Origin of the sequence: Nocardia concava NBRC 100430, from assembly GCF_000308815.1 — a bacterium.
Lineage (GTDB): Bacteria > Actinomycetota > Actinomycetes > Mycobacteriales > Mycobacteriaceae > Nocardia > Nocardia concava.
Window position 1 is genome coordinate 1 of sequence record NZ_BAFX01000199.1, and the last position, 57,671, is coordinate 57,671.

50 protein-coding genes and 1 pseudogene (1 of these 51 running past the window's edge) are annotated in these 57,671 nt (G+C 65.0%); 9 read left to right on the plus strand and 42 right to left on the minus strand.

Annotated elements, in window-relative coordinates; translation table 11 throughout:
• From ON43_RS38935 to ON43_RS44195, 22 genes are all read right to left on the minus strand, one after another.
• On the minus strand, positions 1 to 1,635 hold a 1,635-nt coding region (locus tag ON43_RS38935), incomplete at its 3' end, for a recombinase family protein (protein ID WP_051179967.1).
• 526 nt (positions 1,636 to 2,161) lie between these two features.
• A complete protein-coding gene (locus ON43_RS38940; RefSeq protein ID WP_051179971.1) occupies positions 2,162 to 8,113 on the minus strand; it encodes a helicase-like domain-containing protein in 5,952 nt (1,983 codons plus the stop codon).
• A gap of 287 nt (positions 8,114 to 8,400) precedes the next feature.
• Positions 8,401 to 9,012 carry a hypothetical protein gene (locus ON43_RS43205; RefSeq protein ID WP_051179973.1) on the minus strand — a complete coding sequence of 204 codons (612 nt, stop codon included), beginning with the start codon at positions 9,010 to 9,012 and terminating at the stop codon, positions 8,401 to 8,403.
• A gap of 166 nt (positions 9,013 to 9,178) precedes the next feature.
• Entirely contained in the window at positions 9,179 to 9,577 is a 399-nt protein-coding gene (locus ON43_RS38950) for a DUF4913 domain-containing protein (protein WP_051179975.1), read from the minus strand.
• The gene (locus tag ON43_RS38955) at positions 9,574 to 11,382 is read right to left on the minus strand and encodes a type IV secretory system conjugative DNA transfer family protein (protein WP_051179977.1); all 1,809 of its coding nucleotides are present in this window, start codon (positions 11,380 to 11,382) and stop codon (positions 9,574 to 9,576) included. Before ON43_RS38955 ends, ON43_RS38950 begins: the two co-directional genes overlap by 4 nt.
• Positions 11,379 to 12,098, minus strand: a complete 720-nt coding sequence (locus tag ON43_RS38960; protein ID WP_040815761.1) for a hypothetical protein — start codon at positions 12,096 to 12,098, stop codon at positions 11,379 to 11,381. The genes ON43_RS38955 and ON43_RS38960 overlap by 4 nt, the downstream gene beginning before the upstream one ends.
• Positions 12,099 to 12,100: 2 nt before the next feature.
• Positions 12,101 to 12,808, minus strand: a complete 708-nt coding sequence (locus tag ON43_RS38965; RefSeq protein ID WP_051179979.1) for a hypothetical protein — start codon at positions 12,806 to 12,808, stop codon at positions 12,101 to 12,103.
• A 107-nt stretch (positions 12,809 to 12,915) separates the two neighbouring features.
• Complete coding sequence (locus ON43_RS38970; RefSeq protein ID WP_040815762.1) at positions 12,916 to 13,935, minus strand: hypothetical protein; 1,020 nt, start codon at positions 13,933 to 13,935, stop codon at positions 12,916 to 12,918.
• Between the two features lie 82 nt (positions 13,936 to 14,017).
• Positions 14,018 to 15,025 carry a hypothetical protein gene (locus ON43_RS38975; protein WP_157514389.1) on the minus strand — a complete coding sequence of 336 codons (1,008 nt, stop codon included), beginning with the start codon at positions 15,023 to 15,025 and terminating at the stop codon, positions 14,018 to 14,020.
• A 78-nt stretch (positions 15,026 to 15,103) separates the two neighbouring features.
• Positions 15,104 to 16,132, minus strand: a complete 1,029-nt coding sequence (locus ON43_RS38980) for a hypothetical protein (RefSeq protein WP_040815764.1) — start codon at positions 16,130 to 16,132, stop codon at positions 15,104 to 15,106.
• A gap of 37 nt (positions 16,133 to 16,169) precedes the next feature.
• Positions 16,170 to 17,186, minus strand: coding sequence for a hypothetical protein (locus tag ON43_RS38985; protein WP_040815766.1), 1,017 nt, complete (start codon positions 17,184 to 17,186; stop codon positions 16,170 to 16,172).
• A gap of 86 nt (positions 17,187 to 17,272) precedes the next feature.
• Entirely contained in the window at positions 17,273 to 18,289 is a 1,017-nt protein-coding gene (locus tag ON43_RS38990; RefSeq protein WP_157514390.1) for a hypothetical protein, read from the minus strand.
• Between the two features lie 75 nt (positions 18,290 to 18,364).
• A complete protein-coding gene (locus ON43_RS38995; protein WP_245569012.1) occupies positions 18,365 to 19,354 on the minus strand; it encodes a C40 family peptidase in 990 nt (329 codons plus the stop codon).
• A 53-nt stretch (positions 19,355 to 19,407) separates the two neighbouring features.
• On the minus strand, positions 19,408 to 20,670 hold the full coding sequence (locus ON43_RS39000) for a putative type IV secretion/conjugal transfer ATPase (RefSeq protein WP_051179981.1): 1,263 nt from the start codon (positions 20,668 to 20,670) through the stop codon (positions 19,408 to 19,410).
• Positions 20,671 to 21,093: 423 nt separating this feature from the next.
• On the minus strand, positions 21,094 to 22,590 hold the full coding sequence (locus tag ON43_RS39005; RefSeq protein WP_040815768.1) for an SCO6880 family protein: 1,497 nt from the start codon (positions 22,588 to 22,590) through the stop codon (positions 21,094 to 21,096).
• A 57-nt stretch (positions 22,591 to 22,647) separates the two neighbouring features.
• Positions 22,648 to 24,150 (minus strand): hypothetical protein, encoded by a 1,503-nt coding sequence (locus tag ON43_RS39010; protein WP_051179983.1) that lies wholly within the window; start codon positions 24,148 to 24,150, stop codon positions 22,648 to 22,650.
• Positions 24,135 to 24,956 (minus strand): DUF8175 domain-containg protein, encoded by an 822-nt coding sequence (locus tag ON43_RS39015; protein WP_040815769.1) that lies wholly within the window; start codon positions 24,954 to 24,956, stop codon positions 24,135 to 24,137. The genes ON43_RS39010 and ON43_RS39015 overlap by 16 nt, the downstream gene beginning before the upstream one ends.
• Positions 24,953 to 25,570, minus strand: a complete 618-nt coding sequence (locus ON43_RS39020) for a DUF8175 domain-containg protein (protein ID WP_040815771.1) — start codon at positions 25,568 to 25,570, stop codon at positions 24,953 to 24,955. Before ON43_RS39020 ends, ON43_RS39015 begins: the two co-directional genes overlap by 4 nt.
• A gap of 2 nt (positions 25,571 to 25,572) precedes the next feature.
• Positions 25,573 to 25,836, minus strand: coding sequence for a hypothetical protein (locus tag ON43_RS39025; RefSeq protein ID WP_040815773.1), 264 nt, complete (start codon positions 25,834 to 25,836; stop codon positions 25,573 to 25,575).
• Between the two features lie 18 nt (positions 25,837 to 25,854).
• Entirely contained in the window at positions 25,855 to 26,142 is a 288-nt protein-coding gene (locus ON43_RS39030) for a hypothetical protein (RefSeq protein WP_040815774.1), read from the minus strand.
• Positions 26,139 to 26,597, minus strand: a complete 459-nt coding sequence (locus tag ON43_RS39035) for a hypothetical protein (protein ID WP_157514391.1) — start codon at positions 26,595 to 26,597, stop codon at positions 26,139 to 26,141. The genes ON43_RS39030 and ON43_RS39035 overlap by 4 nt, the downstream gene beginning before the upstream one ends.
• Before the next feature lie 158 nt (positions 26,598 to 26,755).
• Positions 26,756 to 28,039: a cutinase family protein gene (locus ON43_RS44195; RefSeq protein ID WP_157514392.1), complete on the minus strand. Its 1,284-nt coding sequence runs from the start codon at positions 28,037 to 28,039 to the stop codon at positions 26,756 to 26,758.
• A 665-nt stretch (positions 28,040 to 28,704) separates the two neighbouring features.
• Here ON43_RS44195 and ON43_RS39045 point away from each other — a divergent pair.
• Positions 28,705 to 29,124 carry a hypothetical protein gene (locus ON43_RS39045; RefSeq protein ID WP_157514393.1) on the plus strand — a complete coding sequence of 140 codons (420 nt, stop codon included), beginning with the start codon at positions 28,705 to 28,707 and terminating at the stop codon, positions 29,122 to 29,124.
• Positions 29,125 to 29,400: 276 nt separating this feature from the next.
• Here the strand turns inward: ON43_RS39045 and ON43_RS39050 are convergent, their stop codons facing one another.
• Complete coding sequence (locus tag ON43_RS39050) at positions 29,401 to 29,844, minus strand: DUF4254 domain-containing protein (protein ID WP_040815777.1); 444 nt, start codon at positions 29,842 to 29,844, stop codon at positions 29,401 to 29,403.
• A gap of 202 nt (positions 29,845 to 30,046) precedes the next feature.
• On the opposite strand from ON43_RS39050, the gene ON43_RS39055 reads away from it, so the two are divergent.
• Both ON43_RS39055 and ON43_RS44200 read left to right on the plus strand, forming a co-directional pair.
• Positions 30,047 to 30,892, plus strand: coding sequence for a helix-turn-helix domain-containing protein (locus ON43_RS39055; RefSeq protein WP_040815824.1), 846 nt, complete (start codon positions 30,047 to 30,049; stop codon positions 30,890 to 30,892).
• 2 nt (positions 30,893 to 30,894) lie between these two features.
• Positions 30,895 to 31,272 carry a DUF397 domain-containing protein gene (locus ON43_RS44200; RefSeq protein ID WP_083914198.1) on the plus strand — a complete coding sequence of 126 codons (378 nt, stop codon included), beginning with the start codon at positions 30,895 to 30,897 and terminating at the stop codon, positions 31,270 to 31,272.
• A gap of 230 nt (positions 31,273 to 31,502) precedes the next feature.
• Here ON43_RS44200 and ON43_RS44205 read toward each other — a convergent pair whose 3' ends face one another.
• From ON43_RS44205 to ON43_RS39080, 5 genes are all read right to left on the minus strand, one after another.
• Positions 31,503 to 32,342, minus strand: a complete 840-nt coding sequence (locus ON43_RS44205) for an endonuclease domain-containing protein (protein WP_083914199.1) — start codon at positions 32,340 to 32,342, stop codon at positions 31,503 to 31,505.
• A gap of 117 nt (positions 32,343 to 32,459) precedes the next feature.
• Positions 32,460 to 33,122, minus strand: a complete 663-nt coding sequence (locus ON43_RS39065; protein WP_157514394.1) for an AAA family ATPase — start codon at positions 33,120 to 33,122, stop codon at positions 32,460 to 32,462.
• A complete protein-coding gene (locus tag ON43_RS39070; RefSeq protein WP_051179992.1) occupies positions 33,119 to 33,748 on the minus strand; it encodes a 3'-5' exonuclease in 630 nt (209 codons plus the stop codon). The genes ON43_RS39065 and ON43_RS39070 overlap by 4 nt, the downstream gene beginning before the upstream one ends.
• Positions 33,745 to 34,923 carry a radical SAM protein gene (locus tag ON43_RS39075; protein WP_051179993.1) on the minus strand — a complete coding sequence of 393 codons (1,179 nt, stop codon included), beginning with the start codon at positions 34,921 to 34,923 and terminating at the stop codon, positions 33,745 to 33,747. Before ON43_RS39075 ends, ON43_RS39070 begins: the two co-directional genes overlap by 4 nt.
• Positions 34,920 to 35,189 (minus strand): hypothetical protein, encoded by a 270-nt coding sequence (locus tag ON43_RS39080; RefSeq protein ID WP_245569013.1) that lies wholly within the window; start codon positions 35,187 to 35,189, stop codon positions 34,920 to 34,922. The genes ON43_RS39075 and ON43_RS39080 overlap by 4 nt, the downstream gene beginning before the upstream one ends.
• A gap of 234 nt (positions 35,190 to 35,423) precedes the next feature.
• Here ON43_RS39080 and ON43_RS43215 point away from each other — a divergent pair, with 234 nt between their 5' ends.
• Positions 35,424 to 36,884, plus strand: a complete 1,461-nt coding sequence (locus ON43_RS43215; RefSeq protein WP_157514395.1) for a helix-turn-helix transcriptional regulator — start codon at positions 35,424 to 35,426, stop codon at positions 36,882 to 36,884.
• Here the strand turns inward: ON43_RS43215 and ON43_RS39090 are convergent.
• Positions 36,881 to 37,600, minus strand: a complete 720-nt coding sequence (locus tag ON43_RS39090) for an HAD family hydrolase (RefSeq protein ID WP_040815829.1) — start codon at positions 37,598 to 37,600, stop codon at positions 36,881 to 36,883. The genes ON43_RS43215 and ON43_RS39090 overlap by 4 nt on opposite strands.
• Before the next feature lie 71 nt (positions 37,601 to 37,671).
• Positions 37,672 to 38,289: a hypothetical protein gene (locus ON43_RS39095; protein ID WP_157514396.1), complete on the minus strand. Its 618-nt coding sequence runs from the start codon at positions 38,287 to 38,289 to the stop codon at positions 37,672 to 37,674.
• Between the two features lie 874 nt (positions 38,290 to 39,163).
• On the opposite strand from ON43_RS39095, the gene mobF reads away from it, so the two are divergent.
• Positions 39,164 to 44,824, plus strand: a complete 5,661-nt coding sequence (mobF, locus tag ON43_RS39100; protein WP_083914206.1) for a MobF family relaxase — start codon at positions 39,164 to 39,166, stop codon at positions 44,822 to 44,824.
• 58 nt (positions 44,825 to 44,882) lie between these two features.
• Here mobF and ON43_RS39105 read toward each other — a convergent pair whose 3' ends face one another.
• Entirely contained in the window at positions 44,883 to 45,656 is a 774-nt protein-coding gene (locus ON43_RS39105; RefSeq protein ID WP_051179999.1) for a class I SAM-dependent methyltransferase, read from the minus strand.
• Between the two features lie 27 nt (positions 45,657 to 45,683).
• Positions 45,684 to 46,865, minus strand: coding sequence for a hypothetical protein (locus ON43_RS39110; RefSeq protein WP_157514397.1), 1,182 nt, complete (start codon positions 46,863 to 46,865; stop codon positions 45,684 to 45,686).
• A 297-nt stretch (positions 46,866 to 47,162) separates the two neighbouring features.
• On the opposite strand from ON43_RS39110, the gene ON43_RS39115 reads away from it, so the two are divergent.
• Positions 47,163 to 48,215 (plus strand): GAF domain-containing protein, encoded by a 1,053-nt coding sequence (locus ON43_RS39115; RefSeq protein WP_040815786.1) that lies wholly within the window; start codon positions 47,163 to 47,165, stop codon positions 48,213 to 48,215.
• Between the two features lie 146 nt (positions 48,216 to 48,361).
• Positions 48,362 to 48,712 (plus strand): hypothetical protein, encoded by a 351-nt coding sequence (locus ON43_RS39120; RefSeq protein ID WP_157514398.1) that lies wholly within the window; start codon positions 48,362 to 48,364, stop codon positions 48,710 to 48,712.
• A 231-nt stretch (positions 48,713 to 48,943) separates the two neighbouring features.
• On the opposite strand, the gene ON43_RS43220 is transcribed toward ON43_RS39120, so the two are convergent.
• Together ON43_RS43220 and ON43_RS39125 are read right to left on the minus strand one after the other, a co-directional pair.
• On the minus strand, positions 48,944 to 49,153 hold the full coding sequence (locus ON43_RS43220) for a hypothetical protein (RefSeq protein ID WP_051180001.1): 210 nt from the start codon (positions 49,151 to 49,153) through the stop codon (positions 48,944 to 48,946).
• A gap of 6 nt (positions 49,154 to 49,159) precedes the next feature.
• Positions 49,160 to 49,705: an acyltransferase family protein gene (locus ON43_RS39125; protein ID WP_051180003.1), complete on the minus strand. Its 546-nt coding sequence runs from the start codon at positions 49,703 to 49,705 to the stop codon at positions 49,160 to 49,162.
• Between the two features lie 2 nt (positions 49,706 to 49,707).
• On the opposite strand from ON43_RS39125, the gene ON43_RS39130 reads away from it, so the two are divergent.
• On the plus strand, positions 49,708 to 50,121 hold the full coding sequence (locus ON43_RS39130; RefSeq protein ID WP_051180005.1) for an MBL fold metallo-hydrolase: 414 nt from the start codon (positions 49,708 to 49,710) through the stop codon (positions 50,119 to 50,121).
• A 657-nt stretch (positions 50,122 to 50,778) separates the two neighbouring features.
• Here ON43_RS39130 and ON43_RS39135 read toward each other — a convergent pair.
• Complete coding sequence (locus ON43_RS39135) at positions 50,779 to 50,979, minus strand: hypothetical protein (RefSeq protein ID WP_040815790.1); 201 nt, start codon at positions 50,977 to 50,979, stop codon at positions 50,779 to 50,781.
• A 159-nt stretch (positions 50,980 to 51,138) separates the two neighbouring features.
• Between ON43_RS39135 and ON43_RS39140 the strand changes: the two genes are divergently transcribed.
• The gene (locus ON43_RS39140) at positions 51,139 to 51,528 is read left to right on the plus strand and encodes a DUF1801 domain-containing protein (RefSeq protein WP_157514399.1); all 390 of its coding nucleotides are present in this window, start codon (positions 51,139 to 51,141) and stop codon (positions 51,526 to 51,528) included.
• A gap of 130 nt (positions 51,529 to 51,658) precedes the next feature.
• On the opposite strand, the pseudogene istB reads toward ON43_RS39140, so the two are convergent.
• The 7 genes and pseudogenes from istB to ON43_RS39175 form a co-directional block, all read right to left on the minus strand.
• Positions 51,659 to 52,509 (minus strand): annotated as a pseudogene (gene istB, locus ON43_RS39145) (IS21-like element helper ATPase IstB).
• Between the two features lie 4 nt (positions 52,510 to 52,513).
• The gene (gene istA / locus ON43_RS39150; protein ID WP_040815793.1) at positions 52,514 to 54,133 is read right to left on the minus strand and encodes an IS21 family transposase; all 1,620 of its coding nucleotides are present in this window, start codon (positions 54,131 to 54,133) and stop codon (positions 52,514 to 52,516) included.
• A 304-nt stretch (positions 54,134 to 54,437) separates the two neighbouring features.
• The gene (locus tag ON43_RS39155; protein ID WP_040815795.1) at positions 54,438 to 55,199 is read right to left on the minus strand and encodes a class I SAM-dependent methyltransferase; all 762 of its coding nucleotides are present in this window, start codon (positions 55,197 to 55,199) and stop codon (positions 54,438 to 54,440) included.
• 1 nt (position 55,200) lies between these two features.
• Positions 55,201 to 55,959 carry a hypothetical protein gene (locus tag ON43_RS39160; RefSeq protein WP_051180007.1) on the minus strand — a complete coding sequence of 253 codons (759 nt, stop codon included), beginning with the start codon at positions 55,957 to 55,959 and terminating at the stop codon, positions 55,201 to 55,203.
• Positions 55,952 to 56,191 (minus strand): hypothetical protein, encoded by a 240-nt coding sequence (locus ON43_RS39165; RefSeq protein ID WP_040815797.1) that lies wholly within the window; start codon positions 56,189 to 56,191, stop codon positions 55,952 to 55,954. The genes ON43_RS39160 and ON43_RS39165 overlap by 8 nt, the downstream gene beginning before the upstream one ends.
• Positions 56,188 to 57,255, minus strand: a complete 1,068-nt coding sequence (locus tag ON43_RS39170) for an alpha/beta hydrolase (protein ID WP_051180009.1) — start codon at positions 57,253 to 57,255, stop codon at positions 56,188 to 56,190. The genes ON43_RS39165 and ON43_RS39170 overlap by 4 nt, the downstream gene beginning before the upstream one ends.
• Positions 57,252 to 57,671, minus strand: partial view of a hypothetical protein gene (locus ON43_RS39175; protein WP_040815798.1) — the 3' portion only. The gene runs 345 nt beyond the window's last position; the window shows 420 of its 765 coding nt (coding positions 346-765); the start codon falls outside the window, past its right edge; its stop codon occupies positions 57,252 to 57,254. The genes ON43_RS39170 and ON43_RS39175 overlap by 4 nt, the downstream gene beginning before the upstream one ends.

A 57,671-nucleotide genomic window follows, 5' to 3' on the forward strand; every position in this document is an offset into this window, starting at 1 on the left:
ATTCAAACCAGCGTTCGCTCGCTGGTCTGGATGAGCCCCTTTCGGCTTTCTGGTGAACGAGCGGCTGGTGCAGGCGCGTCCGACCTGGTGGAGGTCGGCGAAGACGGGGCGCTTCTCGTCTGCCACCTGCGGCTCGAACGAGTCTTTCCCGTCATCGATGTAGAAGTGTTGGAAGAACGTCTCGTTCAGCAGGCGGCGCACCTCGGGGCTGGCATCGCGGTACAGCACGTACGGGTCGGTGATGAGGTCGAGTGCATGTTTGAGCACACCGACACCGATGGCGAGTGTCTCGGAGGTGTTCACCAGGCCCGCTTGCAGTCGCTGGCGCTCGTTCTTGAGCTCGATGAGCTTCATCCGGATCTTCGCTTGCGGCATCGAGCCGTCGGTGAGCAGATCGATCAGCCGGTTCTCCTTCTTGTCCAGGTCCTTCAGTTGCCGGTTGAGACGAGCATGCGTGTCGCGGGTGATGTTGTGCTCGTCGGCGACGACCTCTTCCAGCAGTTTTCGGGTCTCGGCCGCGAAGGCTGTCGGGAGTTGGAGGGTGTGGTAGTGCTCTACGATCGCGTCTTCGACCAATTCGACTGGGAGGCTGGGGAGGTCGCATAAGCCCTCCTTGCTTCGTCGGCAGGTGAAGTACGGGTATTTGTTGCCGGTGCGGCTGGTCGTCTGGTTGAACACGAAGCGGGAGGTATATCCCGCGTCGCGACAGCGAGTGCACAGCAGGGCGCCTTTGAGGTAGTGGTTGTGTACCCGGTCGCGGTTTCCGTTGGCGCTGCGGTGTCGAAGGATGTCTTGTGCGCGTTCGTAGAGGTCGTGGCTGATCAGAGGTTCGTGGCGGCCGGGATAGATCTGGCCTTTCCAGGTGACGTATCCGATGTAGTAGGGGTCGCGCAGCATGTTGTGGAGGGTGGAGGCGGAAACCGGTCGGCCGGAGGGGTATTGGCTCGTCGGCGGGGATGTCAATCCGAGGTCGGCCATGGCGGCTTCGAGATCGTCGAGTCCGTGGTCACCGGTTGCGTAGAGCTCCCATGCCTGCACGACGAGTGGTGCACGCTCTTCATCGATCTTGATGGTGTTGACCTGGCGGCCTTCGAACATGATGCGGGCGTTGACGTATCCGAGTTTGGCGCGATTGCAGGTGCCGCCGTTCATTGCCTTGTTCAGCAGCTTGATGCTGATGTCCTGGCCGGAGAGCTTGTTCTGCGTGTCGTTGAAGATGTCGGTGATGGCGGCCATCATGTCGGCGTAGACACCTTCGCCGAAGTCCTCGCGTGCGGAGATCAGCTTCACGCCCATGTTGTCGAGCTGCCGCTTGGTGACTGCGGCGTCGATGTAGTTGCGGAACGCTCGGGATCGCGCGTAGACGATGACGTACTTGATCTGCGGATTCTCTTGGAGGTACGCGATCATCTCCTGGAACACCGGCCGCTTCTCGATCGTGCTGGCCGAGACGCCGGGCTCGACGAACTCCTTGACGATCGACGCCGGTAGAGCGTCCGAACGGTGCTGAACAACGGCGCGCTGAGTCGCGATCGAGTTGCCATCGGGGTCGATATCGATCGCTGTGCTCAGCTGCTTCTTGTCCGAGACCCGCAGATATGAGACTGCGGGCTCGGGGATCCCTGATCCTTTCACGTGCTCTCCTGGGCGTTCTTGGATTCTTTGGCCAGTGCAATGACCGCCCGGCTCAACCTGCGCAGGTCCGGAGGGTCGCGTTGCTCGCTCTCCACGAGCACCCGGTGCTCGCGAGACTCCCCGACGTGGATGCGTTCGCGGTCAGGCATCGTGGACGCCCGCGCTGTCGTTCTGAAGTGTTGCTATTCGGGGAGTGTTTGCTGTTGGCACTTCGAACCTCCTGTATCTCAGCGCAATGCGCAAGGCGGGGAAAGTTGCTACTGGATCGCTAGTGCCTCACCGTGTCGAGCCCTGAGATGTCCGAGGCTTGCGGACAGTACGGCGGATAGCGTCGAGCTCGCGTTCCTGAGCGGCGCCCGTTTCGTCATGGCGTATGCACTCCGAGAGGATTCGGCGCAGGCTTTTCGGCGTGCCTTTCGTTCCTCGGCGGTAGTTGAGCCTTCCGGTTTTCGACATCTATTCTCTCCCTTCGTGTTTCGGCGGACAATGCGCCGTCGCAGTTGTGATCTGGGTCCAGGCCCGTGGTTCACTCGAGCTCGATCGAGGTGCCACGGTTCGGACCGGATTCCGGTGCTGGTGGTGGGGGAGCGGGGATTCGGTGGGCGATGTCCGGCACGGAGGGCTCCGGAGATGCGGCCGCGATGAGGCCACCGATTTGGGCACCGTTCGTGGAAGGTTGGGTCGTCGCCAACTCCAGGTCGAGATGGCGATGCTCACCTTGTTCGAGGTGACTGAGGTGTGCGTCCTGTTCGCGTTTGCGCATGAGGGCGCGGAGTTGGTCGGGGTTGTCGTAGCCGAGGTGGCGGCACAGGGCGGGGGTGGCGTTGAGCATGAGGCTCCAGCCGCGGCGGCGGCCTTTTGCGGCGAGGCGGTCGTCGAGGGCGCGGCGGCGGGCGAGGGCTTCGGGGCTGGCGGCTTCGTTGCGCAGGTCGCGTTCGAGTGCGTCGAGTTCGGCGTGGGCTGCTTTGAGTTCGGGTAGGCGGGTGAATTCGGGGACGGGTTCGGTTTCCAGCTGGGTCAGGCGGTTTCGGTCGCGGTCGAGGTCCCAGCGGCGGTGGTCGAGGGCTTTGGGGAGGTCGGCGATAAGGTTTTCGACGCGGGTCATGATTCCCGAGGCCAGGCGTGCCTGTGCGGTGTCGTGTTCGGCCTGGGTCATGGCGGCGGCTTTGAGGTTGTCGAGGTAGAGCGCTTCGTGCTCAATGGATTTGACGACCGGCAGACCGAACGGTTTGACGTAGAGCAGTGAATCGGCAGCGTTGTAGCGGACTTCGATCTCGATGCCCGAGAGCGTGCCGATGGTGACGGCTTCGTCCGCGGGACGCGCGCGCAATCGCATAGCGGCATCACGCAGCGCGGCCACCAGCGCGGCGGAGGCTTCGGGGCGCTTGTCGTAGCTGACCTCACCGATCATGACCGGTGGCGCGGTGTCGGTCTGGTTCTGGCAGTCGAGCAGGGCGACGATGTTGTCCAGCTCGAAGACGGCCTTCTCGTGGGCGGGGAGCGCGGCCCGCAAGGCAACGAGTTCGCGTTCGCGGCTACGGGTGGCCGCGAAGTAGGAGTCGTGTTCGGTTTGCAGCTCGCCGATGAGCTGGTCGAGTTCGATGCGCCGGATATAGCGCTGATCGCCGGTAGCGACCGCCTTGATCATGGCGGCGTTCTCCGCCAGGTCATTGGCGCCGAGGTCAGCTACACGGCGGGCGGTGCGGTCGGCACGTCGGTATTGCTCGATGAAGTGAGCTTTGCGTTCGACGGTCTGCCACATGTAGACGTCGAAAGTCTTCTCCGCGACGTAGCAGAAGATGTCCACCACAGCGTTCTGGTTGCCCTGCCGGATAATCCGACCTTCCCGCTGTTCGAGGTCTGCGGGCCGCCATGGCACGTCCACGTGATGCAGTGCGACGGCGCGGGTTTGGATGTTGGCGCCGGTGCCCATCTTCTCGGTGGAGCCGAAGAGCACGGCGATCTTGCCGGAGCGGCAGTCGGCGAACAGCTGGGTCTTGGCGGCGGGGCCGGGGTAGTGGTGGATGAACGCGATCTGCTCGGCGGGAATGCCGCCGGCGATCAGTTCGTGCCGGATCGCGTCGTAAATGCTCCAGGTGGAGTGGTCGGTCTTGGGGGTGGCACGGTCGCAGAACACGATCTGCAAGCCGCCGCAGATCGGGGACGGCTCATCGGTTTCCGGGTCGAGGTAGACGTTGTCCTTGGTTACCGCCCAGGTTGCGAGGATACGTTCGGTGACCACCGTGGAACGCAGCTGCCCGGGCTCGCTGAGGTCGGGGATGCGCAGGTGCGCGCATCGGGGGTCAAGGGTGGCGTTGCGGCCGTCGGTGGCGACCTTGAGCGGGTTGTCAATGTCGGGGCGGCGGGGATCGAAGGTGTCGGCGCGGTGCCCGAGGTCGGTGATGAAATCGGCGACCTCCTGCGGTGGCTCGAAGGAGACGACGGTGCGTTCTCCGCCACGCAGCTCCGGCAGGGTGGCCGGGATCTGGTCACGGCTGACCGAATCGGTGAAGGCGCTCGTCATCGCGATGAGATCGCCGACATTGACGAACTCGGCGACGCGGGTCTTGGGCTGAAAGCGCGAGCCCGAGGAATTGAGTTCGATGGTTTCTCGGGTGGCGGTGAACGCGCCGCCCCACGAGTCGAGGTGCTCGACTCTCGCATCGCGCAACAGGTCCGGGCGCAGGTAGCGGTTCATCACCCACAGTTCCGACAGCGAATTCGACAGCGGGGTGCCGGTGGCGAAGGTCGCGACGCGTTCGATGTATGCGTCCTCGGGAATGCCCGCGGCGGCGGCTTCGCGGCGCCGTTTGCCGCGCAGGTACTCCAGCTTCAGCAGCAGGTCTTGTGCTTGTTGGCTGCCTGGGGCGCAAGCGAGTTCGTCGATGTTCGACACGCGCAGCAGGTTCTTGAAGGAGTGGGCTTCGTCGACGAACAGGTAGTCGCAGCCGGAGGCTTCGAAGCCGAGTCCGGTGTCGGAACGAATTTCGGCGAGCAGCTTCTTGAGTTGGTTGGTCGCGGTCTTGAGCCGGAGCTCCAGGATTTTGACGGCCTTCTTGCCAGACAGGACGCCGAGGGCCTCGGTGAGTTCGTCGATCTGTTCCTGGTAGTAGGCCGTGCGGGTCTGCGCCGAGACGGGCATGAGCTTGAACGAGCTCATCGGCACGATCACCACATCCCAGTCCTGGGCGGCGGATTGGGCGATCAAGCGCTGGCGGGATTCGCGGTCGGTGCCCGCGGTCCCGGCCAGGATCTTCGCGCCCGGATACCACTGGGCGGCCTCACGCGCCATCTGCGCGATCAGATGGTTGGGGACGACGATCCACGGCTGCCGCGCCAGGCCGAGGCGGCGCAGCTCCATCGCGGCCATGATCATGGTGCCGGTCTTGCCCGCCCCGACGACGTGATCGAGCAGCACGGTGGGTTCGGAGATGATGCGCGCCACCGCATTCCGCTGATACGGGTACGGCGCGTACAACACCCCGAGACCGAGCAGGCGCAGATGCGAGCCGTCGAACTCGGGGGCGACGATGGTGTTGAACAGCTCGTTGTAGCGGTCGATCAACCGTTCCCGGCGAGCGGGATCGCCTTGCAGCGCCCACATTTCGAACTCCGTCGCCAACCGGCGGGCCTTGGCTTGGGCGGCGCGGGTGGCGCGGGTGTGCAGCTTGTCACCGCCGGTGGCGGCGAGGAACTCCTTGGACTTGTTGATCTGGATCGGCTTGGAGTTGCACAGCGCGGTCAGGATGTCGATGTGGTCGAAACGCTTGCCTGCGACACCGCAATAGGCGACACCCAACTCGTCGGCTTGCGAGTCCTCGAAGTTGTAGCCGCCGTCCTGGTTCGAATAGATCTTCGGAGCCAAGCCCCATTTCTCGACATCGGCTTGCCAGTCGTCGTATTCGGGGACGTCGATCACCCATTCCCCGGCGACGCGCTCGACGAGCACCTGATGCCCGGCGGGGACGCTGAAGGTTTCGCGGATGAACCGCGCATACTCCTCCGGCGGCACCCAAACCGCACCGAGCCGGATATCGACATCTGTGCGCCGCGCAGGCAGAACCGCGGTCAGCGCTTCGACATTGGCGCGGTAGCGCGGATCGGTATCCACGCGGGCGGTCGCCGCGGTGAGCTTTTTGAAGACGTTGCCCGACAAGTAGGACGCGGCACTGATCCAGGTGTCGGGGTCAGAGATCGACCGGAACGCCAACCCGGTGTCCACCAGTTGCTGGGCAGCGTTCTCCTCGGCGACTGCGAGCAGGCGGGCGATGCGTGGGAGGTCGATGACGCCGGTTTCGTCCAGGCTCACCGCGACCGCGTCCTCGATGCTGGTGGCGTGGGTGATCGGTTGTGCCGCAGTGGCGATCACGTCAGAGGTGAACAGCGGCCCCTTGCTGGCGCGGCCGGTGTCCTCGTCGAAGACCTCGAGCGCGAACACCAGCGCGATGGTCGGGTCGTTGCGCAGGACGCCTTCCAGATGCGCCTGCTTGCGGAACGGCTCGCGTTCGGGCTCCCATGCCTGCTCGGTGAAGTGCGCGAGCACCTCGTCGGGAACCGGCCCGGCAAAGGGCTTTCCGTGTTCGCCCTGCTCGATACGCCAGGTGGTGATCGCGGCGTTGACGCGTTCGCGGTGGCGTTTCTCGGTGACCTGGGGCGGTTCGATCCAGGTGAACCGGTTGATGAATCCGTAGGTTTCGAGATAGCGGTCGTAGCGGCGGTTCAGCTCACCGCGCAGCGCGGATCGTTCGGCGTGGTCGCGGCCTTCGAGTTGGGCTTGTACGAGAGTGGCTGCGACATCACGTAATCCGAGTAGCTCCCGCCATTCTGCGATGCGACGTTTGCCGCGGACCGCGGCTTCGGCCCACTCTGTGCCGGTGAACACCTCGATCCGCCCGAGCTTTTTGTTCCAGCGCAAGGTGTCTACCGCGACCTCGGTGCCTTCTTCGACAGGTGTGACCAGGCCGGTGCCGAACGCGTCTGGGCTGGCGATGATGGTGGAGGCGGGGGTCGCGGTCAGCTCCAGTCCGGCGTCGAGGGCGTTGTCGATGATGCGGGTCAGTCGCCCGGTCACCAGGAGGGCGAGTTCTTCGCCGTCGGGGCCTTCCACGTCGAGGGCGTCGCGGCTGTATTGGCGTTGCCGCCAGCACAATTCGCCGAGGATGTGGTCGGGGTGGGCGAGGAAGTACTTGTTGAGTTCGGCTTCGCGGCGGTATCCGTGCTCGTCGCGGACGGTGGTCATCCCGGATTGCAGATACAGGCGGGTGTCGGCGGTGGGTTCGCGGCCGGGTTCCCGGACGCGCCAGATCAGCAGATCCTGCACCACCCCGGTGCCTGCGACGCGCTGGAATGCCTTGGCGGGCAACCGCAATGCTCCGATCAGATCCGCCCGCGCGGCCATGTGTTCTCGGGCGGTGGCGTCGCGGGTCTCGCTGGTGAAATGTGAGGTCAGGACGGCGACGTAGCCGCCGACTCCGACCAGGTCGAGGGATTTGACGAGGAAGTGGTTGTGGATGGAGAAGTTCGCGGCGTTGTGGATCGGGTCGTAGAGGCGCTCCTTCCCGCAGGGCACGTTGCCGATCGCGAGGGTGAACGCGCCCGCCTGCACGCGTGTGTCTTCGAATCCTTCGCAGCGAATCTGTGCTGAGGGGTATAGTGCCGCTGCCGCGCGGGCGGTGATCGGGTCGCATTCGACGCCGACCATCAGCGCCTCCGTAGGGGCTTGGCCGATGAAAACACCGGCGCCGCAGCCGGGTTCGAGCACGCGCCCGCCGGAGAATCCGGCACGTGCTATGGCGTCCCAGAGCGCTTGGGATACAGCGGGATCGGTGTAGTGGGCGTTGAGGGTGCCTGCGCGGGCGTGTGCCAGTTCCGCGGTGTCGAGTAGCTGCCATAGACGCGCGTGTTCGGCCTCCCATTGCGGGTCGTCGGTGAAGATTCCCGGCAGTGCACCCCACCCGGACCAAGCGGCGATCACCTGTTGTTCTTCGGGTGTCGCGTAGCGGTCCTCGGCATCGAGGCGGCGCAAGGTCTCGATGACGCGCAGGTTGGCGTGCGCGCGATCGAGTTCCTGCGACGGCACCCACAACTGGGTGCCCGGCGAGAAGTTCACCGGTGCCGGGAGATCGCTGTCGGTATGCGCGTCTGGGGCGGGTTCCGGCTTGGAATCAGTCGACGGTTCTTCGCGGGGGATGTCGGTGGTGTCCGCCGCGATGGCGTCGGGTCGACTGGTCGCAGAGGAAGCCGCGCTCGTTTCGAGGGCTGCTTCTACACTCTCGCCGGCCGCGTCCGGCGCGGCGGGGTGTCCGGTCGGTGCCGTCGCCGTTTGGCCCGCGGCTTCGCGCCATCCGCGGAGGTATTCGTTGATCAGCTCGATAACTTGGTCGGGATCGACATTGCGGCGAGCTATCGCCGTCGCCAGGTCCGGGTCGATGGGTGCGTTCGGGTCGGTGCGCCCGGCTCGGTATGCCGCACGGCCCAACGCGACGAATGCGGCAGGCTCCAGTGCCGTCAGCGCGGCAACGGTGAGATCGGTCTCGGCCGCAGTGTCGACCAGCGTGACGGCGCTGCCCGTTCCGGTGGCCGGTTCGGAGGCCGCATCAACGATCGGAAGCCGGTGCGTCCGAGGGATTTCGGTGGTGACTGCGGTGGGGCGCGCCGGTGTGGCGGTGAGATCGGCGGCAGTGGAGGGCAGTGGTGTGCCGCCGGGATCGGCGTTGGCGGCATCGATCGCACCGCCGGTATCGAAGAGGGAAAGTTGGTTGGGATCTAGCTGACGGCGCGTGCGCCGGGGCCGTCGAGCGGGAGTCGGTCCGCTCGCATGCCCTGCTCCAGCCGGTTGATAAACGACGCTAACCGTGGATCGCTCGGATCGACCGGCAGCGGTTCGCCGTCCTCGCGCATCGCCTGCGCCAGGTGCGCGGCCATCACCCGCATCAGCATCGACCGGTGCGGCAGCAGCCGATCGGCGAGGTCGTCGAGATCGGGATCCGGCTCGTTTGTCCGCGTCGCCGGATTCCGCCACCGCTCCGCCGATGAGTCGAGCGGCGCTTCCGTCGGTTGCGCGTCCTCGACCGGAGTGTCCTGCGCCGCCGGGATCTTCTCGTAGAGCGCTTCGGTCAGCACCGCTTCGGTCACCTGGTTGCGCAGGTTGTTGATCAGTCCGACCGTGGTCAGGTAGTCCGGCTCCAGCCCCGTCTGCGCCCGCCATCGGGCTAGCGCCTGCGGCTTGTATGCCGCGATCCGCCGTTGGATCTCGGTGTCGATCGTCGCGGTTTCCGCGCTCAGGAACCGCTCGATCTGTTCGTTCGTCCACTCCGGCGGCAGGCCGATGTGTACGCGCCAGGTCGTTTCGACGATCGCGCGTATCTGCTGAGACATGGGTTTCCTCCTCATCGATCGCTTGCTGCGATGGTGGCACGGAGTCGAACAGCGCGGACTGTCCCTCGCCGATATTCTTGCTATTGGATTTCATTTTCGACTCCTTCCGTGTGCTGGCGAAGTCAGGTCATGGCGCGTGGCCTTCCGGGTAGGGACGGGTGTTCGGTTATGCGGCCAGATCGTCGAACCAGCCCGGCGGTACCGGGGTGGTCGGGAAGGCGGGGAGGTCGTGGTGGCGGGTGCTGCCGCAGCGGTACATTGGGCCGGAGTCGCCGTCGCAGAGCACGCGCAGGTGGGGGTCGGCGTGGTGGATCCACCAGGCGCTCATCGCGTCGGCGGATCCGTTGGCGCGGGCGGCTTCCCAGGCTTGCCACAGCGCGGTGAGGCGGACCGCGACTTCGGGGTGTCGCCACCATTGCGGGCACCACACCCGCCCGCCGCTGGCGCCGGAGGTGGTGAGTTTCCCGGCAAGTGCGGGGGCGAGCCAGGATTCGACCCAGACACCGACGTTGCGGAACAGCGGTGCGGGTCGCTCACCGTCGCCAGGCTTTCCCGGGCCGGTCATCGCGCACCGTCCTTGGCGAACGGATCGGCGTCGGGCCCGTATCGGCACAGTGAGTCGCGGATCGCATCGGCGTATTCGGTGGTGTCCCAATAGGTCTTCTTCAACAGGACCGGTGGATTGCCGGAGGTCCACACCACTGCACGGTCTTTGGGCAGTGCGGCGAGTGCCGCGATGGACAGGATCGGTTCGCGCGACCACGATTGCGAGGTCGAGGTTCCGCCGTGCCCGCGCGAGCGCGACCAGCGGGAGACGTCGTAGTCATCGGCCAGCGCTGACAGGTCAGCGAGATAGGTGCGGTCGCGGACGCCGCCACCGTAATAGTGCACATTGGATTGCTCGGCCAGCTGTTTGAGCGATTCCGGGGTCCACACCTCTGCGCCCTGGGCCGGGGATTGCAGGAAGGTGAGTGCGACGACGCCTTGAGAGCCCAAGTGGGAGTACAGCTTCGGTAGTTCCTTCAGTCGGCAGACGTTGGCGGCCTCGTCCAGGATCGCTAGTAGCGGGTCGGGTAGCCGTCCTCCGGTGCTGGCGCGGGCGACGGTGAGCGCTTGGTCGACGATGCAGCCGACGAGCGCGGTGGTCAGTCCGGTGGCCGAGGCCGGGCCTTCCATCGACAGCGCATAGAGCGTGTCGGTGGAGTGCACGAACGCGACCGGATCGAATTGGGGCAGAGGCTGATTCGCAGGCGCGGACCAGTCCGCGAGATCGGTCGTATCGCCGTCGATCAGCGTCCGGACAGGCGGGACGACGGTCGCGGCGGCGGTGGGGTCGTTCAGGACATCCAGGTTGCGGCGGGCCATGTCGTAGAGGCCGTCGCGCTGGCGGGGGTTGAGTGCTTGTGCGGTGGCGAGTTTGGTGGCGGCGAACAGATCGCCTGCGCCGACGAGTTGCCGGTGGGCAGTGGAGTCGTCGGGATCGGCGAGCCAGGCGAGGGTGTGGACCAGGTCGCCGTGCCCGGCGGCAGCGGCCCACAGGTACAGGGCGAGGAGTTCTTCGGAGCCGCCGGAGAAGTAGGCGTCCAGGCGCGCGTTGTCCTCGCGGGCAGCCGAAGCAAACCGACCTGCGAGCGTGCGGGCGTCGCCGAGGCCGCCGACGTAGGCCAGGGGATTCCACCACCAGTCCTGGTGCGGGTGGCCGGTGATGCCTTGAAGATCGGATTCCCATATGTAGCCGACCTTTTCGCGCACGCCGCGGGTGTGGTCGCGCAGATCGCGCTTGTTGGAGGTGGCGATCGCCGCGGCGGGCGCCGCACACAGGGCCGGGATCGCCAAGGCGGCCGTCTTGCCGGTGCGAGGCCCGGCGAAACACACCCCGACGTCCTCCCACCCCATGTACACCGGCTTGTCGCCGATCACGGTGCGCCCGAGGATGATTCCGATATCGATAGCGCGTCGCGGCACGGTGCCGGGGCGCAGGCGCTGTGCTCGTTCGATGGCGGCGGCACCGGTGACTTCGCCGAGGTGGCGCGGTGCGGTCATCAACCGTGCCTGGGCGTCCAGGCGTGCGCGCGGTGTTCGCGTCCAGGGGGTGTACCACCGAGTGAGCGCACCGACTGAGGCGGCGAACAGCAGCTCGGCAGGCACCGCCAGGACTGTGGCCTGGACCGGCCACCGTAGACCGGCGGCGACGAGTTCACCGGCGGCGGCGATCGGATTTCCGGGAACAGGCTGGTCGATCCCTGCCCAGCGGTCACCCAGCACCCAGCATTCACGCGCGATCACGGCTGCGGTGATCGCGACGAGCAGCACGATCAACGCCAGCACCGAATCATCGGTCGCGCCGTGCTGGGACGGGCGCGGCGTCACACAGCCTCACCCCCGCCCAGATCGGACTCCAGGTCTGTGGAAATCACGTGCTGCTCAAGCCCGGTGCCGGTCGCCTCGGTCTCCTTCACCGGCGAGGGTGTGGCCGGTTCGGATGTGTTGTGGTCGGGGTGGGCGGCATCGATCAAGCCCTGGATCAGCGCAGCTTCGTCGAGGGTCGTCGCGTCGGTGTCGCCGGGTGCGGTGGTGACGCAGTCGGCGGGATCGGCGGATTCACCAGTGGGCGAGATCGTGCGGATCGGGGTGAACGGCTGGGTGGGTTCGTTGGCGATGGGGTTGCGCAGCAGATCCGGGTCGATGCCGATCTCCCGGCGAATGCGGTCGTCGAATTCGGCTGCTGCTTGCGGATTCTCGTCGGCGTGAGCCTGTGCCCACGCCCATTGGGCCACGAGCTGTTCTTGCTCGACGCGCATGGCCCGCGCGGTCTCGAGTTCGACGGCGAGGTCGGCGTCGGCGGTGCGGTCGATCTGCTTCCAGTGCGTGCGCACGATGCGTTGCGCGCGTTCGGCCATCCGCAATGCCCGTTCGGCGCGTTGCTGGGCACGGTCGTGGATGCGCTCGGCCTGCTCGCGGGCGCGCTCAGCATTGTGCACGCGGGTCTGATTCCAGTGACCTGCAGCGACCGCGGTGTCCTTGAGCTTGCCTGCCAGACTGCCGAATTCGCGGCGAGCCTGATCGATCTCGTCATGCTCGTTCATGACTACACCGCCTCCCCATCATCGGTCTGAAGCGCTGCCGAAACCGCAGGTGTGTCCCGCGGTTCGATGTCATCGACGAAATCGGCGAGTTCCGTGCTGACCCGGCGACCAGGTTTGCGGCACCACTCGACGGCGTGATTGGTAGCGGCGTCGACGATTTCGACCGTCACTGCCAGGCGAGCGCGTTCGATACTGCCCGCCAGTGCACGCGCGGGGATCTCAGGCGAGGACAGGTGCAGTGTCAGACGGGCGGCGCCGAAGCGGGCCAGGGTGCGTGCACGTCCTGCCAGCCAGATCGCCCGGTGTGCGGCCGACAGCTCAGCGGTGGGCTGGTCGCCGCGGTACCACCAGTCGTCGAGGCTGAGATTGTCGTACCAGACGACCCCGTGCGGTCCGCAGACGGCGAAGCTCTGCTGGGCGTGATCGGCGGCGGCCCACAGCCGCAGCGCCGGTCCGGTGTCGGCGTGGGCGATAGCGGCGCGGCGCGCGGCGTGGGTGGCGGCGCGAATCTGGTCGAAGTCGATGCCCAGCTGGCGGCGCATCTCGTATTTGACCTTCGGCCACAGGTCGGGGCCGTCGAGTCCGTGCATGACCGCCCAGCCGTAGAGCTGGCCGTGTTCGGTGAACCGGCGAAGGTTGCTTGAGTATTGCGTGACGGCCGAAATGGCTTGATACCACAGAGGATCGGTGTCGTGACCGTTGTCGTTCATGGTTCTCGACCTCCTCAATCGTTTGTCATCTCTCCAAGGGGTTTGGGTGAGCTGCTGTCGCGACAGCAGCGGTTGTGTGCGCGAGGATCAGGGTTGGGAGCGGGTGTCTACATCTCCACCTCCGGCTCCGCTGTCGCTTCGCTGCGCAGCTCCGATGCCGGAAGATCTGCCTGCAGCTGTGGTTCATCGACGGCTGTGACTTTGGACGGATGCGCGATGTCGATCAGGGTGCGGATATCGGCTGCTGCGTTCGGATCTGCGTCGGTCTTCGGTGCGGGCGAATCGGCCGATGGTGTGTAATCGGCACTGCCGGTGAGCCATTCACGTAAGGCGGCGTCGAAACGTCGCGCTTGGGGAAGCATCGGTCGGTTGGACAACCCTCGCTCGATGTCGAGATGGCTGGCTCGTGCCCGGATCTCGTCGTCCCACAAGACGAGTCCGTCATCCAGGCGCGGCCCTGGCAGCGTCGGTTCGGGTGCGGCGGCTTCGGCCCTGGCCCAATCGAGAATCTCGACCAGGTCGTAGAACTCCTCCCGATCGTGTCTGGCAAGCGCGAGTACGGCGGGAATACGACCCGGGAGTCTGCTGTGGTGGTCCACGCTCCGCGAGATGACCAGAGCCTTGGCCGTCTCGTGCGACATTGCCTCTCGGCGGACGTGCCGTACGACCTCGTCGTGGGTGCTGCGCACGGCCAGCAGGAGAGTGGGCTCCGGCAGTCGTGCGTCGTGTAGTTCGATTTCCGTGCGCGGGTTCGGCGGCAGGTCGCGCAGGCAGGCGAGTATCTGCGCGTAGGCGTCGGACAGGGTGTGGCAGGAAAATCCCGTGCCCGGGGCGACTTGGGCGTAGTAGGGGCGCTCGGCGAGGGCGTCGTAGTAGCCCTGCCAGCGCGGTTCGACCGACAGTTCGATGCGATGCGTGCGCAGAAATGCTTCGAACCGCATTTCAGCGGAACGGAGCGCGTGCGAGAGGCGTGCGGTCTGGTCGCTCTGATCGACGGGGATCCACCGGAATCCGGTCTCCGTCCAGATGTATGTCGGGTGGCCAGCCCGCTTGTACAGGTCGAACAGGGTTTGTTCCAGGTCGCTGGCATGGTCCTGCGCCGAGGGCTGGGACCCGGGTGTCGTCATCTTGGCCTCGCTGCCATCTGGTCGCGGGCGGCAATCGATTCCGTGTCTGCCGCGTCTCGGGAGGTCGTTGCGTGGATGCCGATCACAGCTCCGCCTCCGGCTCGGCGGTAGGTGAGGAGATATCCGACTCCGGGATGTCCTGGGACGCAGTGCTTTCGGCGGCTGTCGTCGACCCGGCCGGGTGGGCGGTGTTGATCAGGTGCTGGATGCCCGTCGACTGCTCGACCCGCGTGGCGATCTCGCTATCCACTGATGCCGTGCTCTGGCGTGTTTCCGCCGCGTGGTCGAGATAGTGGGTGATGAGTTGATCGACGAGCTGAGTGCGTTCCCTGGCGGCGGGATGCCGTGGCTCCCTGTCAATTTCGAGGAGTCCGTCGATTTCGCTCAGGTGCCGGATCGCGCCTAGGCACAAGCCTGCCTTCTCCATATCGGCATCCCACGGATTGCGGACAGCGAGGTCTGGAGTGCCGACCTCGGCTACCGCCCATCGTGCGATCAACGCTTCGGCGGGCCTGCGATCGACTATCTCCCGAAGCCGATCAGAATCGACCCTGGCTGGGCGCGAATCATGTTCCTGTCCAGATTGTTTGGATCGGTCGACGTGGTCGCGCATCTTGTGCAGCGTGGTCGCAGCGAGGTACTCGTCCGCGCCTCTGCGCACGTGCTGGGCTGCCCTGTCCGGGGAGTCGAGGAACTGGTAAATCGATCGGTCCTCACCGGCTTGATGGATTTCGACCAGCATCGGGTGATCGAGCGGGACTGCCTTGTGGCGGGCGGCGACGTGGTCGGCGGCGAGGGTGAACGCGTCGGCGATGGTGTAGCAGGCGATCGCGGTCATCGGGTGGCTTAGCTGCACGGCGAACTTGTTGTAGTACGCCTGCCAGGCCGGGTGGTCGATCAATTCGTCTGTGTGCGTTCCGAGGTGGTCGATCAGCTGGTTCTCGGCCTCGAAGATCTGAACCATCAGGTCGGCGATATCGGGCAGGGCGTTGATGCCGTCGCCGGCGGCTTGTTCCTTGTCGTAGAGGCGAAAGAGGGTCTTCTTCAGTTCGCTGGCCCTAGCGGCGGCCGGGGATTCCGGTGTGTTCATAGCTGCCACCTCCTTTGGCGGTGAGACAATGGGATGCTCGGTTGTCGCGGTGATCGCGTGAACGACCGACACCGGGCTCTACAGGTCGGCCTCCGGCCCGGCTGTCAGGTCGGGTGCTGCCTCCTCTGGAGGCGGAAGCTCATTGGGGCCGCAGGGTTCCTGCGCGGCGGTGTCAGGAGCCGAGGTCTGTGCCTGGTGGATCAGATGCTGGATCTGTGCGGCCTGATCCAGTTCGGAGTGGGTGCCGCGGTAGGCGACTACCGATCGGTCTTTATCGAGCGTGCGCCCCTGGGCGAGTTGGGTGACCAGCTGTTGGAGGACGCTGCGTTGCGTGCGGGCGTCGGGATGGCGTGGGGTTCGGGCGATATCGATCAGCCCCGGCAGCCTGGCGAGCAGATGCACCGCGCCGAGATCGGCTCCGGCGGCTCGCATCGCAAGGCTCCAGGGGTTCGGGTTCTTTCCGGTGCATTCGGCAATCGCCCACTGGACGGCCAGCGTCTCCGTGGGATTGTGGCGCATCAGTTCTCGGAGATCGGTGACACTCGCAGCGGGGGACTCCACGCGCGACGCCTCAGCAGTCGTGTCCGGCTGTATTCGGCGTCGGCACAAGACGAGGGCGGTCGCGGCGAGGAATTCGCCTGCGGCAGAGCGAAGCTGCATGATCGCGGCGGCGTGGGTGTTCGAGATCTTGAGGAAGGGCTCGTTCGTACCCAGCCGGTACATCTCGACTCGCAGTCGGCGGTCAGGAGCCCCGGTTTCCGTAGTGGCAGCCAGATGCTCTGCGGCGTATGTGAAAGCGTCAGCGAGGCAGGAGCATCTGATCGTGTCGGTGGGGTCGTTGAGGTGCAGCGAGTACTTGTTGTAGTGATCGGACCACTTCGGGTTTTCGGCGAGCTCGTCGGCGTGCTGTTCGAGGAAGTCGCCGAGCCTTCGTTCGGCCTTGCGCATTTCGGCGGAAAGTCCGATGCTCGTGGCCTTTTGGAATATCTCCGCACGCGTGGGAATGTGCCCGGGCCATTCGCCGTCTGGCATGACGACGGCGTCGTAGAGCCGGAAGATGGCTTCCAACAGCTCCTCGGCAGTTTCGCTGGGATCCGATGTCGTCATCACGCAGCTCCGTCCGGGCACTGCACCCCAGTCGCGGTCATAGCTCTAGCTCTGGTGCGGCGATGGTGTCGGCGCCGGTGTCCGACTGCGGAAGCCGAGTTCCGGGCGCAGGTTCAGTGCCGAGACCGTCGGTGGACAGGCGCGCCTCGGCGATCAACCGCTGGATTCTCGCGGCCGACGTTTCGTGGTGGGTGGCCGGCGTCGCGGCGGATGTCGGTGGAGCTTCGCCGGTGATGATCTGTTCGAGCACGGCATACCGGTTGTTTACGCTCGGCGAGTGGGGCACATCGGCCAGCGAGTTGCCCAGCGGATCGGCAGCGAGCTCGCGTACTAGCGACAGGTCGAGCCCCGAATCCTCCAGCGCATGGTCGTATTCGTTGGCGACCGTGGTGTCGGAGCGCCGTACTTCGGCCACCGCCCACTGGGCGATGATCATCGTCGTCGCGGCGCGGGGGTCAACTTGCAAGTCGATGCTGACGATGCCGGAACCGGGCTGTGCCCGGCCTCGTCGAGATTCGGTGCGGGCCAGCACTAATGCTGTAGCAGCGAGTTGCTCGTCAGCGCGGGCCCGGAGTTCTTCGATCACTGCCGAGGCCGCGTTGTAGGCGCTGAAGCGTGCTGTATCGCCGTCGTAGTCGTAGATTTCGACCATCACCCGTTGACCTGGCTGTGCGGTGAGGTCATCGGATTCGAGATGGGCTGTGGCTGCAGCCAATGCGTCGGGGAGAGTGCAGCATTCGATCGTCGTCGCCGGATGGCTGGCTTGCACTGTGTATTTCGGTTCGTCGAGGGTGGTGTATTGGCCCTTCCACCGGGAGTAGGTCGACAGCTCGTCGCGATGCTGCAACAGGAACTTCGACATCCGCCGATCGGCCTCGAAGACCGCGTCGGCCAGTTCGGGGCTTTCGTGCACTCGGGAGACGTAACGGACCGACCATCCCCCGTCGGTCGGCTCGACGTGACGGTCGATCGCCTGGTTGTAAACGCTGACCAGCTCGTCCCAGAGCCGCTTGGCAGTCGTGTGGGCGGAGGATTCGGAGTGCGGAGTGGGCATTGGTCGGCTCCCTTCTGCTGGGTGGCCGGAGCGCGCGGATGAACTGGCGTGGGCGGCCGGAGTGGGCGTGTCCGAATGACTGCTGCTCAGATCTCGATGCCCGGATCGGATGACAGGTCCGGGCCCTCTGGTACGCCGGGATCTTGCGGCGTGGGAGGGAGTCCTAGGTGCGGCGCGCCTGTCGGGTCCTGTGCGCTGCTGATCAGTCGGCGGATCTCGGACGCATTCGATGCGCCGGAGGTGAGTTCGGTGGCGTCGGTCCGCGTTTCGGCGCGCTGGTGCCGGTGGACGTGGGTGGTGACGAGTTCTTCGATCGCGGCCAGGTTGTGCCGTGCAGTCGAGTACCTGCATTGGTCTGCGGTTTCGAGGAGATGGGGGAACCGCATGAGGTGCCGGATTCCGCCCACGTGCATGCCCGCCATACCGACCTGAAGGTCCCACGGATTCGGTTCATTGGTGCGGGTCGCCTCGGCGAGAGCCCAGCGGACGATCACGGGAATGACAGGATCGCATGTGGTCGGTAAGCGACCACGATCGCGAGGGGGCGCTGTTGGCGCGGTCGAATCGTCGGCTTCTCGCTGTTGAAGGAGATTGCGGGCTATGAGGGTCGCTACCGCGGCGAGATGCTCGTACTGGCTCTGGTGCAGTGCGTGGTCCACCAGGCTGGATGTGCCGCAGACCCGCAGGATCGTCGATTGCGTTGCCACGAATTGGATTTCGACGTGCAATGCGGTTTCGGTCGGCGGGGTCGGGTGCGTTTGAAGGTGTTCGCGGGTGGCGTCGAAGCAGTCGGCGAGTGTTCGGCAGGCCAGCACCTCGGGTGGGTGGCCGACGAGCACCGCGTAGCTGCAGTACACGTATCCCCACCGCGGGTCCTCGTCGAGCTCGGATTGATGGTCCAGGAGGAACTTCATCAATCCCGCTTCGGCGGCGTCGATTTCCACGGCGAGATCGAGGTCGTCGGTGAGGTCCTCGGCATCGGAGGCCGTCATCTCCTCGCACTGGGGAAAGGCGCTGCGCGCGGTTTCCCGGGCGTAGAGCAGCTCCAGTGCCTCGTACATTTGCGTCGCCCGTTCGGCTGCGGGCATCTCAGGTGTGTTCATCCGCGACACCTCCTTCGTGCATGGGGATGTGAACGACCGGGATGCGGTCTCGTGGGATTGCTGGGCAGCTGGCCGTCATGGGCTGGTGCCTCCCTCTACCGCGCCGAAACGTCGGATGTCCCAGCGTTCGCCTGACCATCCGGACAGGGATCCGTAACCGACGGGTACGCCGAATGTCGGTGCTTGCAGGACCATCTCGTCGCCGTCGACGTTTCCGGCATAGATCGCGACGTGATGCGAGTCGTTCTGCCCCGGGCTGGTGAAATAGATGAGGTCGCCAGGGCGCAGGTTTGCGCGGTCCACGGGTGCGCCGCGGGGGTCGTCCTGCTGGGCCTGGGTGTAGTGCGGTAGCGCAATATGGCCACCGGAGGCTTGATAGACCGCGTACAGCACGAGCCCGGAGCAGTCGAAACCGCCTGAAGTGGGACCGTTTTCGTCGCCTCCACCCCACACATACGGGTAGCCGATCCATCGGCGGGCCGCGGCGAGAACGGCTGCGCCGAAGCCGTCGGCATCGGCGGCGGCGACCGCGCAGGCGGAGACCGGAATTCCGATGCTGGCACCGATGGCGGCCAGTAGATCTGTGGCGCGGTCGATTTGGCGGGAGTAGGCGTCGGGGACGGCGGAGCGTTCGATGCCTTGCGCGATGGCTTCGGGGGTCATGGTCTGCCACCCCGGGAGGCCATCGAGTTGGTCGTAGAACCAGTGGGCTTGGTGGACTGGGTCCATCAGCCCCGCGATCCCGTCCGTGCCGTGCAGGGACGCGCGGATCTGCCACGGCCCGACCGAGTCGTGATCGTCGCCGACTGCGTCGTGGTCGTAGCGCAATGATTCGGGGACGTTGACGTTGGCCAGATTGCGGAAGTCGCTTTCGGCGCCGGCCGCGAGGAGCGCTGCGGTGATGCCGGTGTCGCTGATATGGCGCGCTCGACCCACAGCGATCGCGGTACGCGCGATCGAGGTCTGGTTGGCGGTGAAGCCGTTCGCAGTCGATGCTGCACCGGCGGATTGGTTCGTGCAGCCGCCGTCGGAAGGGATGACGATCAGGACCAGCAGCAACGGCACCGCCAGGACTGCGACCGCGAGCGTGATGCCCAGCCGCAGCCCACTCCCGCGGTTCACGACAACACCTCATCTGCATTGCTGCGAGAGGCGTCGCGCTCTGCTTCTGTCCGCGGAGTAGCAAAGCCGTAGAAGCGAGAGTTGGTATCCCCGAACTGTTCTCGCTCGATGTCGGTCAGCGCCAGATAGAAGGGGATGCCGGGTCGCCGGTCTTCGCCGATTTTGAGCAGGAACTTGCCGGTGCCCGGCGGCAGCGGGCGGTTCTCCCCGTTGCCAAGAATGTCGCCGCTCAGCGCGGCGGGCGAGGACCAAGAGGTGACCATCTCACGTTCGGTCGCAGTGAACGGAACTCGTGAGTCCAGCCGTGAGATCTCCTCGGCGGGGAGCGCTCCGAATATCTTCGCCCGGGCGCGCTCGAGAAAGCCGAGGGCCTTCGCGGCGCTGGTGCCGAGGTTGTCGAGGTCCTTGATGGTGTGCGAGATCATGATCAGTGCACATGCGATACCGCGTTGCAGGCGGGTGAGTTCGTCGACACGGTCGACCATGAACTCGCCCATGCCCAGGACTTGCCAGAGTTCGTCCATAACGGCCTGGAAGTAGCGTTGGCGGATCAATCCGGCGTCGGCGAGCGCGTTGTGTGCTTCGATAGCGGCGAATCCGGTGGCCCAGCACGCGATCATGACCGCAGCCTTGAGTTTCTTGTCTCCGGCCGGGATGTGGGAGACGTCGACGCAGATAGCACTAGCATCGAGATCGATGCGGGTAGTGGTGTGCCCGTTGAAGATTCGCCCGAATGGTCCTTGGGTCAGCGCGCGGAGTGAGCGGCGGATGCCGATGATGGCTTCCCGATAGGCCGCCTCGGTGTCGGCGGCGGCATCAAGACGGAGGTCCTCTCCGCCGGCCACGATGACGTTCATCAGATCGTCGATCACGGGTGGATGATCGGGTGTGAACCCGTGTCCGCCGGATTTGGTGGGGCAATGCAGGATTCGCAGCGCGGTCGCGATGACGGTCTGCTCGTAGTCGGCGACCCGAGCGCCGCGCACCAACTCGATCAGAGCTGAGAGCAGCGATGCCTGGCGGGCATGCCACTCGTAGCGCATCACCGCGGCCCGTTCACCCTGTCCGGCCTTTTCCAGCGCAACGACGGCAGCGGCCAGTGCACCGCCGTCGAGAGGATTGAGTCGGCCGTATCCATGACCGAGGTCAATGACCTGCCCGCCGACGGACTCCACTAGCTGCCGGTAGTCGGGTTTGACGTCGGCGAGGATGAGTGGAGTGATGCCTTGCGCGACGCCACCGATAACGATCCGGCGCACCAGCGAGGACTTGCCGAACCCGTTGAGGCCAAGGACGAACAGGCTGGGCGCGGACAGTAGTCCGGCGCGGGCGAACCAATTGAGCGGGTCGAAGCAGACGGGTGCGCCGGTGCGCAGGTGTGGGCCGAGGGGAGTGCCGATTACTGGCGCCCCGGCGCCTACGGCCCACGGCCACAGTCCAACGATTTGCGCCGTCGTGCCACGGACCTCCAGTGGTCGACCGACGCCCGCGCACCGACCCCCTTCCGCACCGCAGTAGCCGGTAGAGGTCGAGCGCGCGGTGTGCCGCTCGCGATCCTCCCCATGATCAGCCTCGCTGTGTGATTCGGAGTCACGATGGTGGCGCCCGACCAGGCGGTGGCGACGGCGAGCAGAGTCCGGTATTGCCAAGGAACTTGTGCGACTGCGTAATCGGCGCATCGCTCAGCCCTCCAAGAACTTGGGGACGCTGGCATGCTCGGGCAGGATCACCCCGAGGCCGAGAGACGCGGCGAATGCCGCGGCCTGATACCGGTAGCACCGTTCGATGTGGAGCCGGCACTGGGTCGACAGGTCCTTGGTCAGCGCTTCGATGCGCGGCAAATCAGTTCCAGCGGGATTGGTGACCGTGACCAGAATTCCGTAACTGCTCACGCCATGTCCGCGAGCCTGCTCGGCGCGGGCCTGTTCGGTGGCTTGGACGCGCAGCACGGAGGCCGCGGATGTGATTCCGCCACGCTGGTTTTGGGAGCCGACGAGGGCGTCCTTGTAGTCGTTGTCGACGATGGTGGTGGCCTCGGCGGCAGAATGCGGTCGGTAGACGACGGCGACGCGTTTCCGGGGTAGATCCGGGTTGGGCTCGAGTAGTCGGGTAAGGACCCGTTCGGTCACCACGCCTTGGGGCTGGGCATCCATCTCCCAGCTCACCGATAGCGCACCCATGTGGCGGTAGTGGTCACGCCGTTCGTCGTGCTCGCTGGGTCCGGTTTGCTCCCAGGTGAGCCCGTGTCCATCAGGTTCAGTCGCCGCGGCTTCCAAGTCGGCCTGGGACGACGGGTCGAAGCTGCGGCGGACGAAAGCGATGATCTCCTCGGCGGTCATCGGTCGTGACCGCACCCCGGCTTCGTCGAGAGCCGCGGTGATGCCCGGCAGACGACGCGCGATCTCGAGGGCCTGCTCGGCCGGGTCCTTGCGGCGTTCGGGCGTAGTAGCCCGCAGCGTGATCGCCAGCCGGGCTTCCAACCGGACATGCTGAGCGGGAAGGCTAGTTCCCAACGCCCACAACACCTCTCGCGCCGACTCGGGCGCGTCGGGATCGGTGAGCGTTTGGACCTCCTTAAGTAGCCGATTGCCGGTCTCGGGCACGGTGTCGAGCACGGGAACGATTGCGGCGATATCGGGTTGTCCTCCGACGTCGGCCAGGAACCCGCCCCACGCTGCGACCCACCGGTCCACGATCGGCTGGTCGACCGCCTCGGCGCCTTGTGGCCAACAGGCCAGCACGATCGTGTATTCGTGCAGTTTCGGGGCATGGATCATGCCGAAGGGCCAGCCCGCGATATCCCGCCCCGAGTAGAGACTGGTGCTGACGAGCAGACCGGGGAGCTTTCGTGAGCGGCCGGGCAGGGTCGAGAACGCGCCACCGTGATAGAGGGTTTCGCGGCGGCGGCGAGCATGCACCCAGCGGGCGAGCAGGATGGCGCGTTCATATCCGGAACGGCCTCGGATTCGGATCACCAGCGGTCCAGCGATGGCGGCACCGGTCGCGAGAACGATTCCTGACGCTGGGAATCCGGCGATCAAGTGGGTGATCATCGCGGTGATCACCACCGTGCCCGCACTCACCATCCCGGGCCAGGACAACCCAAGCAGACCCTCCGCGCGGGGGACGGTACCTGCGCTATAGGTGCGTTCGATGTCAGTCTCGACGTGTGTCGCCATGGTCAACCCTCCTTCGTTATGTACAGGTCTCGGCCAGCGAATCCGGCTGGGGGACAGTTAGATCGGGATGTCGTCATCCCCTCGGCGACGTGGCGATGGAGGGGGAGGCGCCGCTGTACGCTTCGGCGGCGGCGCGGCAGTAGATACAGTCGGCGCAGTACTGGTCGCAGTGCGTGTGCGGGCGGGCGCCGCTCCAGCGGGTGTGCCCGACACGTTGGCGGGAGCGGTGGTTGCGGTCGGCGAGGTACTGCCTTGGGTGCCCGCGGCGGTGGTGCGTCCGACTGTCGCTGTGGTCGAGGTTCGGGTGGCGTGACCGGTCGGTGCCGTCCCGCCGCCAGAATCGGCGTTCGACGCGCCCGCACCCACTGCGGCCGCGCCGGCTCCGCGTAACAGCAGCGCCTTGCCGCCGGTGGCCGCCGCGGCTCCGGCGGTCAGCATCACTCCGACCGCGGCAGCACCCGACCCGCCGGACCCGACAGCGGAAACGACAGGTGACACCAGCCGCATCAGGGCGGGTAGGACGAACACCGCGCAGATCAGCAACATCACGCCTACCAGCCGACGCTGTCCGGTGTCGGCGTCCAACGGTGTGGCCGGGTTCATCGCCGGGGTGGTATCGACAGCAGAAAAGGCGATCAGATATACAAGGGCCGCAACAGGTTTCCACAGCAGGAACGCCAAGATCCAGGACCAGAGGCGGTCGTGAGCATGCTTGCCCGACCCGAGCCCGGACCCCGCCGCCGCCAAGGGCAGCATCGCCATGGCGACGACCAGGAATGCCTGGCGCAGGATCGCCATGACCGCCATCGCCAGGGCCCCAAGCATCCCGACACACGCGATGATCAACACCAGTCCTGGCGAGAACCCTTGATAGGCGCTGGTCTCGACCATGAATTTTGCTGTGCCAGTGGCGTTTCCGTCGGTGGCGTCATTGATGATCCATGCTGCAAAGGCATCTGAGGCGCGGGACGCGCCCAGGACGACCGCTCCGGCGATCCAGACGGCGACGATCGAACGCGTCAGTACGCGCATGAGTTCGCCGGCCTGCTCAGCGTGGGCATTGTGGCGCGCGATCGCCATCCGCACCGCGCCGACCATAACGGATGCCGCGAGGAAGTAGACCTGAATATCGCTGGTGTACTTACTGATTCGCGTCCACAGGTCCTGCTCCGCGAGAAGCTTGTCGTTGGGGATCTTGGTCCACCAAACGAGCGCCATGATCAGCGCTTGCCCCAGGCCGTGCAGAAGGGAATCGACGATCGATCCGAAGGTCGTGTCCCACGCCTTGTCCTTCACCGCTTCGACGGCATCGAGCGGATGTGTGGCGACATTGCCGGCCTTGCACAGCCCCGACACCGTGTCCCCGAGCGAACCGAGTCCAGGGACGGTGCTGATGGTGTCGTGCAGCTGGTTACAGGTTTGATCGAATCCGAACGACCCGGGATCGGCGGCACTGTGGCTCATCCCGACGCCTAGCACCGCGACGACGGCGATAAGGATGGAGGCCATCCGGCGACGTAGTCGGCGGTTCGTGCGTTCCCGGGTCACCATGGCGTCCACCCGAGGATCGAGGCGATCTCCTGGCTTCCGGTGAGGCCGGTGCCGGGTACCAGGTTCCAGTCACCGCGGGTCCAGACGACGGTGTATCGAACTGATGTCCATGTAGGAGCCTGGTCGGCTGTGCCGGGCGCGCGGCGGCTCGCGGTCTTCACCACGACGAGATCCGGAGACCAGGACATGATCTGGAAGGCGTCCGGGGCCACGATCCACCGCGTCACGTTCTCCGGCTGTCGTATCGGCAGCGTGCTGTTCGCGACCTTGCTGTGGTAGTCGGCCAAGTCGGCCGGGGTGTAGTTGACCCGAGCGACGACGGCGGGATCTGCTGGCCGCGCGGCGAGTTGGTGGGTGATGTATACCGCCGCCAGTGCTGCGCCGCGTGGCGTGCGCGCGTACCCGGCGGCCATCCCGCCGCGGATCTGGGTGGGCCCGTCGGAGGTCGAGAACGGCACTGATACTCCGTAGACGCGCTGCCAGCCGCCCCGCTCGGTCGTGCCCGCCGGAGCGGCGGTCAGCCATGCAGGGTCGGATTCGGCCACCGGTGCGACGGTTTGCGGCAGCGGTTGGCCTGCGGCAGCGAGGGGAAGGTCCACTCGCCGTCCGAGGATGTCGGTCGTCGGGGGTCCGAATCCGCCCTCGGTGTCACCCCAGCCAATCGTCGGCGGCGTAGGCGTGCCGGAGTCTTGGCTGTCCGAATTATCGGAGCGGACGATGAACGCAACTGCTGCGACGATGACGATCAAGGCCACGAACATCGCTGCCGCGAGCCGACCTTTGGACCAAAACCGTGTGCTTTCGGAGGTGTTCATCGCGACTTCTCCAATCTCACTGCGCTGTCAGGGATTCGGGAGATCGTCTGAACAAGGCGTTGGGTCGAATGGGGATCGGGAAGCTGAAGACGCCAGTCCTCGCCCATCCACACCACGACCGTGCGGGTTGCGGCGAGTGAAGCATCCGGATACGCCGTGAACACGGTCACCTCTGCACGCTTTCCGGGCGTGTACTGGTCGACGTCGTAGCCGAGAATCCTTGGTGCGGACGAAGGTTCGGCGGGTCTGGTGATGGAGAACAGCACCCGTGCAGTGGCCCAGTCGTCTTTGCCGGGACCGGGCGCCAATTCGGCCGCTGCGATCTGTGCCCACGCTCCATCCGCCGCGAGCGACATCCGAATGGTGTGCACGATCGCAGCCACGGCCGCTCCGACAGGTGATGGGTCGAAACCAGCTGCGACGGAGGGCGTATAGGTGCGGGGTCCCTGGTCGGTGAGCGGGATCGCCACGCCCTGGTAGTCGGTCCACCGGATGCCAGTCGGTTGCGCCGGTGCATCGGCGGCACCGCCGTCATGGTGATCGGCACCCGCGCAGGCGACGGCCAACATGAGTGCAGCCGACAGCAGTGCGGCCAGCGCCAACAGAGGCTTCATGCTCAGCCCCCCAACGCAGCGGCCGCTATCGGCACCGCGACCGCCGCGACGGCAGTCGAGACCAGTGTCACCGCGATGACGGTTCCGGCGTGACGGCCGTGGATCTCCGACTGCCGCCGCTCCATCCACAATTGCGCTCCGGCCGCGATGAGCCGGGCCAGCAGTACCAGCTCGCACCCCCAGAGCAGCCACGAAAGAAGCTGCCGGAGAGTCCGGTTCACCTCCGGGTTCAGCTCGGAGGCCGCCCATATCAACGTGCTCGTCATGGTGATCGCCTCGTCCGGCTAGGTGGTGAGCACGACGGTGTTAAGGATGGTCGAGGCCGAGGTAGCCACGACGCCGCCGATCAACGCGGCGACGACCATCTTGGGCGATTCCAGGACGCCACCGGTCCAGCGCTCCCACGCGAATTTCCCTCCCGCATAGGTGATCCCGGCGACGCCGGAGAGCATCACGCCCCACAGCAGCCACCGCACCAACCGGATGATGGCGTTCGATCCAGGTGGGGCCTCAGAGGTGATCGGCTCGATGGCGGAGATGCTCATCGCGAGGAACTCATGAATCGTGTTCATGACGGCAGCCCTCCTTCCTGTGCGGCGCCGGATCCGGATTGCTCTACGAACGTGAGGATTTCGTGCTCGATCACCGCAACATCGGACGGCACTGAGGTGTCGCGCCAGCCGAGGTCTTCGCTGCTGCGGCCGAACATCCGCAGTGGTTGCTGAATGAACTCCTCATGCCACCGGACCCGCCAGACTCGGTCCGTCAGAGCCCCGTAGAGGTCCAGGTCGCGGCGGATCACTGTCGACAAACGGCCGGGGCGGGCGGCGACCGCTACCAGACCCAAAACCGTGCAGCCGCCCGCGAGTTCGGCGTGATGCTGGCGCAGCAGCGCATCGGCTGCGGCCAGACCGGTCACGGTCTCACGTGCTACCAGCACCACGAACTTCGATTCGTCGGCGACAGGAGCCGGCCACACCCGCCCGCAATCGGCGGCCTGTGACCACATCCACGCCAGCGTGCTCACTCCGGCCCCGCCGTGCGCACCGAGGAGCCAGAATGATGGAACCTTGCCGTCGATCGTTTGGGCGGGGCACGGTTCGGTCATCACCTCGGCACGCTGTGCGGCTGGGGGAGCGACGACCGCGCGCGGCGGGAGCCGACGGTGCAGGAGCCCTGCGGATCTCATCGTGCACCGCCACCGTGCGCGGCGGCGATATCCTCGGCCACCGCGGTCAGCCACTCCACTGTCGCCGCTGTCGCGGTGCTACCGGAGTTCGTCGGCGTGGTCTGGTAGGACACGTGGCGGGCGACGGTGTCGCTGAATTTCGTCCACGTGGCCAGATCCAGCAACTCCTTGTTGTCGGTCACGTTCTGTTCGACTGCGGTGAACGCCTGCTGCACCAGCCGACTCGTGGTCGCCGGTGGCATCACCTCCGGGACAGCCGCCGCAAGCTTCTGACCGAACAGCGCGATCGCCGCACCCGGATTGGCCAGCCCGGCCGATATCAGCTCGGTGATGTTCGCCGGGGTCAGTAGCGTTTGGGCGAGGGTTGTCACCGCGTTCAATCCGATCGTGGCGACCTTGAACAGTGCGCGGATCGTTGCGTCGGTGTCGACCGTTGTGCGTGGATCGGAGGCTTCGGCAACCCGCTCCGACAACGATTTCTGTGGATTCAGCGACAGGCTCGCCAGCGACGTGCCAGTGACGTCCTCGTCTGCGACCGTGACAGCAGTCTTGAAGGCCGTGAACGCCAACGCTTCCGACACCGACTGCAGCGCCTTGAGTGGATCGGTCAGGTCGGATTGCCCGACCAGGTTGGTGACCACCCGAAGGATCGGCGCACCGCTGGGGGCGTCACACGCGAGATCGCCTGTCGTACACCACGACGCGACCCTGCCAGTCAGTGATCCGAAATCCGCGGCGACATCACGTTCAGGACCGATACCACCGCCCGTGGCAGTCGCTTCCGACATCGGCGTCACGGATCGAACTGCGTCACCAGAGGTTCCCGGTGCGGCGTCGGGGACGTTTCTGCCCGGAGCGCCAGGGAACAGCGGTGCATCCGGGTTGCGAGTCGGGTCAGCAAAAAGCGCCACCGCGGCAACGCGATCCGCAGGAACCGACCCGCCGCCGCGGCCGGCTTCCTGTGCGAACATCGACGCCACGTGGGCGCCCTGGGAGTATCCGACAATCGCCAGATATGAACTCGGGCACCGACTCAACTGCTCGGTCGCCAACTCCTTCAGGTTCTTGAGCCCAGTGGCCACCGACTCGGAGTACGGCTCGGAACTCCCCGACGTCGCGCCACCGAATCCTGCCGGATATGCGACATACAAGCGGTCGGCCTTGCCAGCTGCACGAACCATCAACGGGGTCAACACGTTATCTCCGAGGAACCCGGAATCGGTGCGCGCATCTGCATCTGGCGCGGATTCGCCGGTCCCCTGCACTCCCAACGCGATCAACCCGGGGCATCCGCCGCTCTCCGTGGATTCAGCGGCTGCAACTCCCGCACTGACCCCGGCGGCTACCAAACTTGTCGCGATGGCCGCGCTGAGACCACGCGAAACGACGCACGCTCGAACGATTCTCCTGGGACGCCTCATGGCATGCCTCCTTCCACCTCCGAACCCCCACGCAGGCAAGCGTTTTGGAGAATCGGCCCGGCATAATGGCGCGAGCGATCCGTCAACGCCCTGCCGCAGCGGCAGAGGATGTGTGTGATTGATCGGTGAAAGAAATGCGCGCGCCAGTCCCACTCGAGTACGCGGGAAGGGAGATCACGCCTTCAGGTACTGCCACCGCAGATCCCTGGGAAGGTCAGTCACTAGGCGACTATCGAGCCACTTGCGTTTGCTGCAATGTCGCTGTCGTGCTGAGGGCTCCAGATTAGAACCCCGGAGTGATCTGTGCAACAAATTCTTCGGATATGCCGATTGAGCCTGCGCTGGACAACGCCGACATGTGTCCTCGCGTGACTTGGCACTGACATTTCGTGCAGAGTCCGCTGATGCCCACCGAAGGGTCGGAAGACCGGCAGTAACGTCGCGCCAGCACTATTTATCGAGCAATTTCTAGGGGACGAAAGGCGGCGATGAATACATCGCAACCGTCGGAGGGGGACCGGCGCTTGGAAGGTGAGGCGGACGCTGGCCGGAGCAGTGCATCCGGCGGCTCGGGTAAGAAGGCTGGGTGCCTTTTTCCTCTGCTGGGGATCGTCGCAATTGTGGTATTGGTCGGGCAATGCGGATCCCATGAGGACTCTAAAAGCTCTGATCGGTCACCGGCGTCGACGGCAACGGCGCGGTTCACCCCGGATGAGCAGGCAGCTCTGGATGCGCTGCATGGCGCGTGTCGTGAGGACGACACAAAGCTTGACGCCGAGGCGAAGAAGGCGAACGAACTACTCCAGCAGGCCGACATTCACGACGAGACCACCGTCACCGTGCTGCAGCACCTTCGTGGTTCACTGCCCGACAGCGCGCCCGTGATGAACTGTGCTGAAATCCTCGGTGCCTATATCACGTTGCGAGAGAAGGGGACTGGTTAGAAGGGCTCGATCAATTGTGATCGTTGATCCGGATCGGGCCCGGCGTTGGGCGCGCTCCCCTTCGAGTCGTTCGCGTTCGATGCGGGCCGCGATTCGCTGCACCGTCAGGTGCTCCTGCACCTGAGTATGGGGATGGACCGGGCTCATCGTTCCGGTGAGCCGAGGTGCGACCCACACGGTCAGCGCGCCCACGGTGATGCCAATCAGGAAGGACCAGAAGATGGTGGACATCATGCTCTCCTCGGTGGCATATCTATTGCGGTAAGACTGAATTCATCACGCCCTGTCTGTGGTGTCGTGTGGCACGACGGGTAAGCGGCGTCGCCCGGTGGAGACCTCGTCCTTCAGGTCCTCGTAGCCAACGGCCAGTTCCGCCAGGCGTTCCCACGAATCCCAGAGCTCCCATTCGCGGGTGCCTGTCAGTGCGGCGTTGGCGTGCACCGTGAACATCGCCAACCGATCGATTACCGCTCCAAGGGTTTCGGTGTGCAGCCGAGCGCAGCCCAGTGGCTGTGTCAGCTCACGAGCAACCCATCTGTCGATGTTGCGGATCAGTTCGACACGACGTTCGTCGATCGGCTCCCGTGCGGCCCCATCCGCGTTGAGCAGCTGCTGGTGGGTGAGTGACAGCTCGGCTGCCCACTGCAGCAGTGGGTGGTTGCCTGGTGCATCGCCCCGGCACGCTGACAAGACGTGATTCTTGGTTGGCAAGAGCTCCACAAAGCTCACCCCTACGAGACGCGCGGGATATCCGGAGGTCGGCTGGAGGTGTCGACCGGCTGAGTCTGAAATAGACTTCTATTTTGGGTTTGCGAATCAAGAGTACAACTGGACTTCTATTTTGGGAATGTATTCTGTGGTTGCTCTTGAAGGTGCGCAGGTCACGCCAGGCTGGTCGGCGATCAAGCAGAGGAGCAGTGCGATGGAAAGCCCCACGATCCAGCGGCGTCGGCTCGGGCTCGCCCTCAAACGCGCCCGCGAGGCAGCGGGGAAGACACAGGACGAAGCTGCGAAGGCCATCGACTCCGCGGCCAGCAAGATCAGCCGGTTGGAGATGGGCCAGAGCGGCATCAAACTGACGGATCTAGGGATACTCCTGGAGCTCTACGGCGTAGTCGGCGACGACGCGGAGTCGATGAAGCAGCTCGCCCGTGCCGGTAGACAGCGCGGCCGATGGAGTGGCGTCCGATCGATCCCGGACTGGTTCCGCCGCTACATCGACCTCGAAACCGATGCGAGCGAGATCAAGTGGTACCAGCACGAAGTCATCCCCGGCATCTTCCAAACCGAGGCCTACATCCGCGCCATGCTGCTGAGTGGCCAACCGCGGGCGGCCGATGACGAGATCGAGAAGGTCATCGAGGTGCGACTCGAGCGACAAAAAGTGCTCGACCAGCGTCGCAAGACTGTCAGCGCAATCCTCAGTGAATCCGCACTGCGAAGGATGGTGGGCGACGAGAAGGTCATGCGCGACCAACTCCGCCACCTCGCCGAGATTGCACAGTCTCCGCGCGTAGCCATCCAGGTTCTGCCATTCAATGCGAAGAGCGTCGGCGACGCCTGGGCGCACTTCATCCTCCTGCGCTTCGATGACGATGCGACCTCGGACGTCGTGTACCTCGATGGCTACGCCGATGCCGACTACGTCGACCGCCCGGAGACCGTGCGGGCGTACGCTCAGCTTTGGGACAGGTTGCAGGCGGCCGCGCTAGGTCCGGTCGAATCCCGCAATCTGATTCTGAAAGTTGCTGAGGAGACAAAGGATTGAGCATGGCCACGGCAGGGTCGTCCGGTGGAGGCTGGCGAAAGAGCACCTATAGCGGAAGCAACGGCGGTGCCTGCGTGGAAGTCTTGTTCGACGGTTCGACTGTTCGTATCCGTGACAGCAAGTACATCGGAGACCCGTTGTGCCAGCCGGAAATTGCTGTGAGCGCCGTCGCGTGGGCGGCTTTCCTAGACGTTGTCTTGAGCGAAGAACCCACGCCCCTTGCCTCAGGCCTCCCGTCGGTTGAGTTCGGTTCCCGCGGAACGGACCTGCGCGATGCAATCGGCACGAGGCTGGCCTACACAAGCGAGGAGTGGAAGGCATTTCTGGCCGGGGTTCGCGACGGTGAATTCGGATGCGCCATCAAGGATAAGAAGGCCTGATGTAGGGTCTCGAAACATGTGACAAATCTCAGAATATTTGGCGGGGATTTGGCGGATCTGCCACGATTTTGAGATCCTGCTGCCTCTGCGAGCCCCTTGCTACCACCGTCCGGGCTGTGAAGCCGATCGTACAATCGTCGAAATAATGTCCGGTGCAAACGATGTCGGTCCGCAACCCTGGTAGCGGCCCATCACCTAACACGGTGCCCGTTACCGCCGTGCGGGTGCGGTTACTCGAAGGGATCGAAGCCGAGGGCTTCCACGCGCGCCGCGTGAGAGCTTGTCCGCCACGGTTTTCCACGTCTGGGATATGTCAACTTCAGTCTCGCGGCAGGTGGGTCGTTGAGGTAGTCGGCCCAGCGGCACCCACTCAGGTGCGGGCACGATTCGACTCCCATGGTGCTGTTGTTGCACAAACGGCACAGCAATCCGCGCACCGCTCCGGTGAAATGATCGTGGTCGATGCCGTGTCCCGGCGCATATCCGCAGGCGTGGCAGTCGGGTCCAAGTTCCCGGGCCAGCAAGGCACGCATCCGGCCGTCGGCAGTTTTCGGGTTGTGGTGGGCGGGCCACCACGTCCATGTCTCCTGAGTCGGGCACCGGTACCGGTTGGGGACGGCCACCGGGTCGGCGGTCGTCTCGGTCAGCCGCACCGACCACCGGAACGTCACCGATTCCGTCGCGCCCGGCCATGGGCAGCAGTTGGGCGGATGGATGCTGTATTTCGTGCCATCGGTGGACCAGACCAGGTAGCTCTCTTGATCGATGCTTCGCTGCGGGTCCGGTGCTCGGCGACGGCTCGGTCCGGTTCCGCGTTCACACACCAGCCAGCCATCCCGGCTGCGGAGGTGAAAGCGTCCGTCGCTGCCCAGCACTGCGGTCAACCCGACCAGGTCTATCCGGCCGCGGTTGCCGTCCCAACGGCACGGCGTTTGTGCACGGTCCATGACCAGCTGTTCGATCCCGTCGTAGTCGAGATCGAGGGCGTGGGTCCACAGCCATGCGGTCCTGCGCGGCTCAGGCAGATCCCCGAGCCGTTGCGGTGCTACCGGGTCGGGCTCGGACGGCATATGTGGATTATGCGCGCACCCACTGACACCGTTGCGGCGTTGCCACTGACGTCGACAGCTGCGAGGTCGTCTGAAATCAACTAAGGATCCCGGCCGGGGGCTTGGGGTTCTTTCCTATCAGGACGCTGGCGCGGCGGCCTCGGGCGGCGGGTCGTCCCAGGCGATCTTCAACTCCGGCTCCGAGAGCCGAAGTCCGATGTACGCCTTGGCGTCAACCAAGGCGCGGTCATGGCTCGCGGATGTCAGGACATCGTGACCGATGCCCAGACGAGTCATCACTGCTTCGATCCGTTGGCCAGCGAGTGCCCGAAACTGGAGGTCGGTGTCGCGGGGCTTGTTGTCGCCGAGCGGCTTTTCCGGGTCGAGCACCGTGCGTAGGACATAGTCGTAGTTCTGGCTGTGGTTGACCACGAGCTCTTCCAGGTGCCGGATCCGCTGGGGATCAGGCTGGCGGCCACTGTATTCCAGCGCGGCTTCGTAGTAGCCCAGGGCGTCCGGGACGCCTCGGTCAATCAAGACCACGTCGGCGTGCAGCCATGCCTCCAGCTCGTTGGAGATTCCGCGGGTCATGATCCACAGGGTGGATGCCCACGTGTGCTGATCGAGGATCGGCAGCCCGGCCTTGAGCGCGTCGTATCCGAGGTCGGCGACGGTGGCGACCTCAATCCTGTTGCGCCGCAGGTCCTGTTCTAGTCGCTTGAGGAAGGTGGTCTTGCCGGTGGAGTGAGTGCCCATCACGGCAACCGTGACCGGGCGGTCTACCTCGTTCGATGTGGTCAAAACAATCCCTCTGGCTCCGGCGGTGTTAGGAACTCGGGCAGGCCGGCGGACTGGACGACGGCGTCCCAATCGAGTTCGCCTTCGCGGACGAGGAGGCAGAGGAGTTGCCATGCTGCCCATGCGTCGTATCCGGCTCGGTGGTATTCCTGGTCGTCGTCCAGTCCGTGCATGTCCAACTGGGCGTGTTCGATGAGCTTGTCGAGTGCGTAGCTCTTCAAGCCGGGCCATACCGTCTTGGCCAGGCGCAGCGTGTCGAGGACCATGAGCGGCTTCCAGTCGGGAAGGTGGGCGGTCAGTACCTTCTGCTCGACGTTCGCGTTGTGCGCCACCAGGGTTCGCCCGAACATGACGCGGCCGATCGCCGGGGACACGTGCTCCCATTCCGGGCAGTTGGCGACGTCGTCGTTGGTGATGCCGTGTACCTTGCGCGTCACGATCGGAGTGATCGGGTTCTTCGGCTTGACCATCCACGAGCGGGTCTCCTCCGGGCTGACCACCGTTCCCGCCACTGGGATGATGGCGATCTCGATGATCTCCGGCGGATTCTGCCCGTTGCCTTCGACGTCGACGACGGCGATGTCGTGTCCGCGCAGGGCGGCGGGGATCTCCGTAAACGCGGTGGTCACAGCTTCTCCTTGGTCGCGGGCCAGCCGATATCGGCGCGGCCGTGATGATGGGGGATGTGCGGCCTATCGACGTCATGCACCTGGTAACCCAGGCCGTGCTGCATCAAGTAGCGCGGCGGCTCGTTCAGGCCTGAGACCACGATCGCGCGCTCATTGATCTCGATGAGCTTGCCACCGAGCCGCCGAGTGAATTCGTCGACCTCGGCTTGGTCGGGCCGCTGCCACGCCTTGGCACAGCGTTCGATCTGCGCGACAGGGCAGATATCGCACAGCTCGCGAATACCATAGTGGCCGTTGTAGTCCGCAACTCCGTGAGCGTAGGTCACGCCACACGAGGTCTTTCGGAACAACGGAGAACCCGCACCGTATTTCTCTGCGGCGGTGAGGATGCGGTGCTCCAGGTCCTCGGGGAAGATCTTGCGACGCGGTCCTTCGAGATACGGCTCGGGTAGGCCGTTCGCCCGGTAGTACTCCCTGATCTCCCCCTTGAAGAACAGGCCGGTGAAGACGGTCGCGTGGGCGTGGTGGCTCAACGTCAGGCCACGCTGCAGGTGTTCGTCGGAGTCGTTCAAGCCCGGGACGATGGGCCGCCAGTAGTGCACGACCCGATACCGGTCCGCGTGCTCGAACGCGGTCCGCAACGACGCGGCGGCGATGTTCGAGTCCACAGGCTCGATACGGTGATCGTCGATGCCGGAGTTCGTTACCAGGACCGTCAGGCGAATGTTGGTGAGGCTGTTGAGGATCACACAATCCTCGGGGTCGATATGCCAGCGCGTGATCAACAGGACGTGATTGGTGAGGTGCTCCTGATCGAGTAGCCGCAGCATCTCGAACACATGCGGCTTCACGCGCGGAAGCATCGGGTCAGTGGCCCGGTTCAGCAGCTGGATCGGGGTGACATGCGGTCGGAAGTAGCGGTGCGTCAGCAGGCGTACGACCGCGGCCTCTTCGTCGGTGAGCCGCTTGGGTACCTTCATCTCGTAGTTGCCGAACAGCGAGCGGATGCAGTACGCGCAATTGAGCGGGCAGCCGATGATCCAGTTGACGCTCAGTCCGGACTTTCGGTACTCGATGACATCGACAAGCGCCGGATCAAGTTTGGCCTGTTCCTGCGCGGTCAGGATTTGCAGAGGTCGTCCGATGATGAAGGGTTCGATCGGGCTGATGGTCATCGCGGGGCCCCGTTCATCTCGGGCAGCTCGCCGGTCGCGCGTCTCGCGTAGGTCGTCTCCGGGTCTACGGTGATGACGTCAGCGGCCTGTACGAGCTCGGGTGGAACTTCGTGGCGGTCGAAGTGCTGCGGCCCTGGGACGATGACGGCCTCGGCGCCTAGATTTCGAATGACGTTGACCAACCGCTGAATCGGCTCGTGAGTGTGTTCGCTGAATGCGACGGTCTTGCGCAGGTTGTAGCCGAGTCTCGCTGCGAGACTGCGCATTCGAGTCTCGTCCCATTGCTGACCGTGTCCGCTGACGTCGGTTCGGAGATAGCCGATTGCCATCGGGAGTGTTCTCGTCATGATTGCCCTCAGAGTGCGTAGTGGCGGCTACTTCGTTCGAGGGAACCTCGGCCGCGACCAGCGTGGAAAGGTGGCAAGTCCCGAGGAAAACCGACTTGCCACCTCGCTATCGGCAAGAATGAGCGCATGTCAGGGGCGGCGAAGCGTGACCCGGTGAACGAAGCAGACCGGCAACTGGCAGCCGTCGCCAACAGCTTGGCGCGCGAAATCCGACGGCTCAGGAAGGCCGCAAACCTCAGTCAGCGCCAGCTTGCGACCCGGATCGGTTACTCGCGCCAGTACGTGTCCATGACCGAATGGGATGATTCCAATCTTCCGTCCTTGGAGCTAATCTCGGCGATCGACGATGCACTCGGCACCGGCGGCGCATTGGTCGCATTGCGGGCGAAAGCCAAGCGCGACCAGCAGATTGGCCGCAAACACTCCCAACCTGCCCCAGCAACTTCGGGCGCGCTGGGTGACGACTCGGTCCTGTTGCCGGTCATCGTCAACGGACTGGTGGTGCATGTACCACTCGATCCGCGTGTACTAGCCGAAGCTGCGACCGAGCCTTTCCGGCCGGTCGGCGAATCTGACGAGGATACGGTGATCGGGCGTCGATCGTTCATTACGCAGGGGTTCGCTGCTGCGACAGCGTCAGCATTCAAACCCAACGGAGCCTTGCGCTCAAGCCCTGTCGAAGCACTTATTCAATCCAAGAGGATCACCGACCAAACCATCACGGGCTTCACGGACGTGACGCGGCTGCTGGCAAGTCAGCGGCAAAGCATCGCACCCGATGCTCTGGTCAGCGTCCTCTCCGCACATCGGGATACCGTTGCGACACTCTTTCGGACCGCCCAAGACGATCGAGTCAAGCATCGGCTCGGGTTGCTGTTGGGCGAGACCTCGATCGTCGAGAGTCGCTTGTGGAGCGCCCTCGGGGATCGTCCTATGGCACTGGCGAATTGCGCGTTCGCGCGGAAACTCGCCGACGAGCTCGAAGACCCGTTCCTGGGCGGGATGGCGCGCATCTTCGAGAGCAATCTCAGATCTGACGCGGCCACGCTGATCGGCTCCGACGGCGACATCGTGATCGGCCTTCGGATGCTCAGCGAAGCCGCAGCCTTCGGCGATGTACTGCCACCATCGGCGCGAGCGCGGATAGCCGCGGAACAGGCACAGGCCTATGCGGTGCTCGAGCTTCACCGAGAATGTCAGGAGGCCTTGAACAGAGCCGATCGCGCCGTGAACGAAATCGGCGAAGCTGACCGAACTGGCCTGTTCAGCGACTGGAGCACGGCTCGCCTGCGCGTCTACGAGGGAACCTGCTGGGTCTTCCTCAACGAGCCTCGCAAAGCGATTACCGCACTCGAAGAGGCATTGAAAGCCACCAGGGAAGGAGACCGGAACGTCGCACTGGCTGCGCGGGTCGACCTCGCCAGTGCTCACGTCCTCGATGGCGAACTGGAGGAGGGTTGCCGGATTATCGGTGAGACGTTCGAAAGCTTGGCTGGAATGGGCAATCAGCGCGGAATCGAGCGTGCCCGACGAGCCATCGAGCGCTTGGCGCCATGGAAGACCGAGCGGCCGGTGCGCGAGTTGGAGGAGCGAGTCGAGAACCTGAGTGTCTAGCGGCCGAGGCCGGTCAGCGAATTCGCCAGGGCCACAACTTCATCCGGCACCATGACATCCACAATCGCATCCGGCGAATGCTGTTCCAGCTCCTCACGACTGGCTCGATGAGTCACGACGATGACATGAAATCCTGCGTGCCGGGCGCAGGCGATGTCGTTCGGCGCATCACCAATGACAACAGTCCGGGCAGGGTCCAGCGGCTCGCCGTACTTCGCCAGGAACCGCTCGGCGATCACTGCAGGGAGGTCGAATCTCGCGCGCGCATCAGACCCGAAGCCGCCGATATCGAGATCCAGGTGGCGATCCAGCCCATTGACGCGGAGCTTGACCTCGGCGGCCGATCGCAGGTTTCCCGTAAGCACCGTCTGGAGGAACCCTTGCTTGTCCAGGCCGGCAATCGTGTCCGCCACTCCGGGATAGGCGGGCTGGTCGCGCGCCAGCTCCGCCTCGCCTTCGGCCATGACCTCGTCAAGCTCCCGATGGAAGCGCTGGACCCCTCGCTCCGCGGCCTCAGCCGGAACGCCGGACGCGAGAGCCGTGTCCACAACGATGGACTCATCGGTGTAGCCGTGCACACGCGCCGCGGGGAACACAACGTCTGCTTCTTCGATGGCGTAGGTACGAGCAACTGCCCTACGGAGCCACCGCAAATCGGCCGGAATGAGAGTGCCGTCGACGTCCCAAACGATGAGTCCCGCGTGCTCCACACCCATACTGCGCATTCTGGCAGAGGCGCGGACTGATTAGCCATACACGTCGAGGTGTCGCCTGGGAACTTGAACAGTCAGTTGAACTTGCCTGCGGCCCATACGATCGCCCTGAACTGGCTGACCGAGAGCGATTGATGGACGGGGACGGCCGACGCGGGTGGAGCGGGCTGGAAGGCGAAGAAGGTCGATGCACAGCGGTGGCAGTAATAGCCCGCCGACCACGTCGCGTATGCCGCCGGTCGGCCGCGAAGGATCCGCGCGGTTCTGCGGGAGCGGGAAGTCGTGACTGCGATGGCAATTGCGATTGGTGCCACGATCAGAACTGCCAGCATCACGCTGCCCATGACTGCTCCCGGCATAAGGGACGTATCACCCTTGGCGACGCTGTGGACCAGGATTCCTACAGGTGGCCCGAACCCGATCAGCGCGAGGAAGGCGATTCCGAGTGTCGCGCCGACGAGACAGCCACTCGATGAGGGCAGTTCGGGAGTCGGGGTGGTAGCGGCCGCGAGAGCGGAGGTCTGAGTGCTGGTCGCTGAGGATGTGCCGAATACCGGAACGAACCCCGATGGCGTGTAGGCGAGCGCGGAATTATTCGCAACCGAGTGGATCGTGCTGACCCCCATGTCATGGATGGCCCGTATGCTCTGCACTCGGTCGACGAATCCGCAACCTGGACAATCGATCACCACGCAACCCCCTTAGTGCCTGACGATTGATCGATCGTAGCGTGGGTTTGCTCGCGGCATGCTGCTTGCGGAATTTCTCAGCTGCCTACCTGGGGGCCGGGTGATGTAACTGAGGCTGGCGACGTCTGGGCTGCCGCGGCTCGACGGTGTCCTGATGTGCTCGCGTTGATCAGTTGGTTCAGGTGGTGTACAGGCATTCCGGTCAGATCGGCCATTTCGGCGACCTTCTCGCCGCGGGCTCGCCATTGCCGTAGGAGTTCTCCTTGTCTGCTTCGCAACGCAGCGAGCGCGTCTCGGTGGTTGGCCTCAGCGGCGCCGATCTGCTGCTCCAGGAGTAGATATGCAGTGAGGTCGGCTTCATTGGCCTGCTCCCGTGCAATTCTCTTTTGACGGCGAGTGGCCATGGCTTCGTGTGCCTGCCGACGAACGCGCATTGTTTCCTTCTTTGATGGCATCGCTTCTCCTCTCGCGTGGGTTCTCCAGTCCGCCTCCTGCCGGGCGATGGGTCGCGCTGGTCATTTTGGGCGCGGTGGAATGAGTGGTAGCACCAGGATATTCGCCGTTCTAGTCATTTTCCATCGTTCGTTTACCTCGCCAACTCTTAACCCCGTCCACGATCACTGTCTACATTCTCTGCCATGCCTCCAAGTCGCCTCCTCTTCCACCTCAGACCTCTTGCATTCAGGCTGCGCGATTCTGGCAGTGTCGCCGGAAAGGTGACAACCCGTAGGTAGTGGATGGTCTTCTGGGGAATAGTCGCCGATCGGAGGCTGGCGCCACGACCCCGCCTGAGAATCTAAGAAGGTGTGGGTGAAGGGTGCCTGAGAATGACGATTTTTTGATGGCTGAAGGCGCGTCTGCGTGTTTACCGTGAAATATGACGGCGACAGTTCACAAACTGTCTGCCGGTGACGGGTTCGAATACTACCTACGGCAGACGGCCGCTCATGACGTGAGTGAGCGTGGGCGCAGTTCCTTGGCTGATTACTACTCGGTCAAGGGGGAGTCGCCCGGTGTCTGGATGGGTTCGGGCTTATCAGAATTCGACTCGATTGCGGTGGGTGATGCGGTCACCGAGCCACAGATGCGAGCGTTGTTCGGATTGGGCAGGCATCCGGACGCCGAAGCGATCGAGGACCGGGTGTATGCCGAGCAACTCGAGGCCGGCGCGAAGCCCAAGGATGCTCGGCGGGCAGCGTTGGCAGCGTCGCAATTGGGGCAGCCGTTCCGGATCTTCGTCGGGGCCAGTGAGTTTCGGCGGCGCTGTGCCGAGGAGTTCACCGCGCACAACCTGGCGTTGGGGGAGCGGTGGAATACCCCGATCCCTGACGAGGTGCGCGCGGAGATCCGGACGCGGGTCGCCCGGGAGTTGTTTGCCGGGGAGTTCGATCGTGCGCCGCTGAACGACCGGGAATTGTCGGGCTGGGTCGCGCGGAACTCTCGGAATGCGACGACCGCCGTGGCGGGTTTCGATGTGTGTTTCTCTCCGGTGAAGTCGATTTCGGCGCTGTGGGCGATCGCTCCACGAGCGATCGCGGAGAAGATCGAACTGGCGCATCGGCTGGCGGTGGCGGATGCGTTGGCGTTCCTGGAGGCACACGCGGCGTATACCCGGTTGGGGGCGAACGGGGTTGCGCAGGTAGACACGCGCGGGCTGGTGGTGAACGCGTTCGAGCATCGTGACAGCCGCGCAGGTGACCCGGATCTGCATACGCACGTGGTGATTTCGACGAAGGTCCGCACCCGGGACGAGGGATTGTGGCGGGCGCTGGATGCCCGCATGTTGTACCGGGTCTTGGTCACCGCTTCGGAGGTTTACAACACCCGCTCCGAGCACTACGTGCATTCGCTGGTGGGGACGGAGTTCGTCGACCGCGGGGATGGTGATCCGGATCGGCCACCGATCCGTGAGGTCGTTGGTATCGCGGAGGAGTTGCGGCTCTTGTGGTCTCGCCGCGACGCAGCGATCGAGGCCCGTCTGGCGGAGTTGGCGCGCCGCTTCCATGCCGAGTGGGGGCGGGAGCCGACGACGGTAGAGATGCTGAAGCTGTCCGAACGCGCAACGCTGGACACCCGCCCGGCCAAACACGAACTGCGCTCGTTGGCTGAACAACGCGCCATTTGGTGGGTCGAAGCGGTCGAGCTGCTCGGCAGCGAAGCCGCAGTGGCGGAGATGATCTGGAACGCCTGTCACCCGCGCCACGTGCCGCGCGTTCAGATAAGCCCGGAATGGGTTGCGGGCGTGGCAGATCGGGTCATCGATGTCGTGTCACGCAGGCGATCGGTGTGGCGGGCCACGCATGTGCGCTCGGAAATCGAACGCCAGATCCGCGGCCAGGTATCCACCGAAGACTGGGAGCGCGCCGCGGAGGCGGTGACCCGCGAAGCCCTGTCGGAATCGCGGTCGATTGCGCGCACACAACCGGATCGGTTCGACGAGCCGCAGCTACTGCGGCGCGCTGACGGTACCAGCGTTTACAGCGTCGCCGAATCGCAGCAATACACCTCGGCGGCAGTGCTGGCCGCCGAGCATCGGCTCGTCGCCGTCGCTCGAGCCGACGGTGGGCGTGTGCTGTCAGGGTCCGCCGTCGATGTGGCGCTGCTGGAGTTCACGGCCAACAACAACGACCGTGAACTCAACACCGGTCAGGTTGCGTTGGTGCGTGAATTCGCCACCTCGGGACGGCGATTGCAGGTCGCCATCGCCCCGGCAGGGACGGGCAAGACCGTGGCGATGCAGGTGCTGGTGCGCGCCTGGCGCGGCGAGGGCGGGTCCGTGCTCGGGCTCACGCCGACCGCTGCGTCGGCAGCGGTGCTGGAGGCTGAGATCGGGGCCGGCGTCCCGGTGCACACCATCGACAAACTCGGCTACATCCTCACCCACCTGACCCCGGAAACCGCCGGGCGAGTGCATGTTCCGGCGTGGGTGCACGCGATCGGCCTGGGCACGTTGGTGATCATCGACGAGGCCGCCAAAGCCTCCACCCGGCAACTGGATCTGGTCGTGGACTTCCTGCTGCGGCGTGGCGCGATCGTCCGAGCGATCGGCGACGATCGGCAGCTGGCGTCGATCACCGCCGGGGGAGTGCTGCGCGATATCGCCGACACCGTCGGCGCGGTCACCCTCACCCGAGTCATGCGCTTCCACAAGCCCGCCGAAGCCGCCGCAACCCTGGCAGTGCGCGCCGGAGATCCGTCGGTGATCGCGTTCTACGCCGACCGCAATCGGCTGCACATCGGCACCCTGGACCGAGTCATCGACGCCTGCTACACCGCATGGGCAGCCGACCGTGCTGCCAGGCTGGACGCGGTGATGCTCGCCCCAACACGCGAGATCGTGGCGATCCTGAACTCCCGCGCCCGCAAGGATCGACTCGCTACCAGCACGGCTGCGGTCGGACCGGAACTGGAGCTGGCAGATGGACTGAAAGCCTCTGCCGGGGACGTGATCTGCACCCGCCGCAACAATCCGCGCCTGCGCATCAGCGCCACCGACTACGTCCGCAACGGCTACCGCTGGCGTCTGATCGAGGTGCGTCCCGACGGCACGGTCGTTGCCGCGCACCTGGATTCCGGCCACCGCGTGCTGCTGCCCTCTGACTATGTGCGCGAGGAGGTGACTTTGGGGTGGGCCACGACCATTGACTCCGCCCAGGGCATCACCGCCGATACCGGGCACAGCGTCATCACGGGTGCGGAGAATCGCGCCCAGTTGTACGTGGCGATCTCACGCGGTCGCCGCCGCAACGACATTTACGCCCATACCGCCGTCGACCTGGCCCACGATCTGTACTCCGAACGCGCGATGCGCCCACCGACGGTTGTCGACATCCTCACTGATGTCCTCGCTCGCGACACCACGGCTCGGTCGGCGACGACCAGTCATCGCGAAACCTTCGCCGTCACAACCCGGCTCGCGCACGCCACCGACGCCTACTCTCATGCGCTGGGAGCCGCGGCGGAACATCTTGCCGGCCCCGAGGTGATGAGCCGAATCGACGCCGATGCCGAACAGCTGCTTCCCGGTCTCAGCGATTGCGGCGGATGGCCTGCCCTGCGCCAACACCTGGCCGTCATCGCGATCACTGCCGACGAGGATGGGCAGCCCAGTGACCCGATACGAAGACTGGCGATCGCGATCGCCGAACGCGACTTCGACGGTGTCCGTGATACTGCTGCCGTCCTGGATTGGCGGCTGTGCCAAACCGATTCGAGCACGAGCGGGCCGGGGCCGCTGCCGTGGCTGCTCGGAATCCCCGACGTGCTGCGGAATCACTCTGGGCTCGGGCACTACTTGACCGCACGGGCGCACCTCGTCACCGATCTCGCGGCTGGCGTGCGGCACCAGACCGAGACCTGGACACCCGACACCGCCCCCGCTTGGTCGCGCACCCTTTTGGGTCTGCAACTCACCGCCACCTCACATCGGCCCGGGCTCCTCGGCGATGTGGCTGTGTGGCGTGCCGCCCGCCGCGTCGATGACGCCGACCATCGGCCCTCCGGTCCGTCGCTGCCTGACTTCGGCCCTGCCCGCCGCCATCAATGCGCGCTCGACAAGCGGGTCGCGGCCGTCGTCGGTGATCACACGGACGCCCTCGGACGATGGGTGCCGACCGTCGCCGCCATCGATCCGCGCATCGCGGCGGACTCCTTCTGGCCTGCGTTGGCGGCCCGGCTCGATCTCGCGCACCGCGCCGGAGTCGATGTTCCCGCACTGCTGCGCGGAGCCGCCGACGCTGGTCCATTGCCCGACGAACAACCCGCCGCGGCCCTGTGGTGGCGGATCGCGGGCGAACTCGATCTCGGCGTCCTCGAGGCCGATCATCGAAACACCGATCCACTGCGACCGGAATGGATCACCGATGTCGAGGACGTTCTCGGTGCGCCGTTGGCAGCATTCGTTCAAGCCGATCCGGCCTGGCCCCGATTGGTTGCCGCCATCGAATCCGCGGACCCGGCCCAGTGGACTCCCCGTGCTCTGTTGGAGACCGCCGACGCGCTCCTGCGCGACGCATGCACCGACGACGACCAGCTCCGCCCGGACCACTACGCCACCGCCCTGGCATGGCGGATCACCGCCCTCACCCGACACCACCTCGACCTGCACCGCGCCAGCGTGAACCTCTCTGAGGAACCTCCAGCACATCCCGACGACGATGCCGAGTACGCCGCTCGCCGTGGCCACCCGCCCGAACCAGAACACCCGCCGATCACCTTCGCCGACAGCGTCGGCTCGCGCATCGGCGACGTTCCGCTCCACGCTGACGCCGAATATCTCGTATCGCTGCAAGCGCTCGTCCCGCCCGGGGACCCGCCCACGGCCGACGCCGACCCGGCATTCGAGAATGCGGCCCCCGACGACGGTGACACGAGTTGGGAACCACCGATGGACCCCGCCACCATTCCCGATCACCGCGACCTCCCACCGATCGAACGCGCCCGGGTACTGCGCGCCGAACACGACGACTACGCCCGTGTCTACCGCGAGCTGTACATCGCCTACCACTGCGGCGCCGGTCGCCACCTTCGCGCCATACAGCCTCATCTCGACCACCTTCGAGCCTGCCGTGACGCCCAACGCCTCCTGCTGCTCGCCGCCCGCGACGCGCATGCTGACTGGATCGCCGCCGACCGGGAAGCCGCCGTCCATCGAGCCCGCGTCGAGGTACTCGCGACCCGCATGCGCGACAAGGACCGCGACGCCGACCTCGATGAACTCGACACGCTGCTCTCGACCATCCCCGATTCTGCGGCGCGCACCGTCTTCGCTGAACAGATCGCCTGCCTGCGCGCACAGCCTCAGGTCGGCGGCGAGGCACTCGACCTGCACCTGGCCCAGGTCTGCGCGGAATCCGCCACCCATGAAGCCGATCGCACGAAAACCCTCTGCGACAACGCTTTCCGAGCCTTGATCGAAGCAGCCGGGGACGCCGGAATCGTCACCGCCGAGGATGTGGAGACAGCCCGGCTCGCCGCCGATGATCTAGATCTGGCGGAACTTGGTCAGGCTCGATTCCGCTACCAATGGAAGCGCGCACAGCTCGAGCGATTCGGCCTGCAATCGACGACGCCACTGGACTTGCCCGCTCGCAGCGAGCTGCACACAGTCGGCGTCATAGGGGCTCCTTTTTCCTACCCGCCGCCGTCGAGGACGCCCGTCGGGTCGGGACCGGATCATCAGCTCGGGCACCTCACCGACTCCGAACTCGACCAGCGAATCCGCGACCTTTCCACCCAGCTCGCGTTGGCCGCTGCCACCGATGCGGTGCTGTTCCGCTGGACAGGCACCAGCACAACGGATTTCGATCAGCAGCTGCACCAGCATCGCCTCGCCGCCGACGTCGAGCGGAAGAATCACGCACTCGTCGCGGCTCGCACCGAACTCCAGCGCCGCGGAGACCTTCCCGGCGAGCAACGGGTGGCAGAAGAAGCGGCGAGGGCACGCCGCGAGGAACACACACCGCCGCAGGCCAACGCCAATGTCGCCGAGCGCGACAGTGCTCCCGAGCCGACCACATCCGAAGGAGCCGAACTCTGATGCCCATCCATCAGCGCGCGTCGCTTGGTCGCGTGGATCCGCTCGGGGCCAGATCGGCTCAGCTGGTCGTCGGCCATGGCCGACATTCGATGAGCAAGAACAGTGGGCGAACGAAATTCTCATCCCACCAAGGGCTTTGCCGCCGCTGCTCGGGTGTGGGATGGGGCTCCCGCAGGTCGGTGACGGCGAAACCCGCCGCGGTGATCATGCGAATGTATGCCTCGAGGGAGTAGAAGCGTTGCACCGACGGCGCGGGGGAGACCCGGCCGGCAACATTGAAGTTCTGTTCGACGGACCGGATGCCGAAGTAGGTGTCCACGGAAAACTCGGTGGCATGCGCGGTGGGGGTCCGCTCGGCGCGAGCGCCGTAGAAGCAGGGGTGCATGCCGAGCAGGATCAGTCGCCCGGACGACACGAGCACGCGCGCGAATTCGTCGAAGCGGCGGCCGGGCTCGGTGATGCCGTTGGGGAGCCGGTTGGCCACCACGAGGTCGACGCAATGGTCGTCGATCGGCAGGGCCGCGACATCGGCGTGATCGAACGTGGTGGCGTCGGATCGGAAGTTGGGATGGGATCGCGCCGAGGCGATGAATTGCTCGCAGGTGTCGACGCCGTGGACGTGTGCTGCGCCGCGGCGGACGAGTTCGCGGGCCAGATACCCCTCACCGCATCCGGCGTCGAGGATACGCAGGCCGGTGCAATCGCCGATCATGTCCAACAACGCTGGGTCGGTCAGCTGGGTCTGATAAGGGTCGATGCGGTCGCGGATGATGCTGATCCAGAATTCCGCGTTCTGCGCATAGGCGCTGGACACCCGCTCGTCACCCAGCACACTCGCTCCTCGCTGTTGTATCGCTGGCTACCGAATCGACTTCATCAACGCAACCGTCGCCGACCGCACACGCGCATCGTCGATGCCGAGATCCAAGCGCTGCTGCACCGCCGTCAAGAGTTCAGCACGCAGCGATCCGAAGGACGAATCATAGTTCAGAGTGGCCGGAATCGCGGTGGTAACCAGGTAATACAGGTAAGCGTCGTTGAGCAGCGACAAATCGCGGATCATGTCCGCCGCGGTCCGCTTCAACTGTTTGGCAGTGATCGCGAACTGCGGCGTCTGCGGCTCGTCTCCGGAGAACGTGGCCAGCGACCACAGTTCGTTACGGCACAGCAGCGGCCGGTTCTCCAACTCGCGGTGATAGGCGAGGGCGGTTTCCGGGTCATTCGTGCGCAGCAGCATGCCGATGACGCTGCTGCGATAGGCGAAGGCCGAACTGCGTTCCGCCGCGGAGGCCGAAAGCTCCACCGGAACGGTGCCGGTCAACTTGGCGGCCTTGTGGACCAAGATCCCGTAGCCCACCGTCGTACGCAGCGAATTACAGCCGGTATCAACGATGCCGATCAGCTGCAATGCCTTGTCGACCAACAGATCCCGACCACCGAGCACTCCGGATATCGGCCCGACTATCGCGTCCAGGGCGATGCTCTGGCCGCTGCCCCAGCACCGAGCCAGGCCCGCGATCGCGTTACGCGAATCCAGTCGCATCACCGCGGCCGCCGCATCCAACACGGTCACCAGATTCTGAACCGACTGCCCGCAGGCAATCAGCGATTCCAAACGATCCAGGTGGACCTCTAGCCCGGAGTCGGCGCACTCGCCCAGCACCGACTCCAGCCGTGCCGCGTGGCTGCGGCCGTTCACGTACCTGAGCAGGCTGGGAATCGCCGTGATCAACCGTTGCAAGGTCGCCCCGGACACCGCATCGAGCCACCGCTCGTCCTGCCACAGCCGTGACAGCGTGGCCGCAGGGACCTTGGACATGACCCCCACATCTGACATGCCCAACTGGTTGGCGGCCGCAATCGCTGCGAGCGGCTGAGCCGAAACCAGTCCGCATCCCGCCGGACCGTCGTCACCGCCTCTCGGACCAGCTCTATTGCCCTCTTCAGCACTGCCTCGCCTGCCAGGTGTGACCTGCGTCATACCACAAGGATAATCCGACTGCAAGGTCTGTTCCGTATGTGGAACCGTCCTGGCCTGCATCGATGCACCCAGCGCAGCATTCTCGAACGAGTTCCGCGACCGATGGCGAGGGGCGGCTGCCAATGCTCGAGTCCGTTCCCCGCCACAGCGGCCCAGAACAGTGAACACGATCTTCGGAGGTGCGAGATGAACCAACAGGACCCCCACAAAGCGCAACCCGCTGGCCAAGCCACCCGCCATACTCCTGCCCGGCGCATTCAGAACCGCGGTGCATCCGGAGCGGACCGGACCACGAAATCCTCCGCCGCCAGCGAATCCTGCGGTTCGGAGCGGGTCCGCCCCAGCGGGAAGAACTGGGTGGTCGCTGAAACGCTCTCGGGCACCGGGCGGTCATCGGTCGTCCTGGACGGTCTGGAGCCTCGCGAATTCTCCAAACTCACCCGCGCGAGCATCGCAGCCAACGGCCTGATCGCCAAAGAACTCGTCTCCGTGGTCCAGGAGTGCGCGACAGTCGCCGACACGTGCAGCAGCGACGTCACCATGCCCGACGGGCAGGTCAAACGCATCGCCGCCCTCCCGGTACTCGGACCCACCGGACAGGTCCACGCCGCCGCCGTCTGGGTGGACAGCGCGAACCGGGACCTCCCCGACAAGCCTCACATCGGCACCATGCAGTGGCGCGCCAACGGCACCGTGACCGCCGACCCCGCCGCCGCCTACCTGCTGCAGCTCCCTTTCGGCGAACTGCCCCACGGCAATACGATTCCCGAACTGCTGTCCCGATTCGACCAATGGGACGACCGCGCCAAATTCCTGTCGATGTTCAACCTCGTCGACCCGACCGACCAATGGATCGGCACCGCCACAACCACCTGCGACGACGGCACCGACCATCGGCTGCACTTCGCCGCACGAGCCAGCGGACACGGTTCCGACCGCACAATCCGTGCGATCGTCTTCGAATCCGCAACAGACCCCACCACCTGCGCCGACCCGCGAACACTGGCGTTCCGGCAGATGCCGATCCCGGCCGACCACGCGCTGGCGTTGGTGGACCTGCCCAGCGGCTTCGTCCACGAATGGGTGGCAGAAGAACACACCGCCTTCGCGGGCTGGCGTCACCACCAACCCGAATTCGACTACAACAGCAGACTTCTCGCCGCCGATACCTGTTACGCCCTCGCGACCGGCGTCCGAAACGAGGCGAAGACGCAAGCACGTCTGCGCTTCTCATCAAATGATGGGTGGATTCTTTTGGAGGCCACGTGGACTCGCATCAAGGGGCGTGGTCGTCCTCAAGCGCTCATCGACATCACACCTATCTCACCGAACCCGGCGCCGATGGTCAGAGAATGCCGGATCTGCCAGGACCTCGTGCGCCGATCCGACTCCCGCGGTATGGGGCGCTGAGTTCGACATTCGGCCGCTGAGCAAAACGGCCAGTGGCGAGCCGGTATTGCCTCGGCGGCGTCGACCTGACTACCGCGAAGAATCTTCAAAGTGCATGCCCCTAACCGAACTGAGACTCGCTCGCGCCTACAACGAAGGCGGTCGTCATGTACCTCCAAATCAAATCAGGTCCGGCGTTCCCTCCCGAAGCCGAAGCCTTTTTCGAGGCCAGGCTTATGGCAGAGCGTCAGGCGGCGGACGGGTCGGCCGAAGATCAGCTGCGCCGGTTCACCGAAACGCAGGCGAAGTACACCGTGCTCGCCTTGTACCAGCAGACGCGCACGGACTACGACGAGGTCTGCGCCATCTTCGGCGACAACCATGCTGCGCCGCAGTGGGTCGAAGCAGACGCGCGCGAGAAGGCGCTGCGAACCGCCCTTTACCTAGCGCTGAGCATCTACCGCCATCAAGCCGACTATAATCCGAACTGGACCCACCATTTGCACCAGATACCGTGAGTACTCATTGATCTCGCGGAGGTGCGGTGCGATGCGACGTATCCCGGATTCGATCGGCACGATCTATGAAGGGCACTAGGTCTTCATGGTGAGGGCCACGTCCGCGTGGCCCGCGCGTTGGCTGACCACCTTCGGGCTGACTCCGGCCATCAGCGATGCCGCCTTGCCGCTGGTGCCAGAGTTGCCATCGGCGTAGCGGCCCAAGATGTCGCGGCCGTCGCCGCGGGGGCGTCACTCGTTAAGACCTTGGGGGCGTTGTGATCCGCCGAGTGTGGCCATGTTGGTGCGCCGTGGAAAACGAGTCGTGATCGGCTTGTCGACGCCGTGATAGATGGCCGCGGCAGCGAGGATGGAGACGAGTAGGCAGACCGTGGTCCATAGGAGCCAGCCTCGGGTTTCGTACTGGTTGCCGTGCAGGAAGTACTTCGTGATCGCGACCATCACTGGCTACTGGATCAGATAGAAGGCGTAGGAGATATCGCCGAGCCAGGTGACGACGGGAGTCGAGTTCAAGGACTTTCGGCCGGATAGGTCGCGAACGCTCGACGTGGCGATGACCGCCGCTGTCGGGAGGACGATCAAGGGGGAGAGTTTAAAGTTCAGGGGGACGAGCCAGGTCATGGCGTAGCTCGCGGCCAGGGCGAGTAGTGGATAGCGCATGTTCGTGAAGTTCCACCGGCCGGAGATCAGGAGTTTGGCGGTGAGGACTCCGATGTAGAACTCGGGTAAGCGGCTCAGCGGGAAGTTGTAGCTGAGCCAGTACGAGGGTGAGACCGGGATTTCGTTCTGCTGGAACCAGATTGGTGAGGCATGGATCTCGTACTCGGGAGTGGCATCTCCTGGCTGGAGTCTGGGTAGGAAGATGTTGGCGATGCCCTTGGGGCCGTCGAATTGCAAGTAGTAGAACAAGTGCAGGCCGACGATCACCAGGAAGAGCAGTGCGATGGACGAGGCGATGAACCGGTCGGCGATGCGGTCCACGAGCGGTGCCAACAGTGGGAAAGAGAGGTAGACAGCATCTCCGAGACCAGCGACCAGGTCGGCACATTGAGGCCGCCGAGGGAGGACCCTTCTCCGGGGACACCATCAAGTCCGACAACCTGATCACCCTCGCGCAGGGCACCGATCTCCTTGTCCACGAGTCCATCTTCGACATACCGGCCGTGCCGCAAGGCTTGACCAAATTCGGTGGCCTGGAGGGGCCGCCGAACTACATGCAGCGCTCGCCCACACCGCCGCGGCAGGTCGGTGAGGTCGCCAAGGCGACCGGGGCCAAGCGCCTGGTGTTGAGCCATTACGGGCCGGGCGACCTTCCGGCGGATCGATGGACGTCGCGGATCGCCGAAGGCGGCTACACCGGACCGGCGACCGTGGCCGCCGATCTACAGGTCTTCTCGATACCCACCTGACTTTTGCGCTTGCGTTCGGCGACTTGCGGTTGGAGCAACCGGATCACCTGTCCCCGGGGTCAGGTTCAGCAGAAAGTCGTCCGGGAGGTTCCGGCGCCGACGGCGGCGATCTGGTTGGGGGTGCCGAGTAGGTACGGAGGTCACGGTCATGCAGATGTTTCGTGGACCTTTGAGACGCCGGACACATGGAACTTGGACCAGTCGTGCACCGCTTGAAACGCATCTGGACCACAGGGGCAACAAGTGTGCCAACAGGGCGATCCGCCCGATCAATGCGGCGGAACCGGTGGGATGTGGTGGGAATTCCAGTGCCATTTTGCGTGCCATTTTGCGGCCAGAACGGTGGGAATCCAAGGGTTTCGGTCGGAACGGATGGGGTGCGTTGGGGTAGTGAAATCCCAGGTCAGAATGGGTAGAACCCCCAAGATCGCCAGGTCAGCGCATGACCTTGGGGGTTCTACGAGATGATGAAAAGTGACGGTCTAGGACCAGGCATTTCGGCCGCTCGGTGGGCGTTTTGCGGCTGTGAAGTGCCACTTTGGGTGCCACTTTGAGCTGGTTCGGGAGGGGTCCGCTACGGTCGAGTCCTTCCTCATCGGCGGGATGATGAAGAAGGATTGACCGTTTCCGCTGGTCAGTGGGTTGCGTACTGCTGAACTACGCCCCGGTGTGCCACTTTGGTGCCATTTTGAATGGGTTCAGCAGTTCCAGGACGTCCGCGTTGTCGACCGCGACCATGCGTGGAATGCCCTGGTGAATGTAGTGACGTTGCGCCATCGACTTGTTGCCGTCCATGTGTCCGAGCTGGGCGCTGGCCCGCTCGTCATCCCCGGTGACTCCGCATCTGGCTTCGTTCATGGTCCGTGACGGCAGTTATCCATGAACTACGACAGCGTTCGTCGGTGTGGTGGCCCCAATTTGTTCGCGAATCTTGACGGCGTCGAGCTCTTGTTCGGGTCCGTGGCAAAGCGGAGCTGTAGCGACCTCACCCTCCAGCCACTCAGTTACCATTCAGCTATGGCCAAGAGCGGTTCAGTTGATGACATCCTGAACGAGTTGGACGACGACCGCAGAGGGCAGGTCACGGCCCTGCAGTCGATCATTTTGGAGACCGAGCCGAACCTTGTCGAACACGTCAAGTGGAGTGCGCCCAGCTATGTCCTGGACGGTGAGGATCGGGTGACCTTCAATTTGAAGAACAAGGACAACAAGGTGCAGCTCATCCTTCACATGGGCTCGACCCGAAAGGAAGACAAGAAGGCTGCTCCCGTGATGGGCGATCCGTCCGGTTTGGTGCAGTGGGTCTCCGATATCCGTGGAATCCTGAGCTTTGATGGTCTCGATGACATCAAGGACAAGCAGCCGACCGTCGCGCAGATCCTTCAGCGGTGGCTGGCGATCAAGTAGCGCTCTGACCACGAATGACTCCGGCGGAGCCTCTGGTCCGGCTCAACAACGTTCAACGGCGACAGGCGGCTCCGCGACGTTGTCGGGCGGGCTGGGTAACCGTTCCGGGCGGTGCGATTCGATTCGTTGGTCATCGTCTGGTGCGGCGGGTTGGTCGTTCGACGACGGGCGGGTCGGGTTGTTGGCTGGTCCTGCTGGCGGTGGCGGCCAGGGCGGCTTTGGTGTGGGCGAGGCGGTAGGAGTCGGTGCCGGTCTCGATGATGTTGCCGCCGAAGGTGAGTCTGTCGACAACCGCGGCGCAGAGCCGTGGGTCGGTGAAAGTCTTTGTCCAGGAGCTGAAGCTGTCATTGGATGCGATCGCAACAGAGTTCTTTTCCTCGCGTTCGGTCAATACCTGGAACAGAAGTTCAGCGCCCCGTTTGTCCAGTTCCATGTATCCGAGCTCGTCGATGCATAAAAGGTCGACTCGCCCGTAGCGGGCGATGGTTTTGGTGAGTTGCTTCTCGCCGGCGGCCTCGACCAGCTCGTTGACCAGCTTCGCGGCCAGGGTGTATCTCACCCGGAAACCGGCCATCGCGGCCTCGGTGCCCGCGCGATCAGTAGATGGGATTTGCCGGTGCCGGAGTCGCCGATCAGGCAGAGCGGAAACCCCTTCTTGATCCATTCGCATTTGGCCAGGGTGTGGATCATGGCGGCGTCGATGTGGGGGTTGGCGTCGAAATCGAAGGTTCGCAACGACTTCTCGCGGGGGAATCCGGCGGCGCGGATGCGTCGTTCGGAGCGGCGGCGGGCGCGGTCGTCGCATTCGGCCATCAGCAACTCGGCCAGGAATCCGCGGTAGGTCATCTGCTCGCGGGAGGCCAGATCGGCCATCTCGTCGAACTGAGCGCGGATGGTCGGTAGCCGTAGCATGCGGCAGGCGGTGTCGACCGCGGCGTCGGCGGCTTGCTCGGTCAGTCCGCGGCGGCGGGGTGCGTCCATCGGGTCATCCTCTCGATCGTTGTGTCAGACGCAGTAATTCGTCATAGGCCCGAACTGACGGCAGTGGTCGCGTATCGGGTGGCAATTGCGCGAGTCGGCGAGCGGTCAGCGACGCGACTGCCGACGCCGACCCGGGCTCGCAGTTCTGCTCGTCGAGCTCGGGTGTGGTGTCGGAGTCGGCGGCCTTGCGGGCCTCGAGCGCGACGGCGTCCGGGGTCAACGCCCCGGCCCGCAAGGCGGTGGCCAGTCCCGCGACGACGTGGTCGTGGCGTAGATGTCGGTGCAGCAGCAACACTTCGATCAGTGCTCGGGTGCCCTCGGCGTCGCCGCGGGCTTTGCGGGCCGCGGCCCACCAGGCGTCGTGAACCGGGGTGAATTTGCCTGCCGCGCGGACTTGCTCGAGCACGGTCGAGCCGGGCAGTGCGCCGGGTTTGTGCAACAGCCCTTCCAGGTAGTGGTCGAGTTCGAGGCGCGCTTCGCCCTTGCCCGGCAGGCGTTCGTGCCGGGTGATCTCGGTGCGGCCGTCGTAGACGATCAACTCCGAGGACCGCAGCAACACCCTCAACTGACGGCCGATCACGCGAACCGGAACCGAATACTTGTTGGCGCGCACCGTGATCTGCGAATAGCGGTCGACCCGCGGGGTGAACCAGCGCCCGGTCTCGAACGGCTCGTCCGGCAGCGGTTTGAGCAGCCCCTGCTCGACTGCGAAGTATTCGCCGACTGTGCGGGGTCGGACACCGATGCGGCGGTCCTCGTCCTCGAGATCCCAGACATCGATCATCGCGTTCAACTCCGCGATCGAGGAGACGTCGGGAACCGGCACCAAATGGTTGCGGCGGAAGCGGCCGATGTCGCCTTCGACGCCGCCCTTTTCATGAGCGCCGGTTTGTCCTGGCTGGCAGTAGAACGCGGTCAGGTCGAAGGCCGAACGAAACGCTGTCCATCGCTCGGTTTCCACTCGTTGGCGCGAGAAGCCGATCACGTTCGCGACTGCTGCCTTGAGGTTGTCGTAGCGGATCTGCCCGGCCGGCACGCCACCGAGCCTGGAGAAGGCGTGGACGTGGCCTTCGAAGAACGCCTCCTGCCCACCCGACATCGATACTCGATGAACAGCTTTGCCCGAGAACGACATTCGTAGCGCGAACAGGTAGCAGCGCACCAGATCACCACGCAGCCGGATCACGATCTCTCCGAAGTCGACCTCGGCCTCCATTCCCGGCCGGTGCGATTGCGGCACGAACACCTGGGCCGGGGCCCGGCCCGACGCGGCGAGGATCTCGGGTTTGCGGTCGGCGACATAGGCGCGCACCCGCCCGTACGACACTCCGGTCATGGCCTGCTCGTCGAGTAGCCGCTGATAGATGCGGGTCACGGTATGTCGTTGTTTACGAGGCGCTTTCAGGTCCGCGCGTAGGATTTCGTCGATGAACGGCTTGTACGGATCCAACCGGGATCCGCGCCGTGGATACTGCTTCCGCGGTTGCGGCCATACCGAAATCAGAGCTGCGTCGACTGTCCGCCAGCCCACCCCGTACTCGCGCTCCAGCGCCCGCTTCGACGTGCCCGCGCGGAAGTCTCGGCGGATGGACGCATACAGGTCGACCTTCGAGATGTTGGGCATCGGTGCGCTCCTCGGCAGCGCCCGACATACTTCCACCACGCCCATCCGGTGCCGTCGAAATTCGCGAACATCACCCGGACGCCCAGGCCAGCGCCGTCAAGATTCGTGAACAGCTGCCGTCATAGATGACGGACAGAGCCACCGCATCGGGCTGGCGGCGTCTGAGTTGCTGGTCGTGTATCTCGAGGATTGGAAATTGTTGGGCAGGCCGTGCTTTCGGGCAGGTATGTCGAGATCTGTACCGAATCCGCGGGCTGTTCGCGGACGAAGGTAGGAAAACGGGCTAGACCTTTGTCGCGAGCCTTCAGGCCGGTTTGCGGGCCTCGATGAGGAAGCGGGTCGTGGTCGCGACGAACGGGCCGTCGGCTTCGATTTGTTCGTGTAGTCGACGGAGCCGATCGCGGTATTCGACGACAGTGAAGCCGGGCACCATCCAGATCACCTTCCGCAGGAAGTAGATGACAGCACCGATGTCGAAGAACTCGGTGCGCAGCTGCTCGAAGCGCAGGTCGACCACCTGCAGACCGGCTGCTTCGGCCTCGCGGCGCGTGTCCTCGGGATGCCGTGCGCGCCGGACGCGGTCGGGTTGTGGTCCCAGGAAGTATTCGACCAGCTCGAAAACGCTTGCCGGACCGACGTGCTGGGAGAAATAGGTGCCCCCGGGTTGCAGCACGCGGGCGATTTCAGTCCACCACGCTTTCACCGGGTGCCGACTGGTGACCAAGTCGAACGCCGCGTCGGCGAAGGGTAGCGGTGGCTCGTCGGTATCGGCGACGACCACCGCACCCCGCGGGTGTAGCAACTGGGTCGCTTTGGCTACATTCGGCGGCCACGACTCGGTCGCCACCATGGTGCGGGGGAGCGTGGGCGCGCCGGCCAGTACCTCGCCGCCGCCGGTCTGGATGTCCAGTGCCGCAGTCGATCCGGCCAACCGCTCACCCATGAGTCGTTGATATCCCCAAGACGGGCGCTGTTCGGTGGCACGGCCGTTCAGCCAGGAGAAGTCCCACCCGGCCACCGACACGGTGTCGGCTTCGGCAACCAGTTCCTCGAAGCTCCGCAACATGTCAGCGATCCTCGCACAGGAATCCGTTGTGAGGCGGCAGGGCCGCAGCCCGTGAGCCGGCGCTGTAGGCGGTCCGTAGGTCGGGATCGAGTCGGTTCAGGATGGACAACAGGACGACTTGCAGGTCGTCGCCGCCGTTCATTCCGGTGTCGAGGAGCTCGATCATTCGGTGCCGGGGGATCGTTCGGACCAGGGAGTTGAGTTGCGCGTCGGATCGCGCGAGTGCCGCACTGCGCAAGATGCCCTCATCGTCTGTCAGGTGTGCCACGAGATATCGGACGTGATTCGCCGGCAGATGCTCGATAAGTCTCCCCGCGGTGTCGTGGTCGTGCCGTCGAAGTAGCTCGATGGCCACTGGCAGCAGAGCATCGGTTGGGATGCTCGGGGCCAGTATTTGCACGGCGAGGGGGTCGAGATGTGGTGCGGCATCGGCCATGTAGTCCGGTCGGAGCCTGCGGATGACCGCTGCGGCCTTCTGCGGATGGGCCAGACCGACCGCGCCCGCCCCTCGGCCCGCGACCAGCGGTGGAATGGCCTGCTGCGCCAGGGTGGCGATGAGAGCCGCGGGGAGTAGCGGGGCGAGCGCGCTGATCCGGCCGAACATCTCGGTCTGATCCGCGAACAGTCTGCGGGCGATGCGATCGGTGAGCTCGCGCAGTTGCGGTAGCCCGAGACACTCGAATCTGTCTATCTCGGTGATATCGGCATCGAGGATCCGCGCGAGGTGTTCGAGCTGTGCTCGAACCGTCGAATCATCCATTGCCGTGCTGCTTTCCGAACAGGATCTTGCGGGCGGGACCGCGTAGGGGCCGCGGTGCCATCCGGAGCGTCTCGGCGATCGCCCGGTCGAGTGCTGTGCGTCGGCCAGCCCGGGCGCGTTCGAACAAGCGGAGTAGTTCGGCGCTGTCGCTCTCGGTGAGCGCGGCCAGCGCGGTCAGGTCCGGGCCCAACTCACGGCGCAGGGTTGCCGACGCGTCGGAGTCCCGATTCATGGTGCACCCCCGGTGATCCGGCGGACGAAATCGCCGATCTCGGACAGCGAGCGCATGCCCTCAGGAACGATGTCGGCAAAGAGTTGGAAGACATGGACCTGACCGCTCCACAGCGTGAGCTGGGCCGGCACGCCCTCGGTGGTGAGCCGGTCATACAGCAGATGCGCGTCGAGCGCGAGGATCTCGGTTTCGGCGGCGTGGATCAGGAAGGGTGGCAGGCCCTTCAGATTCGATCGGATCGGTGACAGCGCGGCGGCCTGGTCGAGGCCACGGGCGAGGACGTGGTTGGCCATCAGATCGCCGCCGCTCATCGGCCAGGCGCCGGCGATCGGGATCATCGGGTCGAGGCGAGCGCGGGGGTCCGCGAACTTCTCGGTCGGATCGAAGTCGATCCACGGGCTGATGATGGCCAGGCCCGCGCACGCCGGGAGGCCCTCGTCGCGGACGCGCACCGCCAGGGCGACCGCGATGGCGGCGGCGCCGGAGTCCGCGCCGATGACCAGCTTCCCGGGGTCGATGCCGTGGCCGAGCAATGCGCGATAGGCGGCCACGGCGTCGTCGACCGCGTCGCGGAATTCGTGCTCGATCAGGAGCCGGAATTCGACCGTGTAGACGGGTATTCCGGCCTCGGCGGACAGTCGAGACAGCATGCGCCGATGGGAGTTGAAGCCGCCCGCGACCAGCCCGCCGCCGTGGAACCACAGGACGGCAGCGTCCGCCCGGGTGACGCCGGGACCGCTGACCCGCTCGATGCGCGGAGGGCAGTCGGGCAGCGAAATCCGTTCGACGGTACTGCCTTTCAGCGGGCGTACCGGCATCAGCAGGTAGTCCGTCGCGGCGACCAGCGTTTGCAGCCACCGGGCTTTCGCGGTGCCCTCCGGACCGATCCTGATCATCATTCCGTACACGCTGATCAGGGCGTTCAATGCGGGCTTGATGGCGATCCGGCTCAGGCGCAGCAACACTCGGGACTGCGGACTCGCCGGACCGGGTGTCACGGTGACGATCGAGATGGGTTGGGGCACCGCCCTTTTGCGAGGGCGGGCCTTGCGCGGTGTGGTCATTGCTCGAGCTCCGGCACTCGATGACGCGCCACGCTGGAGAAATCGAGGTCGGTCGGAATCCCCTGCTCGTTGAAGGGGTTTCGCCCCCAGTCGCGGTCGATCAGTTCCGAGGCGGAGCTGAGCGCCGTCCACGCCCACTGCCCGAGCCGGGTCTGCATGAGCGTCGCCCCGACCCGCACCGGCCACGGGAAATCGGCTCGCTCCTGCGGAGGAAATCCCAGATAGTCGAGTCCCGCGTCGAAGATGTCCTCCACCACCGCATCGTGGAAATACCGCAGGAACAGCGGCCAGATCAGCCGGGTGTACAGGATCGGCTGGGCGTGGATCTCGTGACTGATGATCGCCGTATCCGGTTGCGCGCCAGGTCGAATGACGAAGGCGTGCCCGCCGCGCATGGCGAGGTGCCGATGGAACGC

Excerpts from the sequence above, each read along its gene's own strand:
- ON43_RS43205 (WP_051179973.1), bottom strand. The coding sequence starts at position 9,012 with ATGTCTCAGCAGATACGCGCGATCGTCGAAACGACCTGGCGCGTACAC.
- ON43_RS38950 (WP_051179975.1), bottom strand. The coding sequence starts at position 9,577 with ATGACCGGCCCGGGAAAGCCTGGCGACGGTGAGCGACCCGCACCGCTG.
- ON43_RS38960 (WP_040815761.1), bottom strand. The coding sequence starts at position 12,098 with ATGAACGAGCATGACGAGATCGATCAGGCTCGCCGCGAATTCGGCAGT.
- ON43_RS38965 (WP_051179979.1), bottom strand. The coding sequence starts at position 12,808 with ATGAACGACAACGGTCACGACACCGATCCTCTGTGGTATCAAGCCATT.
- ON43_RS38970 (WP_040815762.1), bottom strand. The coding sequence starts at position 13,935 with ATGACGACACCCGGGTCCCAGCCCTCGGCGCAGGACCATGCCAGCGAC.
- ON43_RS38975 (WP_157514389.1), bottom strand. The coding sequence starts at position 15,025 with ATGAACACACCGGAATCCCCGGCCGCCGCTAGGGCCAGCGAACTGAAG.
- ON43_RS38980 (WP_040815764.1), bottom strand. The coding sequence starts at position 16,132 with ATGACGACATCGGATCCCAGCGAAACTGCCGAGGAGCTGTTGGAAGCC.
- ON43_RS38985 (WP_040815766.1), bottom strand. The coding sequence starts at position 17,186 with ATGCCCACTCCGCACTCCGAATCCTCCGCCCACACGACTGCCAAGCGG.
- ON43_RS38990 (WP_157514390.1), bottom strand. The coding sequence starts at position 18,289 with ATGAACACACCTGAGATGCCCGCAGCCGAACGGGCGACGCAAATGTAC.
- ON43_RS39005 (WP_040815768.1), bottom strand. The coding sequence starts at position 22,590 with ATGGCGACACACGTCGAGACTGACATCGAACGCACCTATAGCGCAGGT.
- ON43_RS39015 (WP_040815769.1), bottom strand. The coding sequence starts at position 24,956 with ATGAACACCTCCGAAAGCACACGGTTTTGGTCCAAAGGTCGGCTCGCG.
- ON43_RS39020 (WP_040815771.1), bottom strand. The coding sequence starts at position 25,570 with ATGAAGCCTCTGTTGGCGCTGGCCGCACTGCTGTCGGCTGCACTCATG.
- ON43_RS39025 (WP_040815773.1), bottom strand. The coding sequence starts at position 25,836 with ATGACGAGCACGTTGATATGGGCGGCCTCCGAGCTGAACCCGGAGGTG.
- ON43_RS39030 (WP_040815774.1), bottom strand. The coding sequence starts at position 26,142 with ATGAACACGATTCATGAGTTCCTCGCGATGAGCATCTCCGCCATCGAG.
- ON43_RS39055 (WP_040815824.1), top strand. The coding sequence starts at position 30,047 with ATGGAAAGCCCCACGATCCAGCGGCGTCGGCTCGGGCTCGCCCTCAAA.
- ON43_RS44200 (WP_083914198.1), top strand. The coding sequence starts at position 30,895 with ATGGCCACGGCAGGGTCGTCCGGTGGAGGCTGGCGAAAGAGCACCTAT.
- ON43_RS44205 (WP_083914199.1), bottom strand. The coding sequence starts at position 32,342 with ATGCCGTCCGAGCCCGACCCGGTAGCACCGCAACGGCTCGGGGATCTG.
- ON43_RS39075 (WP_051179993.1), bottom strand. The coding sequence starts at position 34,923 with ATGACCATCAGCCCGATCGAACCCTTCATCATCGGACGACCTCTGCAA.
- ON43_RS39080 (WP_245569013.1), bottom strand. The coding sequence starts at position 35,189 with ATGCGCAGTCTCGCAGCGAGACTCGGCTACAACCTGCGCAAGACCGTC.
- ON43_RS39090 (WP_040815829.1), bottom strand. The coding sequence starts at position 37,600 with ATGGGTGTGGAGCACGCGGGACTCATCGTTTGGGACGTCGACGGCACT.
- mobF (WP_083914206.1), top strand. The coding sequence starts at position 39,164 with ATGACGGCGACAGTTCACAAACTGTCTGCCGGTGACGGGTTCGAATAC.
- ON43_RS39110 (WP_157514397.1), bottom strand. The coding sequence starts at position 46,865 with ATGCAGGCCAGGACGGTTCCACATACGGAACAGACCTTGCAGTCGGAT.
- ON43_RS39120 (WP_157514398.1), top strand. The coding sequence starts at position 48,362 with ATGTACCTCCAAATCAAATCAGGTCCGGCGTTCCCTCCCGAAGCCGAA.
- ON43_RS43220 (WP_051180001.1), bottom strand. The coding sequence starts at position 49,153 with ATGGTCGCGATCACGAAGTACTTCCTGCACGGCAACCAGTACGAAACC.
- ON43_RS39135 (WP_040815790.1), bottom strand. The coding sequence starts at position 50,979 with ATGAACGAAGCCAGATGCGGAGTCACCGGGGATGACGAGCGGGCCAGC.
- ON43_RS39140 (WP_157514399.1), top strand. The coding sequence starts at position 51,139 with ATGGCCAAGAGCGGTTCAGTTGATGACATCCTGAACGAGTTGGACGAC.
- istA (WP_040815793.1), bottom strand. The coding sequence starts at position 54,133 with ATGCCCAACATCTCGAAGGTCGACCTGTATGCGTCCATCCGCCGAGAC.
- ON43_RS39155 (WP_040815795.1), bottom strand. The coding sequence starts at position 55,199 with ATGTTGCGGAGCTTCGAGGAACTGGTTGCCGAAGCCGACACCGTGTCG.
- ON43_RS39160 (WP_051180007.1), bottom strand. The coding sequence starts at position 55,959 with ATGGATGATTCGACGGTTCGAGCACAGCTCGAACACCTCGCGCGGATC.
- ON43_RS39165 (WP_040815797.1), bottom strand. The coding sequence starts at position 56,191 with ATGAATCGGGACTCCGACGCGTCGGCAACCCTGCGCCGTGAGTTGGGC.
- ON43_RS39170 (WP_051180009.1), bottom strand. The coding sequence starts at position 57,255 with ATGACCACACCGCGCAAGGCCCGCCCTCGCAAAAGGGCGGTGCCCCAA.